Source organism: Streptomyces sp. NPDC058000, assembly GCF_042886435.1.
Lineage (GTDB): Bacteria > Actinomycetota > Actinomycetes > Streptomycetales > Streptomycetaceae > Streptomyces.
This window is the reverse complement of sequence record NZ_JBHVQS010000021.1, coordinates 57,672-115,342: the sequence shown is the minus strand read 5'-3', so window position 1 is coordinate 115,342 and position 57,671 is coordinate 57,672. Positions and strand designations below refer to the sequence as shown.

General features: G+C 69.2%; 41 protein-coding genes, 6 pseudogenes and 1 riboswitch (2 of these 48 cut by a window edge). Of the genes and pseudogenes, 29 read left to right on the top strand and 18 right to left on the bottom strand.

What is annotated here, in order from left to right; genetic code table 11:
- From ACFVT2_RS21620 to ACFVT2_RS21585, 8 genes are all read right to left on the bottom strand, one after another.
- On the bottom strand, positions 1-582 hold the 5' portion of the coding sequence (locus tag ACFVT2_RS21620; RefSeq protein WP_390020170.1) for an L-tyrosine/L-tryptophan isonitrile synthase family protein. 351 nt of this gene lie to the left of the window's left edge; only the first 582 of its 933 coding nucleotides appear in the window; its start codon is at positions 580-582; the stop codon falls past the left edge of the window.
- A gap of 159 nt (positions 583-741) precedes the next feature.
- Positions 742-2,019: a cytochrome P450 gene (locus tag ACFVT2_RS21615; protein ID WP_390020167.1), complete on the bottom strand. Its 1,278-nt coding sequence runs from the start codon at positions 2,017-2,019 to the stop codon at positions 742-744.
- A gap of 11 nt (positions 2,020-2,030) precedes the next feature.
- Positions 2,031-3,857, bottom strand: a complete 1,827-nt coding sequence (gene asnB / locus ACFVT2_RS21610; RefSeq protein WP_390020164.1) for an asparagine synthase (glutamine-hydrolyzing) — start codon at positions 3,855-3,857, stop codon at positions 2,031-2,033.
- Positions 3,858-3,873: 16 nt separating this feature from the next.
- Positions 3,874-5,286, bottom strand: a complete 1,413-nt coding sequence (locus ACFVT2_RS21605; RefSeq protein ID WP_390020161.1) for an MFS transporter — start codon at positions 5,284-5,286, stop codon at positions 3,874-3,876.
- A 250-nt stretch (positions 5,287-5,536) separates the two neighbouring features.
- Positions 5,537-6,352, bottom strand: coding sequence for an ABC transporter ATP-binding protein (locus ACFVT2_RS21600; RefSeq protein WP_390020159.1), 816 nt, complete (start codon positions 6,350-6,352; stop codon positions 5,537-5,539).
- A complete protein-coding gene (locus tag ACFVT2_RS21595; protein ID WP_390020219.1) occupies positions 6,349-7,467 on the bottom strand; it encodes a FecCD family ABC transporter permease in 1,119 nt (372 codons plus the stop codon). The genes ACFVT2_RS21600 and ACFVT2_RS21595 overlap by 4 nt, the downstream gene beginning before the upstream one ends.
- 11 nt (positions 7,468-7,478) lie before the next feature.
- Positions 7,479-8,558 carry an ABC transporter substrate-binding protein gene (locus ACFVT2_RS21590; protein WP_390020156.1) on the bottom strand — a complete coding sequence of 360 codons (1,080 nt, stop codon included), beginning with the start codon at positions 8,556-8,558 and terminating at the stop codon, positions 7,479-7,481.
- Positions 8,559-8,909: 351 nt separating this feature from the next.
- Positions 8,910-9,356: a hypothetical protein gene (locus ACFVT2_RS21585; RefSeq protein ID WP_390020154.1), complete on the bottom strand. Its 447-nt coding sequence runs from the start codon at positions 9,354-9,356 to the stop codon at positions 8,910-8,912.
- On the opposite strand from ACFVT2_RS21585, the pseudogene ACFVT2_RS21580 reads away from it, so the two are divergent.
- Positions 9,305-9,598: pseudogene (locus tag ACFVT2_RS21580) on the top strand (aldehyde dehydrogenase family protein); the annotation flags it as partial. The gene ACFVT2_RS21585 and the pseudogene ACFVT2_RS21580 sit on opposite strands and share 52 nt — an antisense overlap.
- Here ACFVT2_RS21580 and ACFVT2_RS21575 read toward each other — a convergent pair.
- Positions 9,542-10,123, bottom strand: a pseudogene (locus ACFVT2_RS21575) (transposase); the annotation flags it as partial. The pseudogenes ACFVT2_RS21580 and ACFVT2_RS21575 overlap by 57 nt on opposite strands.
- A 544-nt stretch (positions 10,124-10,667) precedes the next feature.
- Here ACFVT2_RS21575 and ACFVT2_RS21570 point away from each other — a divergent pair.
- The 3 genes from ACFVT2_RS21570 (at position 10,668) to ACFVT2_RS21560 (ending at position 13,678) form a co-directional block, all read left to right on the top strand.
- Complete coding sequence (locus ACFVT2_RS21570; protein ID WP_390020152.1) at positions 10,668-11,033, top strand: hypothetical protein; 366 nt, start codon at positions 10,668-10,670, stop codon at positions 11,031-11,033.
- Positions 11,034-11,090: 57 nt separating this feature from the next.
- Positions 11,091-12,293, top strand: a complete 1,203-nt coding sequence (locus tag ACFVT2_RS21565; RefSeq protein WP_390020149.1) for a putative T7SS-secreted protein — start codon at positions 11,091-11,093, stop codon at positions 12,291-12,293.
- 704 nt (positions 12,294-12,997) lie between these two features.
- Positions 12,998-13,678 (top strand): hypothetical protein, encoded by a 681-nt coding sequence (locus tag ACFVT2_RS21560; protein WP_390020146.1) that lies wholly within the window; start codon positions 12,998-13,000, stop codon positions 13,676-13,678.
- Between the two features lie 777 nt (positions 13,679-14,455).
- Here ACFVT2_RS21560 and ACFVT2_RS21555 read toward each other — a convergent pair.
- Together ACFVT2_RS21555 and ACFVT2_RS21550 are read right to left on the bottom strand one after the other, a co-directional pair.
- Positions 14,456-14,717: pseudogene (locus ACFVT2_RS21555) on the bottom strand (hypothetical protein).
- Positions 14,718-15,167: 450 nt separating this feature from the next.
- Positions 15,168-15,278, bottom strand: a pseudogene (locus tag ACFVT2_RS21550) (IS5/IS1182 family transposase); the annotation flags it as partial.
- A gap of 418 nt (positions 15,279-15,696) precedes the next feature.
- Here ACFVT2_RS21550 and ACFVT2_RS21545 point away from each other — a divergent pair.
- From ACFVT2_RS21545 to ACFVT2_RS21510, 8 genes are all read left to right on the top strand, one after another.
- Complete coding sequence (locus ACFVT2_RS21545; RefSeq protein WP_390020143.1) at positions 15,697-23,259, top strand: SDR family NAD(P)-dependent oxidoreductase; 7,563 nt, start codon at positions 15,697-15,699, stop codon at positions 23,257-23,259.
- 121 nt (positions 23,260-23,380) lie between these two features.
- A complete protein-coding gene (locus tag ACFVT2_RS21540) occupies positions 23,381-24,730 on the top strand; it encodes a cytochrome P450 (RefSeq protein ID WP_390020140.1) in 1,350 nt (449 codons plus the stop codon).
- 269 nt (positions 24,731-24,999) lie between these two features.
- Positions 25,000-25,611: a hypothetical protein gene (locus tag ACFVT2_RS21535; protein ID WP_390020137.1), complete on the top strand. Its 612-nt coding sequence runs from the start codon at positions 25,000-25,002 to the stop codon at positions 25,609-25,611.
- A 368-nt stretch (positions 25,612-25,979) separates the two neighbouring features.
- On the top strand, positions 25,980-26,324 hold the full coding sequence (locus tag ACFVT2_RS21530; RefSeq protein ID WP_390020134.1) for a hypothetical protein: 345 nt from the start codon (positions 25,980-25,982) through the stop codon (positions 26,322-26,324).
- Complete coding sequence (locus tag ACFVT2_RS21525; protein ID WP_390020131.1) at positions 26,311-28,314, top strand: caspase family protein; 2,004 nt, start codon at positions 26,311-26,313, stop codon at positions 28,312-28,314. Before ACFVT2_RS21530 ends, ACFVT2_RS21525 begins: the two co-directional genes overlap by 14 nt.
- Before the next feature lie 98 nt (positions 28,315-28,412).
- Positions 28,413-30,449, top strand: a complete 2,037-nt coding sequence (locus ACFVT2_RS21520) for a WD40 repeat domain-containing serine/threonine protein kinase (RefSeq protein WP_390020129.1) — start codon at positions 28,413-28,415, stop codon at positions 30,447-30,449.
- Between the two features lie 755 nt (positions 30,450-31,204).
- On the top strand, positions 31,205-33,598 hold the full coding sequence (locus ACFVT2_RS21515) for an SdrD B-like domain-containing protein (RefSeq protein ID WP_390020127.1): 2,394 nt from the start codon (positions 31,205-31,207) through the stop codon (positions 33,596-33,598).
- 287 nt (positions 33,599-33,885) lie between these two features.
- Entirely contained in the window at positions 33,886-34,581 is a 696-nt protein-coding gene (locus ACFVT2_RS21510; protein ID WP_390020216.1) for a hypothetical protein, read from the top strand.
- A 7-nt stretch (positions 34,582-34,588) separates the two neighbouring features.
- Here ACFVT2_RS21510 and ACFVT2_RS21505 read toward each other — a convergent pair whose 3' ends face one another.
- Positions 34,589-35,800, bottom strand: a complete 1,212-nt coding sequence (locus tag ACFVT2_RS21505; protein ID WP_390020213.1) for a right-handed parallel beta-helix repeat-containing protein — start codon at positions 35,798-35,800, stop codon at positions 34,589-34,591.
- Positions 35,801-36,014: 214 nt separating this feature from the next.
- Here ACFVT2_RS21505 and ACFVT2_RS21500 point away from each other — a divergent pair, with 214 nt between their 5' ends.
- Positions 36,015-37,166, top strand: a complete 1,152-nt coding sequence (locus tag ACFVT2_RS21500) for a Dyp-type peroxidase (protein ID WP_390020124.1) — start codon at positions 36,015-36,017, stop codon at positions 37,164-37,166.
- 258 nt (positions 37,167-37,424) lie between these two features.
- On the opposite strand, the pseudogene ACFVT2_RS21495 reads toward ACFVT2_RS21500, so the two are convergent.
- A pseudogene (locus tag ACFVT2_RS21495) lies at positions 37,425-37,520 on the bottom strand (transposase family protein); the annotation flags it as partial.
- Positions 37,521-37,764: 244 nt separating this feature from the next.
- Positions 37,765-38,130 (bottom strand): winged helix-turn-helix transcriptional regulator, encoded by a 366-nt coding sequence (locus ACFVT2_RS21490; protein WP_390020122.1) that lies wholly within the window; start codon positions 38,128-38,130, stop codon positions 37,765-37,767.
- A 114-nt stretch (positions 38,131-38,244) separates the two neighbouring features.
- Between ACFVT2_RS21490 and ACFVT2_RS21485 the strand changes: the two genes are divergently transcribed.
- From ACFVT2_RS21485 to ACFVT2_RS21460, 6 genes and pseudogenes are all read left to right on the top strand, one after another.
- Positions 38,245-38,829 carry a carboxymuconolactone decarboxylase family protein gene (locus ACFVT2_RS21485; RefSeq protein ID WP_390020119.1) on the top strand — a complete coding sequence of 195 codons (585 nt, stop codon included), beginning with the start codon at positions 38,245-38,247 and terminating at the stop codon, positions 38,827-38,829.
- On the top strand, positions 38,829-39,191 hold the full coding sequence (locus ACFVT2_RS21480) for a hypothetical protein (RefSeq protein ID WP_390020117.1): 363 nt from the start codon (positions 38,829-38,831) through the stop codon (positions 39,189-39,191). The genes ACFVT2_RS21485 and ACFVT2_RS21480 overlap by 1 nt, the downstream gene beginning before the upstream one ends.
- A 486-nt stretch (positions 39,192-39,677) precedes the next feature.
- Positions 39,678-40,340, top strand: a complete 663-nt coding sequence (locus ACFVT2_RS21475; RefSeq protein ID WP_390020115.1) for a DedA family protein — start codon at positions 39,678-39,680, stop codon at positions 40,338-40,340.
- 274 nt (positions 40,341-40,614) lie between these two features.
- Positions 40,615-40,989: a hypothetical protein gene (locus ACFVT2_RS21470; RefSeq protein WP_390020112.1), complete on the top strand. Its 375-nt coding sequence runs from the start codon at positions 40,615-40,617 to the stop codon at positions 40,987-40,989.
- Between the two features lie 11 nt (positions 40,990-41,000).
- Positions 41,001-41,135, top strand: a pseudogene (locus tag ACFVT2_RS21465) (DedA family protein); the annotation flags it as partial.
- Between the two features lie 130 nt (positions 41,136-41,265).
- On the top strand, positions 41,266-41,931 hold the full coding sequence (locus tag ACFVT2_RS21460) for a class I SAM-dependent methyltransferase (RefSeq protein WP_390020110.1): 666 nt from the start codon (positions 41,266-41,268) through the stop codon (positions 41,929-41,931).
- Positions 41,932-41,995: 64 nt separating this feature from the next.
- On the opposite strand, the gene ACFVT2_RS21455 is transcribed toward ACFVT2_RS21460, so the two are convergent.
- Together ACFVT2_RS21455 and ACFVT2_RS21450 are read right to left on the bottom strand one after the other, a co-directional pair.
- Positions 41,996-42,124, bottom strand: a complete 129-nt coding sequence (locus tag ACFVT2_RS21455) for a hypothetical protein (protein ID WP_390020107.1) — start codon at positions 42,122-42,124, stop codon at positions 41,996-41,998.
- Between the two features lie 692 nt (positions 42,125-42,816).
- A complete protein-coding gene (locus ACFVT2_RS21450) occupies positions 42,817-43,371 on the bottom strand; it encodes a lytic transglycosylase domain-containing protein (RefSeq protein WP_390020104.1) in 555 nt (184 codons plus the stop codon).
- A gap of 716 nt (positions 43,372-44,087) precedes the next feature.
- On the opposite strand from ACFVT2_RS21450, the gene ACFVT2_RS21445 reads away from it, so the two are divergent.
- From ACFVT2_RS21445 to ACFVT2_RS21400, 10 genes are all read left to right on the top strand, one after another.
- Positions 44,088-44,321 (top strand): hypothetical protein, encoded by a 234-nt coding sequence (locus tag ACFVT2_RS21445; RefSeq protein WP_390020101.1) that lies wholly within the window; start codon positions 44,088-44,090, stop codon positions 44,319-44,321.
- Positions 44,322-45,281: 960 nt separating this feature from the next.
- A riboswitch (M-box (ykoK) riboswitch) is annotated at positions 45,282-45,455 on the top strand.
- Positions 45,456-45,762: 307 nt separating this feature from the next.
- Positions 45,763-47,406 (top strand): NRAMP family divalent metal transporter, encoded by a 1,644-nt coding sequence (locus ACFVT2_RS21440; RefSeq protein WP_390020098.1) that lies wholly within the window; start codon positions 45,763-45,765, stop codon positions 47,404-47,406.
- A 165-nt stretch (positions 47,407-47,571) separates the two neighbouring features.
- Positions 47,572-47,835, top strand: coding sequence for a hypothetical protein (locus ACFVT2_RS21435; protein ID WP_390020095.1), 264 nt, complete (start codon positions 47,572-47,574; stop codon positions 47,833-47,835).
- Between the two features lie 219 nt (positions 47,836-48,054).
- Positions 48,055-48,519 (top strand): winged helix-turn-helix domain-containing protein, encoded by a 465-nt coding sequence (locus tag ACFVT2_RS21430; RefSeq protein WP_390020092.1) that lies wholly within the window; start codon positions 48,055-48,057, stop codon positions 48,517-48,519.
- A 47-nt stretch (positions 48,520-48,566) separates the two neighbouring features.
- On the top strand, positions 48,567-48,944 hold the full coding sequence (locus ACFVT2_RS21425) for a hypothetical protein (RefSeq protein WP_390020089.1): 378 nt from the start codon (positions 48,567-48,569) through the stop codon (positions 48,942-48,944).
- Positions 48,922-49,302 (top strand): ArsR/SmtB family transcription factor, encoded by a 381-nt coding sequence (locus ACFVT2_RS21420; protein ID WP_390020086.1) that lies wholly within the window; start codon positions 48,922-48,924, stop codon positions 49,300-49,302. The genes ACFVT2_RS21425 and ACFVT2_RS21420 overlap by 23 nt, the downstream gene beginning before the upstream one ends.
- Before the next feature lie 161 nt (positions 49,303-49,463).
- Positions 49,464-51,200 carry an ABC transporter permease gene (locus tag ACFVT2_RS21415; RefSeq protein ID WP_390020084.1) on the top strand — a complete coding sequence of 579 codons (1,737 nt, stop codon included), beginning with the start codon at positions 49,464-49,466 and terminating at the stop codon, positions 51,198-51,200.
- 71 nt (positions 51,201-51,271) lie between these two features.
- Positions 51,272-52,633 carry a nitrate/sulfonate/bicarbonate ABC transporter ATP-binding protein gene (locus ACFVT2_RS21410; protein WP_390020082.1) on the top strand — a complete coding sequence of 454 codons (1,362 nt, stop codon included), beginning with the start codon at positions 51,272-51,274 and terminating at the stop codon, positions 52,631-52,633.
- A gap of 130 nt (positions 52,634-52,763) precedes the next feature.
- Positions 52,764-54,065 (top strand): magnesium transporter MgtE N-terminal domain-containing protein, encoded by a 1,302-nt coding sequence (locus tag ACFVT2_RS21405; protein WP_390020080.1) that lies wholly within the window; start codon positions 52,764-52,766, stop codon positions 54,063-54,065.
- A complete protein-coding gene (locus tag ACFVT2_RS21400; RefSeq protein ID WP_390020078.1) occupies positions 54,062-55,975 on the top strand; it encodes an NRAMP family divalent metal transporter in 1,914 nt (637 codons plus the stop codon). The genes ACFVT2_RS21405 and ACFVT2_RS21400 overlap by 4 nt, the downstream gene beginning before the upstream one ends.
- A 20-nt stretch (positions 55,976-55,995) precedes the next feature.
- On the opposite strand, the gene ACFVT2_RS21395 is transcribed toward ACFVT2_RS21400, so the two are convergent.
- Positions 55,996-56,457, bottom strand: a complete 462-nt coding sequence (locus tag ACFVT2_RS21395) for a hypothetical protein (protein ID WP_390020076.1) — start codon at positions 56,455-56,457, stop codon at positions 55,996-55,998.
- An 851-nt stretch (positions 56,458-57,308) separates the two neighbouring features.
- Positions 57,309-57,671, bottom strand: partial view of a PP2C family protein-serine/threonine phosphatase gene (locus tag ACFVT2_RS21390; RefSeq protein WP_390020074.1) — the final stretch only. 825 nt of this gene lie beyond the right edge of the window; the window shows 363 of its 1,188 coding nt (coding positions 826-1,188); its start codon lies off the right edge, out of view; it ends in the stop codon at positions 57,309-57,311.

The following is a 57,671-nucleotide window of genomic DNA, read 5'->3' as shown; positions in this document are numbered from 1 at the left end:
GATGCCTCGGTAGAGGGCGAGGGTGTTGTCGTCGGTGCGGACCTCTGCGCGCAGGGCGTCCAGTGTGGGGGCGTAGCTCTTGTGGAGGTGGGCGCGTTTGGTGTCGTGCGGGAGGTCGCCGAACACGTCGCGCAGGTCGAATACGGAGAGTCTGGTCAGGCCCATGTGGTCCATGAGGGTGCGGAGTTCGTCGGCGTAGGCGTCGATGTGCTCGTCGGGGACGCGGATGAGGTCGCCGAAGGCGTGGCCGTCGGAGCAGATGACCATGCGGGCGCCGGGTGGGTAGATCCGCTCGATCTCGGTGCACAGGGTGTTGAGGAAGCCGAGGGAGAGGCGTTCTCCCTGGTCGGGGAGGTGGCCGAGGACTTTGGCGGGGTTGGGGGACTTGCATGGGAAGCCGGGCAGGGTGAACGTGACGGGGGCGTCGTCGCGTACGAAGTCGGCGACCTGGCGCAGTTGGTGCGGAAACCTCTCGGCGGAGGCGGGCCCCTGGTCGGTCGTTCGGTGGTACGGCAGGAGCAGGTTCAGGACCGCGATGCTGAGTCTCGTGGGCAGAGCGTCCGGCGCGGTTGTCGGCGGCATGTCGTTCCTCCGGGAAGCGGGAAGCGTGCGGGCATGACGGCATGGCGCCGTGGCGAAGGGGCGGCCAGGCGCCGTCAGGCGAATGAGGTGGTGATCAGCCGGGTCCGGGGCGGGCGGTGTGGCCGGCCCCGGTCAGCCGGAAGCTGGAGTCGAGGTGTGTCAGCGGCGACGGTCGTAGCCGACGGGCAGGTGGTTGGTGCCGCGGCCGAGGACGGCCGGGATCCACTCGATCTCCTCGTCCCTGATGGCGAGGTGAAGGCCGGGGAGCCGGGTGAGCAGGGCGCCCAGGGCGATCTGGAGTTCGGTACGGGCGAGGGCGGCGCCGGGACAGAAGTGGATGCCGTGGCCGAAGGCGAGGTGCGGGTTGGGGGTGCGGTCGAGGTCGAGGGTGTCGGGGTCGGGGAAGCGGCGCGGGTCGCGGTTGGCGGCGCACAGGGAGACGATCACGGAGTCGCCGGCCGGGACTTCGGTGCCGTGCAGGTCGTCGTCCTGATCGAGGAAGCGCCAGGTGGTCAGTTCGAAGGCGCTGTCGTAGCGGAGGAGTTCCTCGACGGCGCGGGGCAGCAGGTCGGGTTCGTCGCGCAGGCGGGCGAGCTGGTCGGGATGGCGGAAGAGGGCGATCAGTGCGGTGGTGATCTGGTTGGTGACCGGTTCCTGGCCGGCGACGAGGAGCTGGAAGATCATGGAGTCCAGCTCTTCCTGGGACAGTTCGCGGCGGTCGCGGGCCACGACGAGACGGCTGAGGAGGTCGTCGTCCCAGTGTTCGCGCTTATGGGCGACGACCTCGGCTATGTAGCTCTGGAGGCCGTGCAGCCGAGCCTCGTACAGCGGACGTCCGGGGTCGGTGGGGCCGACGGGCTGGACGACCTTGCCCCAGTCGCGGTCGAAGCGGGCGGCCAACTCCTGTGAGAGGCCGATGACTTCGGCGAGGACCTGGAAGGTGAAGTGGGCGGCGAAGCCGGCGACGAGGTCGGCGGGGCCGGTTTCGGGGAGTGCGTCGATGAGGGCGTCGGCCAGCTCCTGGAAGCGGGGGCGCAGGCTCTCGATGCGGCGGGGGGTGAAGGCGTCGGTGACGAAGCGCCGCATGCGGGTGTGCTTGGGCGGGTCCTGGTGGAGCAGGTGGACCTGGAGCTGGGAGTGCTGGGGTTCGGGCATGATCGAGGCGCGGGCGCGCCAGCCGTCGTTGCCGCGGTCGTGGTTCTTGCCCAGGCGGTCGTCGTTGAGGACGGCGTGGGCTGCGTCGTAGCCGGTGACGAGCCAGGCTTGTACGCCGCTGGGGAAGAGCACGCGGTGGACGGGGCCGGCCTCGCGCATCCGCTCGTAGAGCGGGTAGGGGTTGCTCTTGTAGGGGCAGCCCGTCAGCGGGACCGGGTCGGGCAGGGGCTCGGGCCGGGGCTTCGGCTCAACGGCCGGCAGGGGTGGCTCTTGGATGGTCATACGAGGGCTCCTCAGAGGGCGAGTTCGGGCCGGTAGTGGTCCAGCCACAGGGCCAGGTCGACGACACGTTCGAGGCGGAGGCGGTGGCCCCACACCAGCAGGTCGGGCGGGGTGTCGAGAGCGGGCTTGAGGCGGGACTCGTCGGCCAGGGCGCGGACCTGGTCGCTGGACAGGGCGTCGCGGGCGAGGTCCTGAAGGCCGCGGTTGTAGTCGGGGTGGTGGGTCGCCGGGTAGTGGTTCTTGGGCCGGTGCAGCACGGAGTCGGGCGCGAGCCCGGCGCCGGCGGCGCGCAGCAGGCTTTTCTCCCGTCCGTCGAAGCTCTTGTGCGCCCAGGGCGTGGCGAAGGCGTACTCGACGAGGCGGTGGTCGCAGTAGGGGACGCGGACCTCCAGGCCCTGGGCCATGCTCAACCGGTCCTTGCGGTGCAGGAGTTGGCGCAGCCAGCGGGTCAGGGACAGGTGCTGCATCTCGCGCTGCCGGTGCTCGACGGGGGTTTCGCCGTCCCGATGCGGTACGGCGGCCAGCGCGCTGCGATACGTGTCCCGGCGGAACTCCCCTATGCGCAGGTCGAGCTCCGGATTGAGCGGCATGGCGGCGTCGTCGCCGTTGACGAGCAGCCACGGGAAGGTGTCCGCGGCCAGCGCCTTCGGAGTGTGGAACCAGGGATAGCCGCCGAACACCTCGTCCGCCGCCTCACCGGACAGAGCCACCGTGGAGTGCTTGCGGATCTCGCCGAACAGCAGGTACAGCGAGGTGTCCATGTCGCCGACGCCGATCGGCGAGTCCCTGGCCACGACGACCGCCTTGCGGTGCTCGGGGTCGAGCAGGGCGTGCGGGTCGAGGACGACCGTGCTGTGGTCGGTGCCGATGAAGGCGCCGGCCTCGGTGGCGTACGGGGTGTCGTGGCCGGTGCGCAGCACGTCGCCGGTGAACTGCTCGGCCTGGTCGCTGTAGTCGACGGCGTAGGAGCGGATGCGGGCGTCCGGGCCCTCGCGCAGCCGGAGTTCGTCGGCGAGCAGTGCGGTCAGGACGGTGGAGTCGATACCGCCGGACAGCAGGCTGCACACCGGGACGTCCGCCTCCAGCTGGCTGCGGGCGGCCGAGCCGACCAGCGCGCCGATCCGCTCGATGGCGGTGTCCCGGTCGTCGTCGTGGCCCCCCGCCTCCAGCTGCCAGTAGCGGCGTTCGCGGATGCCGTCCCGGTCCAGGACGAGCAGGCCGCCGGGCTCCACCTCCCGTACGCCCGACCACACCGTGGGCCCGGTGTTGAAGAGCAGGCTGTACGCCTCCCGCAGCCCGTCGGCGTCCACCCGAGGCCGGATCTCCGGGTGGGCGAACAGAGCCTTGGGCTCGGAGGCGAAGGCCAGGCCGCCGTCGACGGCGGCCCAGAACAGCGGTTTGACGCCGAGGCGGTCGCGTACCAGCAGCAGCCGCTGCGCACGCTCGTCCCAGACGGCGAAGGCGAACATGCCCTCCAGGTGGTCGGCGACGGCCTCGCCCCACTCGGCGTAGGCGCGCAGTACCACCTCGGTGTCGCTGCGGGTGCGGAAGTGGTGGCCCCGGCACCGGAGTTCGGCCCGCAGTTCGTGGTGGTTGTAGACCTCGCCGCTGTAGCTGAGGACGAGGGTCGGCCGGTCGGGCCGGTCGGTCATCGGCTGCCCGCCGCCGGCCAGGTCTATGACGGCCAGGCGGCGGTGGCCGAGCGCGGCGCGCTCGCCGAGCCAGACGCCGCCCGCGTCCGGGCCGCGCGGGTTGAGGGTGGCGGTCATGGCCTCGATGACGGGGGCCTGGGTGCGGGCGTCGCGGTGAAAGGACGCCCAGCCGGTGATTCCGCACATACGCGTGACTCCCTGGTCAGTTGTGGGCGGCGGGCGCCGCGTCGGTCGTCTTCTCGGGCACGGGCGCGAGTCTTCTTCTGCCGGGCAGGGCGATCAGGGGCACGGCGAGACAGGCGGCGGTGGCGGCCAGGGCGAGCCCGGCTCGTACGCCCTGGTCGGGTCCGGCCAGCCCCCAGGCGGCGGTGGCCAGGGCGGGGCCGAGGGTGAAGCCGAGCGTGCGGGCGAGCTGCATCGTGGACCCGACGGTCGCGGTCCGGTCCCGTGGTGCGGCGCCCATGACCAGGGCCTGGGTGGGGCCGCCGTTCAGGCCCATGCCGACGCCGGCCAGTGCCAGCCGCCAGGCCACGTCCAGCGGTGACCAGCCGTCGCCCAGCGGGACCAGCAGCAGGAGGCCGGTGGCGGTGAGGGCGGCACCGGTGACCGCGACCGGACGGGGACCGTACCTGTCGGCGAGACGTCCGCCGATCTGCCCGGCCAGGCCCATGCCGAGTGGGAAGGCGAGGACGGTCAGCCCGGTCGTGGTGGCGCTGACACCGTCGTCACGCTGCAGGTGCAGGGCGACCACGTAGTGCATGGCGGCGAATCCGGCCGCGAGGGACAGCACCGCGCCGTGGGCCCGGAAAAGCCCTGTGGCCCGCAGCACACCGGCCACCGGCCGACCACCCGGACCGCGCAACCACCACCAGAGCGTCGGGCCCGCCGCGAGCGCGAGCACCAGCCACGCCGGGCGCTCCGACGCCAGGGTCAACGCCAGCAGCAGTACCGCCACGCCCGAGGCCACCAGCAGCGCGTCCGCCACCGACCGCCGGTCGGGCCGGCGCAACCCGCCGTCCCGCGGCATGACCTTCCAGGCCACGACCAGGGCGAGCACACAGAAGGGGATCTTGACCAGGAAAACCGCGTGCCAGCCCAAGTGGTCCAACACCAGCCCGCCCACGGCCGGTCCGGTCACCGCGCCCAGCGGTCCCAGGGTGGCGGGCACGCTCATCGCCCGCCCACGCTTCTCCGGCCGTACGGAACGGACCGCGAGGACCGGCATCAGCACGAACAACACAGCCGCGAACGCACCCTGCGCGAGGCGGGCGGCGATCAGCCAGGCCGCCCAGGGCGCGGCGGCGGCCAGGGCGCTGCACAGAGCGAATCCGCAGGTCGCGGTCAGCACGGCGGAGCGCAGACCCACCCCGTCGAGCCACCGGCCGACCGGCAACAGCAAGGCCACAACCGGTAGTTGGTAGCCCAGCACCGCCCACTGAGCGGTCGCGGTGGACACGTGCAGACCGCCGGCGATGTCCGCCAGGGCCACGTTGACGATGTTCATGTCGAGCATCGCCACGAACGCCAGCACACCCGATACGGCGACCAGCGGCCAGCGGTCCTCGCCGGCGGGTATGCGACCGGGCGGTTCCGCACCGGGACCGTGGTGTGTCACCCTTCCACCCCTCATCCTCAAGAGCGGACTGCCCGACAGCAGTCCCGTCTGAGGAGTCGTGAGGAATCGAAGGTGAGTTCCCGGCTCCGCTCAAGAAAATGACCGGCAGGCTGGTTTTCCGGGCTGACCAGCACGGCGGGTCGGGTTCCGTTAGCGGCGTCGACGACCCGGTCGCCGCCTGATCAACCGGAACCGCGGGCCGGGCAGGACACCCTCGGCAAGGCGCAATCGCCGTCCTGCCCGGCCGCGTTCATCCGCCGGTCCGCACTTCCGCCGCCACGTCCGTCTCCGTGCCGACCGGCGCCTGGTGATCGAAAGCGATCAGGGGGTCACCGGTGAGGGGGTGGTCGACCACGGCCGCCCGCACCCCGAACACCTCGGCCAGCAGGCCGGGAGTGAGGACGTCGCGGGGCGGCCCGGAGGCCACCACGGCTCCGGCGTGCAGGACGTGCAGCCGGTCGCAGACGGCGGCGGCCGCGTTGAGGTCGTGCAGCGACACCAGTGTCGTACGGCGCTGGGCGCGCAGCAGGGCGAGCAGCTCGACCTGGTGGCGGATGTCGAGGTGGTTGGTCGGCTCGTCCAGGACCAGCACGTCCGGGTTCTGGGCGAACGCGCGGGCCAGCAGGACGCGTTGGCGCTCACCGCCGGACAGGGTCGTGAACCGGCGCCCGGCCGCCGCCTCCATCCCGACGTCGACGAGGGCCCGGACGATGATCTCCCGGTCGAGGGCGTCATCACCCGCGAACGCCCGCTTGTACGGCGTGCGCCCCATCGCGACCACCTCGCGGACGGTCAGCTCGAAGTCGCTGCCCCGTTCCTGCGGCAGCGCGGCGACATGCCGCGCCGACTGGACCGCGGACAGCTCGCGCAGGTCGGTGCCCGCCAGCAACACCCGGCCCGCGGTGGGCTTCAGGTGCCGGTAGACGGTGCGCAGGAGCGTGGACTTGCCACTCCCGTTCGGCCCGACCAGGCCGGTGATCTCGCCGTCGGCCGCCACCAGATGGGCCCCCGCCACGACCGTACGTCCGGCGTAGGCGACGTGCAGGTCCTCGATCTCGACTCTCAACTGCCACTCCAAAGGCGCCGGTCCAGCAGATACAACAGGGCCGGAGCGCCGATGAGCGAGGTGACCACGCCGACCGGCAACTCCTGCGAGTCCATCGCCGTACGGCAGACGAGGTCGACCACCACCAGGAGCAGCGCACCGAACAGCGCCGAGAGCGGCAGCAGGCGGCGGTGGTCACCGCCGACGACCAGGCGGCAGGCATGCGGCACCATCAGACCGACGAACGCGATCGCACCGGACACCGCCACCAGGACGCCGGTCACCACGCTGGTCACCGCGAACAGCTCCCGGCGCAGTCGGGTGACGTTGACGCCGAGCCCGGCCGCCGTCTCGTCTCCCATCAGCAGGGCGTTCAGCGCCCGGGCGCGCGCCTGAAGCCACAGCAGGCCGGCCGGAACCACGACCGCGGGCACCGCCAGCAGCGGCCAACTGGCACCGCTCAGGCTGCCCATGAGCCAGAACAGCACGCTGCGCGTCTGCTGTTCGTCCCCGGCCTGCAACACCAGATAGCTGGTGAAGCCGGACAGGAACTGGCCGATCGCCACCCCGGCCAGCACCAGTCGCAGCGGTGCGAAGCCCCCGCCCCGCCGGGCGATGACCCACACGAGGGCGAACGTGGCCAGCGCGCCGGCGAAGGCCGCGCCGGACAGCCCCAGGCCCAGCGCCCCGCCCACGCCGAGGCCGAGGACGATGGCGGCGACCGCCCCGAGCGACGCCCCGTTGCAGATGCCCAACATGTACGGGTCGGCCAGCGGGTTGCGCACCAGCGCCTGCACCGCCGTACCGATGAGGCCGAGCCCGGCACCCACGAGCGCGGCCAGCAACGCCCGCGGGACCCGCAGTTGCCACACGATCAGGTCGTCCGTGCCAGGCCGCGGGCCCTCACCGGCCAGCCGCCGCCCCACCACGCTCCACACCTCGCCGGGCGGGATGGACGTCGAACCCCAGGCCACCGCGACCGTCAGCGCAACAAGGAGTGCCACGCCGAGGACCAGCGCCAGCGGTCCGGCGGGCAGACTGCGCGCGCCCCGGATCGCGTCGTCCTGGTTCGCGTTGTCTGGGCTCGCGTTGTCTGGGCTCGCGTCCGTGGCCTTGCGGCGGGACGCGGACAGCATCGAGAGCACGACTAGCCGACCTTGCCCGGGTAGAGGGCCTTGGCGATCGCCTCGACCGTGTCGGCGTTCTCGACCCCGGCGATGGTGGTCTGCTCGGAGCCGATGCGCAGGAAGTGGCCTTCCTTGACCGCCTTCATGCCCTTGGTGGCCGGATTGGTCTCCAGCCACTGCTGCGCCTCGTCGAACGCCTTCTTGTTCGCCGCCGCGCTGCCCCGGTTTCGTACCCCGAGCTGGATCCAGTCCGGGTTCTTGGCGATCACGTCTTCCCAGCCGACCTGTTTGCGGTCGCCGTCGCAGTCGGCGAAGACGTTGCGGGCGCCGGCCAGGGAGATCACCCCGTTGGCGACCTGGCGGTTGCAGATGACGGTGGGCTGCTTGGTGCCGGCCTCGTAGTCGAAGAAGAAGTACGTCGGCCGCTTGCCCTCCGGCGTACCGCCGACCGCCTTCCGCACCGCGTCCACCTTCGCCTTCATCCCCGCGACGAGTTCCTTCGCCTTGGCACTCGTGCCGGTGACCGCGCCGAGCGAGGTGATGTCGGCCTCGACCGCCGACAGGTCCGTCACCGGGCTCTTGCTCCGCGCCGCGCAGGCGGTGGACTTCAGGTAGATGTGTTTGATCCCGGCCGCCTTGAACTCCTCCTCGGTCGGCACATCTCCCATCCCTCCCCCGCCCATGCCCCCCATGGGCGCGAACGTGTCGATGTACAGGTCGGCGCCGGAGCCGAGGAGCTTCTCCTTCGAGATCACGCTCTTGCCGAGCACGTCGACCTTCTGCGCCTGCGCGTCCAGCGCGCCGGGCAGCGCCCCCTTGCCCGGCGGGAAACCGGTGCCGATCACCTTGTCGCCGGCACCGAGGCGGAGCAGCAGCTCCAGGCTGGAGGCGTTGCTGGTGACGATCTTCTTCGGGGCCTCGGAGAAGGTGGTCTTGGCACCCATGCAATCGGTGACGGACACCGGGTAGTCACCGGAGGCGGACTTCCCGGCCTTCCCGTTGCCCCCGTCCGACGCGCCCTTCACCCCGCCCCCGCAGCCCGCCGCCAACAGGCCGCCGAGTACGACGACCGCCGTACCGCCCCACACACGAGAACGCATCGAAACCCTCCAAGATCCACTCAGCAGCGGCGGACGAACCTCCGCCACCCGCTCCAGTAGTCGGGGCGAACGCCCGTCGAGTTCCCAGCTATCGCCACACCGGCTCGGAAAGCCCCTTGGCACGGTTGCCCGGCACGACCGGGTTCGCCGACAGCGAAGATCCGACGGACATCGTCTGAACGCCGTCGTCCGTAAATGCCGGATCGTCGGGATGACGTCCCTGCCGAAGGGAGAACCGGCCGGCCTCGGTGACCTCCGCCCGGACATCCCCACCACTCTTGCTGACCTTCAGCAGGCCACGGTCGCGCAGGGCATGGGCCGAGCGCCGTTCCCCCGGCGCCCACGTCCGGGTCAGGGGGTGGCGGGACTCCGCAGCGAGGCGGTGAGCAGTTCGATCACGCGGCTGTAGCGGGCGAGGAAGTCGACGTGGGCGGCGAGGAGCTCGGGATCCTCCACAGCCGCGGTGACGGTGGGTCCGGGGTGGGCGAGGGGCCACAGCCCCGCGACGAGCATGACGGTCGCCGAGGCCGGTTCTTTCGCGGCCGCTCGATCCAGGTCGGGTCTGCGTGCGTGGATGATGTCGGCGAGCCGGTCGTTATGGGCGAGCGCCCGGCGCTTGAACGTGCGGACCGTCTCCACCGACACCGTGCGTTCCAGCACGCTGGCCAGTACGCTCGCGAGCCCGCACAGCACCGGCCGGGCCGGAGAGCGAGGCGGCGTAGGCGAAGCCACGCCGGAACGGCCACCGCACCGTGGTGCGCCGCGCCCCCGCAGGGGCCGTCGCCGCGGTGATCCCATGGAACGCGCCGCACCAGTCCGCCCTCGTCAAGCTCGTCCCTGCATTGCTGGCGGGCTGCACGGTCATCCTCAAGCCCTCGCCCGAGACGGCCGTGGACGGCCTGCGGCTTGCCGAGCTCCTGGGCGAGGCGGGTTTCCCCGAGGGTGCGGTCAGCGTCCTGCCCGCGGACAGCCGCTACGAGGAGGTCGTCGACGAAGCACATCAGCGGGTGGAACCCGAAGCCGCCTTTGTAGGTGGGTGAGGCCGCCACTTTCTCGGAGTGGCAGGAGATCAGCGTGGCGTCGAGGTCCAGGACCAGGCCGGGCAGTTCGCGTCCGGCGGCGGTCACTGCGGGTATACCCTCCCGGGTCTCGGCGGCTTGCAGCCAGGCGACCTCCCGAGCCGAAGCGCGGGCTGCTCGCATCGAAGCGAGTACGGCCTCGTCGGTGTCCACGAGCAAACGCCAGGCCGTGGGTGTGCAGGCGACCGGGCCGAATACCTCGGCCTGGTCCCGCAGCACGGCCAGATCCGTGATGGCCTCACCCCCACCGGCGAGCATCACAGCGAGATCGGTGGCGATCCGGCCAGGGTCATGAACAGTGCCGCGCGGCCGAAGCGGCCTGAGCGCGGTGGAGTACGCGCCCCTCAGCCCGGTGGCATCGGCAAGATCATCCAGTACCCGTGCCCCGGCGGGCTCGACCACACCCGAACCATCAGCAGAGACATGGAGCTTGGGACGAGAACCAATACCCTGCGCGCAGAAAGTTCCTTCCGCTTGGACCGACAGAACCCCTCGACAAGGTCCATCGTCCCAGTTCAGAAGGCACTTTCGTGCTTCCGCCCCGCGTCCGGACTCATCCCAACCGGAACGGCGAGACCAACACCCCGCAGACCCTGCCCGACGCCGCCCTCAACCACCAACCGCCACACTGAACTCATTCTGAAACGATCAGTTAAAGCCGAGCCGCCACCTACCCCTATCGCACCTCTCAACCAAGGCCACTCTGTTCGTCACGGCGCGCGGCCAGATTCGCATGTGTGCGACAGGTGGGTGGCGTTGTGAGAGGTCCGTACGGAAAACCACAGTCACGCCATCTACATAGGCGCCAACGGGCCTTGCGTCCCTTACTTCAACGGCCGCCACCCGCAGCGCGCGAGTGGCGGCCATTAACGTTTCATCAATTTCTCGGCCAGGCAGGCATGTTGGCCGGATTCTGCCGGCGCTCGCCTAACTGGCAGCCACCGGACCGTACTTGACCAGTGGAAATATACGCGTGTTACTCTCGTCGGCCGAACAGTCCGGGATGTCACATGGGGAGGGGCTGCGATCAGTGTCCGATTCGGGGGAGTTCACGGTCGATGTCGAGGAATTGGGCTCGCTGTCGATGCGCCTGAAGCGCTGCACAGAGTCGATGAAATACGCGAGCGGTGATCTACGGAGCGCAACCGTCAGCGATCTCGGCAACAGTGACATCGACAAGGCGGGGGCAGAGTTCAAGAGCTCCTGGGAATACGGCATCGACCAGATCACCCAGCTGACCGAGGCCATCAAGCAGGGCCTGCAGACCACGGCCCAGGCGTACAACGAGACGGAAAGCGCCGTGCAGCAGGCGCTCGCGAAGGGAACCCGCCAGGGCGGCGGCGGAAACGTTGGGGGTGGTAACAGCGGAGGCACGGCCATCAGCCCGTTCGGATGAGCGACCGGACTACGCGCATGACTCGGATTTCAGTCAACGGCAGTGGGGAAAACAGAAGTGTCGCTTGGTGAGCAGTTATGGGGATACGGGGGCGGCGACCCGTACGAGGACAACGGCAACTTTCCCGGATTGCAGTTCAATCCAGCCCCCGGAGTTCCGCAAGCAGTCAATGACCTGGTCGAGGACCTGAACCGCGCGCAGAAGAACATCACAAGTGCGGCGGAAACACTGCACAACATCAGTGACGGCGGCTGGACCGGCGCCGCCGCGGACGCGTTCCGCGCAAAGACCCAGGCACTTCCCAAGCTGCTGGATGAAGCCGGCAAAAGCTTCGGGCTTGCTCACGGTGTGCTGCAGAAGTGGCAGACACAACTGGGCGTGATGCAGTCCAAGGCACATTCATACGAAACCGATGCCGAGGCTGCCCGAAAGCGCGCCGAACGGGCTGAGAAAAATGAGGACCTGAATCTCTTCCGCTTTGGCGGCATCGGGATGACCGACGCTGAGGCCGCAGAGTCCAAGAAGCGCTACACCGCAGCACTCGACGAGCTCGGTTCGGCGCGCGAGGAACTGGCGGGCATCGTCTCCTCGGCCAAAAACATCCGCAGCCAACATGAGGAACTGGCGGGCACGGTCGCCGCAGTGCTGAAGGCCGCGGGCGAAGAAGCCCCAAAGGAGCCGGGCTTCTTCGACGACCTGAAGCACGCCTTGGGGCAACTGGTCAAAGGTCAGGAAATCCTCTTCCGCTCGGTCTGCCAGTGGGTCAAGGAGCATGCAAACGCCATCTCTGCCGTCGGAGACGTCCTGTCCACAGTCAGCGCTGTGGTAGGCACGATCGGAATCGGGGTCGGCGTGCTGGGCAATGCCCCACTAGCGGCGGAATTCGGGGTTGCGTCGTCCGTGTTCGCAGCCGGAGCACTTGCCCTGCACGGCGTAGCCCGCGCAGCGGGCGGTGAAGACGTAGTTTCGAACCGCACGCTGGCGCAGGATGCGCTGGGCGTGATTCCACTGGCCGCCGGTGCTCGTGTCGGAGGCAAGCTGGGCACCGCGATGCTCAGGAGCCGAGCTGCGGATGGGGCCTCGAATTTCGGTCTCGTCGATTCCTGGGCCAGCCTCTTCGGAGACCCATCCGTGTTCGAGGGTTTTGCGCCAAAGAATCCGCGACAAGCCATTGAGCTGGGGGTCGGCCCCTTGCTCCCTGCGCTCGAAAACGCGTGGAACAAGGGAAGCGAAAAGGATCGGGCTACTGGTGACGGGTGATGATGTTCCATGAATGATGAGGCCATAGCCGCAGGTTTCGATGGAAGGCCGTCCGTCGAGGTCATCCTCACCGGGTTCACAGCACATCGCGTTGACCGCATCACCTGGATCGCCACGGAGCTGGGTTACGCACTCGGCACTGAGGAGATGCAGGGGCGTGGAGCGATCCGATTGACTTTTACACGTGACGACAGTCCGACATCGCACCAACGCGCCCAGGCGGCAATTGCCCGGGTGCAGGCTGCCGGAACTTGGCACGCAGTAACTACGCATCCTTGGTCGGTTGCCCAGGCCCCCGATCCGTCCCTGATCACGCCGTTGCGCGCAGCAAAGGCAGTGCGGGGAGCCAAGGCATACGAAGGATGGCACCCCTCTCAGGTGGTCGTTACGTGTGCTTTCGGGGCCGTCGTGTGCTTCTCGATGGCGTTGGCTGCCCGTGGCTCGGCGATTGTCAGCGTGGGCTCAGGCATCCTCGGGGTCCTGTTCGTGATCGGTTCCATTCTCGGCCCCCGCTACGCGACACGTCGCCGACAAAAGAATCTCGAGCTGCTTGAGAACTTCCGACAACAGGAAGCCGCTCGCTTCTGGGTTCCCCCTCCTCCCCCGCCGCCTCCCCTGCCCCCAGCAAGCCCGCCTTACGACCAGACTGGGAGTTAGCATTGCAATTCACCGTGCCAGCAGGGTTTACTGCCATCCCAATAGGGGTGACCGCCGAAGAAGCGGAGGAAGCGATTGCTGAGAGGATACCCAAGGATACTCTCGGATCGAACCCATCGATGTTCAAAAGCCTGGCGGAAAATATTCACAAGGCGTCTCAGGTACTCGAAAGGTCGGGCGCCTTTTACGCCGGCACGTGCGTGCGAACCTATGACGGTGAACTCTCACTAGGCACCTTACTGGTCACCGTCACGCCTTTCGAGTTCGGCGATACGACCGTGGCCGCAAACGGCATAATTCGCTCGCTTGTCGCCGAACGAGGGGAATCTTGGGCCGGGAGCGTGTTCGACACCCCCAACGGTCCCATAGCCGTGGTGTCGGGGATGAAAAGTTTCCAGATTCCCGTGGAAACATCTCCGTCGAGCGAGGAGCTAGAATTACCTATGGCGGAAATGCAGGCTTTTTTGCCCGTTCCGCAAGGCGTTGAGAATCAGCAGCAGTGTCTCGTCTGTATCAATTTCACGACGCCCGGTAGGGTCCATTGGGACGAGTACTGCTCCGACATTGTGGAGCTACTGTGCAGCATCACTTTCGACTGTCCTGACCGCGCCGCGCCCAGCGCAAGTTCTCAGTCCACGTCAGAGAGTTTACCCGCACTTCCCCCAACGGAACCCACTCCGGGGGACACACGCCTCGATAACGAAACGTCGGCTACTCCTTTCGGCTAAGCATTTCGGCCGGGCTCCTCGCGGGCAGTCCGTCGGGGGCAGGAGGGATGAACCCTTGCACCGCGATAGAAGCAATCAGCCAATACCGCGACGGTCACGCGCACGCCCCCCAATTGCCGTGGTCGTCTTCGCAGCGGGCGCGGCGACACTTACAGTAACGAGCTCTTCGTCAAGAGACGACGTCCAGCCGCGACGGCAGGACGATTCGCGACCCTAACCCGATTCGATCGCCATGGGTTGTTCATCTTCAGGGCATGATCTCCACGGAGTGCATACGCCAAGCGATTATGGCGTTGCGGGGTGGGGCACGACAGTCGAGCCATTGCCGAGGAACAGTTTCTTTTCTTCACCATGCAGAGCATGTCGCACACACGGGATCGGATGTCACTGATATTCACGACATCGCCCTTGCGGATCGTGCCCGCACGTACGGTCATGACTTCGACCAATTGCGCTCTCATGCCGCCTCAACTCTCCTTGGGCCATCTGCCATTCCCTCTGTCAGCGCCGCCTCCAGCAGGCTGGCGAGAAGCTGCACCGCCTCCGGCCTGACCACGCCCAGGCATACGATTCCGTCGCCGTTGACGCTCACGTCAGCCTTGAAGCCGGGGAAGTCCGCGTCCAGGCAGACCGCCTGGAGCTACCGCGCAACGGCGTCTGCGCCCTCCTTCGCTGCCGACCAACCGCGTACGTACGGCACCCCTGGTACCAGGGCCTCCACCCGCTGCGCGCAAACGCCTCGCGGATCCGTCATGTCTCGCACCCTTCGCTTCACGTTCAGTCGGCACGGTCGCCGTATTCGTAGCTGTCAATGGGAGGTTGGGCGGGGTAGCGCAAGGGGCGTTCGAGTGCCTGCCGCAACAGCTCCGAAATCCGCTCAGCCGCTTCAGGAGAGAAGCGACCGAGTTCAATGAACCCCTGACCAAACGTTCATGTCGGCGCGCAGGTATGGGAATTCACGCTCCATCCCGGCAGCGATCAGGACGTCCCGCAAGGCCGCCGCCGCATCGCGAGCCGCTTGCCATTCGCGGCTGTCGATCGGCGACCACTGCGCGGCGTCTGACGGGCTCTTCGCCCGCGTTACGCATCGCTTGGCCCCTGCCGTGACAGCTCGGCCTCCGACACCGCCGAGGCCAGCGAACTCTGTTCCCGCCCGTAACGGTCCGCGCGCTCCACCAGCGCCGACGAGGCGATGAACATGGCCGCCAGGGCTGCAATTCGGGACGGTTAGCCTCCGGAAGCCCTAAGCCCAGAAGTCAGCAAAATGTCAGCATCCGTCGGTCCGCTCCGCGGAGCTGTAAGCCGTCGCGGCGTCGACGGTGAACTGACGTCCATTCAGCGGGATCTCGCATCGGTCGCTGTCATCAGCTGAGCGTGTCCGCGGGTTCGGTGGGAGTCCCGGATGCGGCTCGGGTGGCGCCAACTCGCCGGCCGGCATCAGCGGCCCGCTGGCCGTGGCCCGGTACTCCGTCCGGCCTGCTCCACGTGCCCCGTTGATCACCCGACGATGGTTCGTCCAACGCCCGCCCCGGTCACCGTTCTTCGGTAAGCAGGGCCACAACAAAGCCCATTCTTTGTTCGATAAGTTGCCTCGCCTCATGTCGACCGGAACGGTCGGAACGCTCAGCAGTCACGCGACTCAGCGGACAAGCCCTGGTTCGGGCTCCTCTCACGGCTGACTGGGTCAAGTCCGCACACTTACCCCCACAAGGGTGAATTTATCGATGGTTTTCACCGACCGATCACCTCGCTGGATCAAGTGAAAGTCCTGGCCGGCGAGTTGACGTGGTTTCGCGGTGTTGATGTCGGGGTGAGCAGGGCGTAGCTCTGCCTCTCGTCTCCTTCGTGAGTTTCTTGGAGCATTGCGGAGTCGGCACCACTGGGCAGCGGCGGTGCCATGCCCCGCACGTTTCCTCTCCGCCTCCAGGTGCGTGCCTTTACTCAGGAGGTGTGACGGAGCCTTCGGAGCCACTGCCATTCCCGGTCCGCCGAACCACGGCACCAGGTGAGGAACGCGTATGAGCGCCAGCAACGCCCGAGGCCGGTACCAGCCGATCGCCATTGTGGGAGCCGCGTGCCGATTGCCCGGCGACATCGTCGATTTGGGCGGACTGTGGCGAGCGTTGGAAGAGGGCAGGGATCTGATCGGTGAGGCGCCACCCGAACGGTTCGACGCCACCCGGTTCATCGATACGAGCATGCCGCGCACCGGTAAGAGCTACACCGCTGCGGGCGGTTTCCTCTCCGATGTCGCCTCTTTCGATGCCGAGTACTTCGGCATCACACCGCGAGAGGCGGCGCAGATGGACCCCCAGCACCGGCTGCTGCTGGAGCTGGCCGCGGAGGCGCTGGACGACGCGGCGATCGCCCCGCGAGAACTGGCGGGTTCGGACACCGCGGTCTACGTCGGGATCTGCGATGCGTCGTACGGTGCGCTGCAATTGATGAGGCCGCGCTCGGCGAACGCCTACACCATGGCGGGATCCTCATCCTCGCTGGCGGCGAACCGTCTCTCGCACTGTTTTGACCTGCGGGGGCCCAGTATGGCGATCGATACGGCCTGCTCGTCCTCGCTGGTGGCGTTGGACCGCGCGTGTCGCACATTGTGGGACGGCACCAGCCATACGGCACTGGCCGCGGGTGCGAATGTGCTGCTCAGCCCCTATCACTATGTGGGGTTCTCACAGGCGTCCATGCTCTCGAAGCGGGGCAGGTGCGCGGCCTTCTCCGCCGAGGCGGACGGTTTTGTACGGGCCGAGGGCGGCGGGCTGGTTGTCCTGAAGAGGCTCAAGGACGCACGGGCCGACGGTGATCGGGTGCATGGGGTGATTCTCGGCAGCGGCTCCAACAGCGACGGCCGCACCGCGGGCGTGTCGCTCCCCAACCCCGAGGCGCAGGAAGACCTGTTGCGCGCGATTTACGAGCAATCGGGCGTAAGTCCTGATGAGTTGGTGTATCTGGAGGCACATGGCACCGGCACCCTGGTCGGGGATCCGGCCGAGTGCCGCGCCATCGGCCGTGCGCTGGGCCGCCGTAGGCGGGTGGGGGTGTTGCCGATCGGGTCGGTGAAGTCGAACCTGGGCCACCTGGAACCGGCCTCCGGTATCGCCGGGCTTCTCAAGGCGCTTCTGGTGCTGCATCACGGCACCGCTCCGGCGTCGCTGCACAGCCAACCGGCGAACCCCGACATCGATTTCACCGGTCTGAACCTGGCCCCGGTGGTCAACGCCCTGCACCTGCCGGACGCGGCACGACCTGCGGTGGGGGTCAATTCCTTCGGCTTCGGCGGTTCCAACGCCCACGTCATCGTCGGCGCTGTCCAGGAGGTACCGGGCGCCGCGGGGGCGGCGGAAGGGGTCTCGAACGGCACCCGCCCGGTACTGGTATCGGCACGCACGCCGCAGGCGCTTCGTGGGGCGGTGGCTCGTATGGCCGAACGGCTCGCGAGGGCCGATCCGGATCAGTTCTACGACCTCGCCCACACCGCGACCATGCGTCGCGGCGCGCACCAGCACCGGGCGGTGGTGATCGCGGCCGGGCCGAGGGAAGCGGCCGACCGACTGGCGGACACCTTCCCCGGAGCGGGAGAACCGGGCGAAGCGGCCGAGGAGGCCGAGGAGGCTCACCGAGAGCGCGGCGCGGCGGTCGGAGAGGCGACGGAGCACGGTCGGGTGGCGTTCGTCTTCTCCGGCAACGGGTCGCAGTGGGCGGGCATGGGCGCCGGCCTTCGGGACGGCGACGGGCCCTTCGCCACTGCCCTCGCCGTGGTGGACGCGGCGCTGCTGCCGCATCTGGGCTGGTCGGTGGCGGAGAGGCTGGGCACAGTGACGGAGGCCGAGTTGGCGGCGACCGAGGTCGCCCAGCCGCTGCTGTTCGCCGTGCAGCTCGGTGTGACGGCCGTGCTGCGTGAGTGCGGCATCACGCCGTCCGCCGTGATCGGGCACAGCGTGGGCGAGGTGGCCGCCGCCCATGTGGCCGGGGCGCTGAGCCTTCAGCAGGCGGCGCGGGTCATCGCGGAGCGCTCCCGCGCGCAGACGGCGACCGCCGGGTGCGGCCGGATGGCGGCTCTCGCCCTGCCTCAGGAAGAGGCCGCCGACGTCCTTGTCGATTACCCGGAGTTGGCGGTGGCGGCGGTCAACTCGGACCATGACGTCACTGTCTCGGGTCCCGAGTCCCAACTGCTCTGCCTGGCCGCCGACATGAGCGCTCGGGGCACTGTCTGCACCGTGCTGGAGCTGGACTACGCCTTCCACAGTGCCGCCATGGACGCCCTCCGCGAACCGCTGCTGCGGTCGTTGGACGACGTGACGCCCTCGACGACCCGCCTGCCGCTGTTCTCCACGGTGACGGGAGGGCCGATCGACGGCATCGAGCTGGACGCCGACTACTGGTGGCGGAACGTGCGCGAGCCGGTGCAGTTCGGCCCCGCGGTCGAGGCCGCCGTGGATCACGGTGCGGACGTCTTCCTGGAGATCGGGCCGCATCCCGTCCTGCGGCCCTACCTGCGTCGCATCACAGGCCGCAAGCGCACCGGGACCTCGGCCGTGGTGCCCACGCTCCAGCGTGCCACGGACGGCGGTCAGGCGCTGCGCACGGCAGTCGAGGCGGCGATGGCCGCCGGCGCCGACATCGACTGGACGTCGTACTTCCCCCGCCGGGGCCGGGTGGTGGACCTCCCCGCCTACCCCTGGCAGCGCGAGCGCCACTGGAGCGGCTCCCCGCACGGCTGGGTGTGCAGCAGCGGCAACGGCCAGGTGGAGCACCCGCTGCTGGGGGAGCGGATGCCCGGCCCGCATCCGGTGTGGCACGGCGCCGTCGAACCCGCACTGGTGCCGTGGATGGCCGATCACAGGTTGGCCGGGTCCGTCGTCGTGCCCGCCACCGCCTATGTGGAGATGATCCTGGCCGCCGGTGAGCGGGCGCTGGGCACGGCGGTGTCGGTGGACCGCATGGACATCAGCAACCCGCTGACCCTCCCGTGGGCGGAAGCCTCCAGCGTCCACACCCAGCTCGCGCTCAACCCGGATGACGGAGTGGTGACCATCACCAGCACCGACGAGGACGCCGGCGATCCGCGGCCGCATGTGCGCGCGCGAGTCCGTCAGCGCCTCGGCAGCGCCCCCGGGCCCTTGGACCTGGCCGGCCTCCGGGCCCGCTGCACGCGCCGCATCGCGGCCGCCGACCAGTACAAGTCACTGGCGGAGCGGGGACTGGCATACGGACCGGAATTCCAGGTCCTGACCGAGCTGCACGTGGGGGCGGGCGAGGTGCTGGCCGCCTACCGACACACGGATTCAAAGCACCGGTTCACGGCACATCCCGCGCTGCTCGACGGTGCTCTGCAGGCCGGTGCACCGCTGCTGGACGGGCTCACGGCCGACGGGGACGCCTACCTGCCCTCGGCCTTCAACGCCGTGCACGTCTGGCGTACTCCCGCCGCCGAGGGGCTGGTGCACGTGCGCGAGCGGTCCGGTACCCCGGCCGAAGCGTGCTGGGACATCACCGTCACCGACGAGGACGGTGCCGTCACTGTCGAGCTGACGGGCTGCCGTCTCCGCCGCCTCGCCAACCCCACGCAAGCACCCGTGACCCGGCATCACACCGTGCTCCGCGCCGCCCCACATCCCGACACCCCGTCCGAGTCGAGCCCACTGCCCTCCTCCCGGCTGATCGCCGTCGCCTGCGAGGAGCGGATCGCCGAACTACACCGGTCCTGGCGGTCGTTGTGGGACGCCGAGGCAGCCGAGTTGTGCCAGGAGTACTTCGCGGCATGTATCGCGGCAGCCCTGGAGCGCCTCCTGCCCGATCCTGCCCGCCCCTTCACCCTGGCGGCGCTGACTGAGGCGGGGATGCTGGCGAAGCGCATCCCCTTGCTGGAGACGGAACTGCCGGTCCTGGAGCGACACGGCTTCGTCACCCGCGCGGCCCCTGACCACTGGCTGCTCGCGCCCGCCGAACGCCGGTCTCCGGACCTGTACGGCACACGGTTGTTGGACTTTCCCGCCTCCGTCAACGAGGCAGCGCTCGTGGCACGCAATGGCGCGCGGGCCCTTCCTTTGCTCCGCGGGGAGTGCGACCCCCTGGAGACCCTGACCGGCGAGGGGGCGGGACACGCCCTGGAGCTCTTCTTCGACACCGCGCCCTTCTCCCGCTTCCACAACCGCATCGCGCAGACGCTGGTCGATGAAGTGGCGCGGCGCTGGCCGGCCGACCGGCCACTGCGCGTCCTCGAAGTCGGTGCCGGCACCGGTGGGCTGACCAGTGCCCTGCTTCCCGTCCTGCCGGCCGACCGGACCAGTTACGTGTACACGGACGTGTCCGCGTACTTCCTTCCGCGCGCCCAACAACGCTTCGCGCGCTACGACTTCGTGCGGTACCGCACCTTCGATCTCGACGGGGACCCGGCAGAACAGGGCCTGGCCGAAGGCGGCTTCGACCTCGTGGTCGCCTCCAACGCCCTGCACACGTGCAGGGATCTCACCGCGACGCTGCAACGGATCGCCGTTCTCCTGGCCTCCGGTGGCCGTCTTCTGAGTTTCGAGAGCCACAGCGCCGAGTGGCTGGCCCCCTGGTTCGGGACCCTGGACGGCTTCTGGCACCAGCACACCGACCGTGAGCTGCGCCCGCGCTCCGCCCTGCTGCCCCGGGCGGAATGGCCGCCGCTGCTTCAGCGGTGCGGCTTCACCGACATCACGCACATCGGGGACGAAGGCGAGTCGGACCTCGCCCCCGCCTCCGTCGTACTGGCCACCGCCCCCCGAAGGTCCCCCGTACCGCCCCCCGCGCTTCCCACCGGTCCGGAGAGCGCGGCCTACGTCATCGTCCCGGAAACGCCGGCCGAGGCGCCGCTCGCCGACTCCGTGGCGGAACTGCTCGCGGCGTCGGGACGGCATGCGGTACACCGCGCCCAGGCCGATGAGGACGTGGCAGGGTGGCGACCCGACGGCGGCGAGCCGGCCGAGGAACGCCACCTGATGCTGATCCTGGCCGACACCACACCCTCCGACGTCGGCGGACTCACCGAGCGTGCCGCGCAACGCGCCATTGTGCTGCGCAACTTGGCGCAGACCGCAGGAGGGAACGGCCGCACCTCGCTGTGGCTCGTGACCCGTCCCAGCGGCGCCCTCCCCGCCCCCGAGCGTGTCCAGGCACCCGCCGACGCGGCCGCCTGGGGCATCGCCCGCACGATGGACAACGAGTACCCGGACCTGACTGTCCGACGCATCAGTCTCGACCGGTCCGGCACCACGGTCGACGACGCCCACCGGCTGGCACGCGAACTCCTCGCACCCTCGCAGGAGAACGAGATCCTGCTCACCCGCGGGGGACGCTTCGTCCCCCGAGAGACCCCGCTCCCGGCCACGCCCGCCGATGCTGCGGCCTCCTACACGCTGGACGTCCACAGTCCCGGTCTCTCCTACGCCCTGGCCTGGAAGGCGGCTGAGCCCCGGGAACCAGGCGTCGGGGAGGTCACGGTGGCCGTGCGGGCCGCCGCGCTGAACTACCGGGACGTCATGTCCGTGACCGGATTGCTGCCATCCGAACTCAGCGAAGGGACTCCGTACACAGCGCCCGGCCTTGAATACGCCGGCATCGTCACCGCCGTGGGACCCGGGGTCCGCACGACGACCGTCGGCGACCGCGTCTTCGGCCTCGCGAGCGCGGCACTCGCCTCCCACGTGACCACCCCGGTCGAGGGTCTGTGGCCCCTCCCCGACGGCATGAGCTTCGAGGCCGCGGCGACGCTTCCGGTGGCCTTCTCCACCGTTCACTACAGCCTGGAGCACCTGGCCAGGCTTCGGGCGAACGAGACCGTCCTGATCCACGGTGGCGCCGGCGGAGTCGGGCTGGCCGTACTCCAATTCGCCCGCCTGCGCGGTGCCCACGTCATCGCCACCGCGGGCAGCGAGACCAAACGCGATCTGCTGCGCGTGCTCGGTGCCGAGCACGTGCTGGACTCCCGCACCCTCGACTTCGCCGAAGACGTCAAACGCCTCACCGGCGGGCTCGGCGTCGATGTCGTCATCAACTCCCTCGCCGGCGAGGCCATCGGCCGCAGCCTCGAACTGCTGCGTCCCGGCGGCCGGTTCATCGAACTGGGCAAACGCGATATCTACGAGAACAAACCCCTCTCCCTCGCACCGTTCCGCAACAGCCTCGCTTTCTTCGGCGTCGACCTGCTCGCCCTGATGCACCGTCCCGACGACGCACTCGCCGTGATCGAGGAGGTCGGCGAACGCGTGCGCAGCGGCACCTACCGGCCGCTGCCGCACACCGTGTTCCCGGCGGCCCGGGTGCGCGAGGCGTTCGAGCTGATGCAGCACTCCCGGCACATCGGCAAGGTCGTGGTCGCGTTCGACCCCCTGGACGAACCCCTCACCGTCGGGGCGGAGACCGGCCGCTCCGTCCTGGATCCGCAGGGCACCTACCTCGTGACCGGCGGGCTCAGCGGCTTCGGAGCCGCCACCGCACACTGGCTGGCCGACCGCGGGGCCCGCCACCTCGCCCTGGTCAGCCGGCGCGGCACGGCCGCCCCCGAAGCCCCCGCCCTGCTCGACGCGCTGGCCCGTCGCGGAATCCACGTCACCGCGCATGCGACCGACTGCACCGACGTAGCGAGCATGTCCGCCCTGCTCGACGGCATCGACGCCGGAGGACGTCCGCTGCGCGGCGTGGTGCACTGCGCCATGCACCTCGACGACGCACCCCTGAGCGAACTGTCCGAAGAGCGCCTCGCCGCCGTACTGGCCCCCAAGGCGGGCGGCGCTCTCGTACTCGACCGGCTCACCCGCGACCGGCGGCTCGACATGTTCCTCCTGATCTCCTCGGCCACCGCGTGCTTCGGCAACCTGCACCAGGCCCCCTACGTCGCGGGCAACCTCTTCGTCGAAGCCCTCGCCCGGCAGCGGCGCGCAGCCGGACTCCCGGCGCAGGCCATCGCCTGGGGAGCGCTCGGCGAAACCGGATACGTCATCCGCAACGACCTCACCGCCCAGCTCTCCGCCCTCGGCCTGGAACCCCTCTGCCTCCGTGACGCGTTCACGGCCCTCGACGATCTACTCACCCGCGACACCCCGGTGGCCGGCGTGGGCCGCTACAACTGGGGCAAGGCCCGCGCCCTCCTCCCCACCCTCAACGCCCCACGCCACACCCTGCTGCTCCCCGAGTACAGCGAGGCGGTCGGCGCCTCCCGCGAAGAGATGGTGGCAGCACTGGCTGCCCTGCCCCCCGAAGAGGCCCGCGCCGCGCTACAGGACGCCATCACCCAGCTGCTGGCCAAGGTCACACAGCTGGACCCGGCCGCCCTGGATCCACACCGCAGGATGGACGAGTACGGAATCGACTCCCTCATGGCCGCCGAACTCCTGACGTCGATGCGCCACCAATTCGACATCGACATCCCCCCGATGGAGCTTCTGCGCAGCAACCGGACCATCGACGGCCTCACCACGCTGCTGCACCTGCGTCTCGGCCTGCACAGCGTCCAGCCTTCAGCCGCCGAGCCCATGACCGCGGTCACCGGCCTCCCCACCCAGCAGTCCGCGCCTCCCGAACCCCCCGTGCTGCACGCCCACCACTGAACGCTCCTGCAACGCGGCCAGAAGCACACCCCACCCGCACGTCGACCGTGACCACCCGTATCGCGATCTCGACCTGCGTACCGCGCCGATCACGCCAATCGCCATCTCGAAGGGACAGCTCATGCAACAGCGGTCACCCGCACGGGCGTCGGCTCTGGAAACGGTTCTGCTGGGCGTCACCGTCCTCATCCCCACCCTGGCCCAGGGGGCGATCCTGCGCCGCCCCCGTATGGTCCGCCTGGCCGCCAGGTTCGACACCAACCGGATGGCCAATCGCACCCTCACGCGTCTGCGCCGACGACACGGCGCGGGCCCGATCTCGGTCAGCGTCCCGGGGCGGCGGGCGCTTGTGCTGCTCTCCCCACAGGACGCCCGGCGCCTGTTCGCCACCACACCCGCACCCCTCACCTCCGCCAACCGGGAGAAGACCGGCTGCCTGCGCCACTTCGAGCCCGACGGTGTCATCATTTCCCCCGGCGAAGTCCGCACCGAGCGCCGCACCTTCAACGAGACGGTCCTCGACTGGGGAGCTCCGGCCCACCGGCTCTTCCCCGCCCTCACCCCCCGCATCCGCGAAGAGGCCCGGTCCCTCCTCGACCTCCACCACAGCTCGGGCCGGCCCCTGGACTGGGACTCCTTCTCCGCCGCCTTCTGGCGGATCATCCGCCGCGTCGTCCTCGGCGACGCCGCCCGCGACGACCACCACCTCACCGAACTCCTCGCCACCCTGCGCACCGACGGCAACTGGCTCAACTTCCGCAAACCGAAGAACGCCACCCGCGACGCGTTCCTCGCCCGCGTACGCTCCTACGTGGACAGCGCCGAGCCCGACAGCCTCGCCGCCCTGGTCGCAGCCACCCCCTGCACCGAAGCGGCCAACCCCGTGGGGCAGATCCCACACTGGCTCTTCGCCTACGACGCCGCATCCATCGCCACGTACAGCGCCCTCGCCCTCCTTGCCGGCCACGCCGACCACGCCGACCGGGTACGCGCCGAACTCGCCGCCACAGATCCGGGCCAGCCGGCCACCGCCGACACACTGCCCTTCCTCCGGGCCTGCATCCTGGAGTCGCTGCGCCTATGGCCCACCTCCGTGGCCATCCTCCGCGACACCACCGCGGAGATCACCTGGCACAACGACACCACCACCCCGGCCAACACCGGGGTCGTCTTCTACAGCTCCTTCTTCCACCGTGACGCCCAACACCTGCCGCACGCCGACCGGTTCGAGCCCGATGCCTGGCTGGACGGCCGCAACGAGGACAACTGGGCGCTGGCCCCCTTCAGTCACGGCCCCGCGAAATGCCCCGGACAAGACCTCGTCCTGTTCACCACCGCGACTCTCCTCGCCGCCCTCCTGCGCGACCACAAAGCCCTCCTGCTGCACCCCCGCCACCCCCTCACCCCGTCGGTGCCACTCCCCCACACCATCGACCACACCGCACTCCGCTTCGCTCTCGTCCCCAAGTAACAGGGCACAGCCCAGCCGCGCGGTGCAAGAAGGCCCGAGGGGAATGCGCAACCAGCGCTGTACGGCGGACTCAACAACGGTCACCTCGACGTCGCCCGGCTCGGGTCATCACTGCACGCGGTGAAGACCCGGAGTTTCAGGCAGGTTGAGCGCGTGAGCACCGAGAGCGGAATGAACCGTTTCTTGAACTCCCTTCCCCTATCCGCCTGTTCGCGTGCCTGTCAGGGTTCTCGTGCGTACCACTGAGGTACGGGGAGAGAGGACTCTCGGTGAACTTCAAGGTGAGATCGGCACTGGTGGCCGGGGCGCTGGCGGCTGCGACAGTGGCGGGAACAGCGGGCCCCGCCCAAGCGAACACCTACCAGTACAACGTGATGCTCCAGGACTACGCCACCGGCTACTGCCTCGACAGCAACGGCGGCGACGTCTACACCAACCCGTGTCAGCCCGGCAACCGTTACCAGCGGTGGAACGTGGTCTCATACGACGGCAACGTCGGTGGTTACTACGACCGCGTACAGATAGTCCATGCCAAGGAAGGCAACTGTCTTCGCGCTCAGCACTACCACTCACCAGTCCCGTGGGGCGCACAGGACTGGACAGCCACCCGTGGGGCCGGATGCGACTCGACCGACTACCACCAGCAGTGGAACATGACCTGGGTCGGCAACACATCCGGGAACCCGCAGCACAGCTGGCAGTTCGCCAACTATCAGAGCGGGCAGGGCGGCGATGGCCACGTCTACTGCCTCGACCGTGGCCAGGACAGGCACGTGAACCAACTGCTGTGGGACCAGGGGACCCCCAAAGGTGCTCCCGTCGCCAAGACCACCTGCTACAACCGCACCAACCGGTACCAGATGTGGAATATGGTCCATTAGGTCCTTTAAGGGCTGCCCGGCAGGTCATGTGCGGAGCCAGAGTCGGATCACGGCACGGTGCGAGCTTGAAACTCCCTTTTGATCGTGGCGAAGAAGGACTCGGCGAGCGCTCGCCCGTACGGCGGTCCAGCACTGGCCGGTGCGGCCGACGGAGAGCCGGAGGTGCCGCGTCGATATCACGGTCGCGTGTGCCGAGGCCCCGGCGGAGACGGACCGCTGACCGGTTCCCCCATCAGCTGCCCAATGTGGGTAACTCTCCCCGCCTGAAAGGAAGTTGTTCGGCGAAACACGCTTGAGCCTTCTTCGCTGGGGAGTCGCGCCCTGGAATAATCGCTGGGGATAGCCGTATGCACGATGGAGGGCGGGCCATGGTGACTGGTGGGGACGGCGGGGCGGTGGAGGTCCGGGGTGGGCATCCGGATGATCTGGACGCCGTGTACAGCGAGTTGCGTGGGGTGCCCGGACTCCGCGTGCGGGCCGTGCCGGCTCCGGCGACCCCCGGCGAACAGGGCTCTGTGCTGGAGTTCGTCACCGTCGCCTGCTCCGGAGGGGCGATCACCATTCTTTTCCAGATCGTCAAGACACTCGTGGAATCCCGCCGTTCCCAGATGACGTTGACCTTCCGTCGCGGCGAGGACCGTCTGGAGGTCACTGCGAAGAACGTCGACGAGGTTCTTCCTCTGCTCGAAAAATTGTTTGATGACGAGAGGTGATCGCTCCGGTTCGCGGGCGGTTCTGATCGGCACCTCCCACTACCGCGATCTGGCCATCAGACCGCTGCCCGCCGACACCTGCGTCAGCGCCATGGTGGACCTGCTGACCGGTGACCTGTGCGGATGGCCGCGCAAACGCATCACGGCGCTGGAGGACATCGACAGTCCGCGGGACGCCGTCATGGAACTCGTCCCGCAGGTACGGGACGTGACCGATGTACTGCTGGTCTACTACGTGGGGCACGGGATGCGCACGCGTGACGGGCAGTTGGCGCTCGCCCTGACGGGTACCTCTTCGGATCCGGAGGTGCTCCCGGATTCGGCGCTGCTCTACCCGCGGTTGCTGGAGGTCCTGCGGGGTTCGCCGGCGGCCACCAAGTTGGTGATTCTGGACTGCTGCCATGCCGAGCTGGGCCTGGATGCCGACTTCCACTTCCAGTCCGGTGCCAATGGTCTGACGGACATCTGGCCGATCGACGGGCTGTATTTCGTGGGGGCCAGTTCGCGCTACGAGAAGGCCAAGACTCCACTGGGCGGTCGGCTGACCCATTTCACCCACGCCCTGATTGATGTAGTGGGGACCGGAATTCCCGGTAAGCCAGCGGAGTTGACGTTACGTCAGGTGTTCGTTGAAGCGCGAGCCCGGCTGCTGCGGGCGAAGCTGCCGCAGCCGGTCGATGGCGGTGTGCGCGACGCCCACCAGTTCCCGTTCGCCCGCAACGTCGCGTACCGGGCAACCCCCAGTGGCGGTCTTCCCGCCCCTGGCAGCGGTCTTCCGGCTGACGAGCCCGCAAGGCGGGACTTCCCCGCCGACCCGCTCGACATGCCTTCTGCTCCGGGAGAGCGGCCGGGCGGTCTGCGGCTTCCCGGGCGCCGTGCCCTCCTGCTCGCCGGGCTCGGCGTCACGGCCACCGCCGCCATAGCCGTTCCCCTGAGCCTGTCCGCTGCTTCCTCGTCTGGTGACAAAACCTCGGGCAAGGGTGCCGTACGCACCGGGAGCGGGGGTGCACGTCCCGTACCCACCCTGTTCGCCACGCTTCCGCAAAGCGGAGTGGCCGCTGCGGAGTTCAGTCCGGACGGCAAGGTGCTGGCCCTCGGCAACTTCGACGCCACGATCTCCCTCTGGGATGTCGCCGCTCGCAAACGGACGGCGACCTTCACCGACTTCACCGAGCAGGTGAACCTGGGGGTGAACGCCGTGGCATTCAGCCCGGACGGTGCGCTCCTGGCAGGCGCCGACAGCAAGGAACACAGCACAAACCCCCATTACGACGGCACGATCTCGCTGTGGGACGTGGCCACCCGCAAACGCGCCGCCACGCTCACCGACCCCGGCGTCGTAACGATCAACTCGGTCGTCTTCAGCCCCAAAGGAGCGATCCTGGCCAGCGCCAACGGCAACGGGACGATCTCGATCTGGAGCGCCGCCGCCTACGCGAAGATCGCCACTCTCACCAATGCGGTGGCCGGGGCGCACACGATCACCAAAGAAGTGAACTCCGTCGTGTTCAGCCCGGACGGCGCGATCCTGGCCAGCTCCAACGTCGCCGGACTCGTCGAACTGTGGGACGGGACCACCTACGCGAAGATCGCCACCCTCGCCGGCTACGAAACGGGCGTGGGTGCCCTGGCGTTCAGCCCGGACGGCAAGGTCCTCGCCGGAGCCACCGCCGGCAAGATGGTGCACCTGTGGGACGTGGTGACCCACAAGGAGATCGCGGGCCTCACCTATACCGACAACTTGGAGGAAGGTGACGCGAGCGTCGTGAGCTCCTTGGCGTTCACTCCGGACGGCAAGACCCTCATCGGCGGCACACTCGCGGGGATGGTGCTGCTGTGGGATGTCGCCACCCGCCAGATCGCCGCCACCCTCGGTCGGTTCACTCTCGCCGGTAACAGCTCGTCCAGCGTGTCCGTCGTGCTCAGTCCGAACGGCAAGACCCTGGCCGGTGTACTCGTCGGCAAGGTGAATCTGTGGACGCTTCGCTGACCGCCGGCCGTGGGCGGCGTGTTGAGGGGGCGGACGCCGGTCCGTCGCCCCTCCGCTGAGGGAAGACCATGAGGCGGCTGGGAGCGTCGAATCCGGAGATGATCGGGCCGTACCGGTTGTTCGCCGAGTTGGGCAGCGGCGCCATGGGGCGAGTGCTACTGGCCGAGGCACCGGACGGGCAGTTGGTCGCCGTCAAGCGGGTGCGCGAGCACTTCCTCGACGCGGACGGCTTCCGCGTGCGGTTCCGCCGGGAGGCGGAGGCCGCCCGCGCGGTGTCCGGCGCGCATACCGCGGCTGTCCTCGATGCCGATGCGGACGCACCGATCCCATGGCTGGCGGCGGAGTTCGTGCCGGGGGTGTCGCTCCGCGAGGCGGTGGACATCGTCGGCGGGCTGCCGGAGGAAGCAGTGCTCCGCCTGGCTGCCGGGCTGGCTTCCGCGCTGACCGCGATCCACCGGACAGGTCTGGTCCACCGTGATCTCAAGCCCTCCAACGTGATACTCGCCCCGGACGGTCCCAAGGTGACCGACTTCCATGTCGTGCGGGCGACGGACAGCGCGGGCGGGAGCGACCTGACGCCGACCGGCTGGCCGGTCGGTTCGCCAGGATTCATGGCACCGGAGCAGGTCGAGGGGGGTCGGTTCACCCCGAGAAGCGACGTGTTCTCCCTGGGTGCGGTGTTGGTTGCGGCGTGCCTGGGAAAGGGGCCGTTCGCCGGAGCCTCGACGCCCCACACGCTGTACAACGTCGTGCACACCGAACCGGACCTCGACATGATCCCGGACCGGTTGCGCGGCATCATCGAGCCGTGCCTGGCCAAGGACCCGGTCCGCCGGCCCACACCGGACCAACTCCTGGAGTCCATAGGCCAGATCGCGCCGTCCACGCAGCCGTGGCCTCCGTCGGTGCACACACTGATCGCCAGGCGAGACGCTGACGTGGCCCGGCTCCTTGAGGCGACACCGGAACCGCCCGGCGGCCGGGAAGCGGACGCGGGCGACGGTGCCGACGTCGGTGCGCGGGGCCGTCGCGGAACCCGGCGCGTTCGGTGGCCCAGCGCACTCGTCGGTCTTCCCGTGCTGCTCACCGGCATCGTGATCTGGACACTATGGCCCTCCCTCCAAGGCTCAGGCGGAGGAGGCGGACGGCCGGCGACCGCCTCCGCGGGCAGCTCCGCCTCGCCGCACGGCAGCAGCTCCCGTCCCGCGACAACGCCCACGGGGCATCCGCCAGTCACCCTGTTCGGCCACGACTCCTACATCACGGGCGTGGCATTCAGCCCGGACGGTCGTACGCTGCTCACGGGGAGCAACGACGGCACCGCGCGGCTGTGGGATCTGGCCAGTCGCCGGCAGTCCGGCCGCCCGCTGACCGTCGGCCCCCTCGGCGTCAGCAGTGTGGCGTTCAGTCCGGACGGCCGGACGGTGGCCACCGGCGACGAAGACGGCACCGCACGGCTCTGGAACGCGACCAGCCACCGGCAGCTCGCCCGTCTCCTGACGATCGGACCACACGCCGTCCAAAGTGTGGCGTTCAGCCCGGACGGCCGCACTCTGGCCGCCGGCAGCGACCACGGCGAGACGCGGCTGTGGGACGTGGCCAGCCGACAACAACTCGGCCAACCACTCGGGCGCTCCCCGTTCGCCATTCTCAACAGGGTGGTCTTCAGTCCGGACGGCCACACCCTGGCCACCGCGGGCAGCGACGGAACCGTGCGCCTGTGGGACGTAGCCAGCCATCAGCAACTCGGCCAGCCGCTCGGGCACTTCATCAACACCACCACGGTGGCGTTCAGCCCCGACGGTCGCACCCTGGCCGCCGGTGACTGGGACCACACCACGCGCCTGTGGGACGTGGCCAGCCACCAGCAACTCGCCAAATTCCAGGACACCTCCGTCGTCACCTGGGTCGCGTTCAGCCCGGATGGCCGCACCCTGGCCACGGTGAACACGTATCAAGTGCGTTTGTGGGACACCTCCAGACACCGCCAACTCGGCCAGATCCAAAGCGGCGCGGTCTCCAGCCCCGAGTGCGTGGAGTTCAGTCCGGACGGCCACACCCTCGCCTTAGGAACCGCGGACGACGACGGCGCCGTAGAACTGTGGGACGTGAAGAGCCTTTCACTGACGCGCTGAACTCAGTGACCGCAGCGACGTCAGTGACGTCAGTGACCTTAGTCGGGTAGCCCGATCACGTTGCCATAACCCGGCTCAAGCGCCAGATGTTCGGCCGTGCCGGCTTCCAACTACCGTGAAATCGTGTTCTGTTCGCGTGACGGAGAGCAACCGCGTCACGAAAAGCGAGCCGGAACCTGGAAGTGAACGAAGCCGCACCGAACGGGACCGGATCCGGCCGTCATGTCGCTGTCGCGTATTCTTCCGGTCGCCATTCTCTGGGCACTTGGGAAATGTCGCGGATCCCGATGGATGCCAGGCGTTCTGCTGGTGACGGCGTGACTTCAGCGGATAGGATATCGCGCGCTGCTCGCGATGACAGTCGGCGAGGTCGGCGATTGGGGGCGGGGCACCGTGAATGAGTTGCAAGAACACGCAACCCAGGGCCGTCCCGGCCGAGACCCTGAACGCACGTTCGCTTTTCCGGGCCTACGGCGCTTACAGCTCGCCCGCAATATCCTCAAGCGATCACCACGAAGCGGTCCACGCAACAGCGTGGGCCCTCTTTCTTTTTCGTGGCGTTCGCGCCGGCGTACGCGGCCGGGGCCACGAAGTGGACGGGCAGCGAAAAGCGGGGGCTTCGTTTTCCTGATGAGAGAAGTGTGGAGTGTGATGCCATGAACCGAGTCGGCAGAGACTCGCGCCGGTCGGCCTGGAGGCCCGTGAAGCCGCTGGCGCGCATGGGGTTGTCTGTTCTTTTGCTGGCAGGCGGCACCATGGAAGCGACGGCTGGACCGGCCGCCGCTTCGACCGCCGATGGCACGCTGACGGTTGAGGTGCTGCGCGACTTCTTCGGCACCGGCGTGATCAACGCGACGATGGACGTCCCACAGCGGGGCATGAAGGTGGAGATCTCCGACCCCGCTGGGCACCATGTCACCGGCGTCACGGCTGCCACCGGAAAGGTCGTGGTGTCGCGGTCGACCGTGCTGAGCGGCGGCCGATACCGCGTCGACGTCGGTATCCCGGCACCGTACAGCGACTATCTGCGGGCGGCGCCTGCGTCGACCGCGGGGAACCACTTCGACAGCTTCACGTCGTTCGTGGATGTGTCAGGTGGAATGAACGCCTCTGTGGTGACGGGGGTGTGGGATCCGGCCGACTACACGCTGCCGGACTCGCGGTACTTCGTACCGGTCCAGAATGGCGCCAACGGAACCGACACCCGGGCATTGGTGGCGTTCGGGACGAAGACCCGAGGCACGTGTCCTACCGGTGTGTCGTGCCCGGCCACGCTGGCCACGCAGGCCCAGGTGGGCACGACGTTCGGGTTGGCGTACGACAAGTACCGGAGCCGGTTGTTCCAGAGCGCGTTCGCCCGCCGGTACGCCCTGTACGGGCCGAAGGGCGGTGGCGCGATCTATACGGTGCCGGTCAGCGGCTCGGGTGCGCCGGAGCTGTTCGCGCGGGTACCGGGCGCCGCGGTGACGCCGCACGACACCGCCGACCTGATCAAAGATCCCGGGTTCACCAACGCACCGGGCAAGGAGAGCATCGGTGGCCTGGCCCTGTCGGAGGACGGCGCCACGCTGTACGCGGTGAACCTGCTGACCCACAGCCTGGTCAGCTTCAACGCGACAGGGGCCACCGCCTCGGCGCCCAAGGCGACGGTGCGGATCCCGGACCCGGGGTGCGCGAGGCCCGACGACTGGCGGCCGTTCGGTCTCGCCGTCCACAACAACACGCTGTACGTCGGCGGCGTGTGCAACGCGGAGAGCACGCAGCAGCGCGCGGACCTCAAGGCCGTCGTCTACACCTACGACGGCAAGCGGTTCACCACGGTGCTGAACCACCCGCTCACCGCCAAGCGCGGCACCGTCTTCGTCGGTGCCGGCGACGTCGACCAGGCCACCCACTGGAATCCGTGGAACACCACTTTGGCCACGTGGGACGAGCGGAAGGCGGGCGGCGCCTTCATCGATCCGCAGCCGGAACTCGCCTCCCTCGCCTTCGCCCGCGACGATTCGATGATCCTGGGTTTCCGCGACCGGTTCATGGACGTTCTCAGTGCGAAGGGGCTGGACCCTCGTCCGCTGAACAACACGCCGGAACTCGGCATGTCCGGTGGTGACATCACCATGGCCTGCGCCAGTCCCACCGGTGGATACGCGTGGGAAGGAACCGGAAACTGCCCCAACCACGCCACCCCCGCCACCGATGGCGGCGAGGGCAACGGTGTCGTCGAATACTTCCCGGGCGACTTCTTCGCCGGCGGGCACCAGGAAACCGCGCTGGGATCGGTGGCCTATATCCCGCAGCAGCAGTGGGTCGTCAGCACGGAGTTCGACCCGACCGTCAACATCGAGACCGCCGGGACCGGTTACTACGACATCGCGACCGGTCAGGGCCCGGGCAACAGTCCGGCCGCCAACGCGTACCAGTTCGTCGGTCAGGAACAGAACGGGTTCGGCAAGGCCGGCGGGCTCGGTGACATCGCGTACACGGCGGCGAACGCCCCGATCCAGATCGGCAACCTCGTGTGGTTCGACGGCGACCACAACGGGATCCAGGACCCCGCGGAACCGCTGCTGCCGGGGGCGACGATCAACCTGCTGGACGCGGGCGGCAAGCAGGTCGCCACGACCAGGACCGATGCCGCCGGCGAGTACTACTTCGGTGGCGTCGGCGCCGCGTACCAGCTCACGCCGGGTGCGAAATACACGGTGCAGTTCAACGTGTGTACCGCGGACACCGGCAAGGTGCCCGGCCGGCCCCCGGCGAGCGAGTTGCGGTTCACGCTCCCGCGAGCCGGCGCCAACCGTGCCCATGACTCCAATGTGACCCCGCCGACGACCGGGAAGTTGTGCAACGGCTACGCGCCCGTCACGGCGCCGGACAGGCCGGGCGGGGTCGATCACACGATCGACGCCGGGGTGTACATCCCGAAGGCAGGCCCAACCCCGACGCCAACCCCGACCCCGCCACCGGCCTCCACGCCGCCGTCACCCGCGCCGCCTGCCAACCCGGCCCCGGCCGGTGGGAGCACAGGTTCACTGGCGCACACCGGTACGTCCGGGCTACCGAAGATGATCGCCCTCGCCGGACTGCTGGTGGGTGCGGGCCTGGCCATCGCGTTCATGAGCCGGAAACGTCGCGCCCGGAAACACTGAACGAACCGAACAACAGTGATCTGCCTGCCCACGATCCGGAGGGCGCGGTCGGGCAGATCACGTCTCGGCCGGTCCACGAGGGCCGGCCCTGGCGTCGTCCGTCACCGGACTGCCGAGTGTCGCCGCGACCGCAGGGCGGCCCAGCAGCGTGGTGATCGAGAGGGTGAATCAGCAGAGTGTCAGCGTCGAGCCGCATGCGGAGCGGGAGAATCCAGCAAGCTCCACCCGGCCGTGCGACTGCCCGGCGCCGTTGGCTGCGGCCGCGCTGGGCGGCAGCCGCCCTCGGCATGGCGGCCGTCGCGGTGGCCGCGTTCCTGGTCACCGACGGCGGCTCCGGCCCCAGCGGCCCGCGCGCACTGACTACGGACGAGGCGAACCGGCTGGCGATCACACGGTTCCGCAACTACGAGGCGCACGGCCGCGCGGTGACGATCACCGTGCCGGGCATCGCCGGTGGGCTGACCGTCACCGGGTCCGTCGACTACCAAGGCAAGCTCGGTTACGGCGTGGTGCACGGCACCGGGCGCGACACATCCAGCGACGGGCTGATCGAGTGGACGGCCACCTCGGTGTTCGTCCACCCGATGGCGAACGCTCCGGCACACGCACCCGCGTCGCCGCCCCACTCGGGCTGGTACAGCCGTCGGCTGCAGTCGTCCGGCAGCTCGCTGGACAGTTCGCTGGCCATCGCGCTCCGGCTCGGCAGCGACCGGCCGGACAACGCCCAACTGCTGCCGCAGAACGGCGCCGCCTGGTGGGGACGAGACCAGGTGGACGGGCGTCCGGTGGACGTCATGACCGGGCCGTCCTCCCGTGACCGCGCCGGTACGGCGGGCAGCGTGCGCTACTGGGTCGGCGCGGACGGCACCATGTACCGGGTCCGCGTCAGCGTGGGTTCCGAGTCGCAGCCGGTGCTCATCGATTTCGACACCCAGAAGTACGTTCCGGTCAAGCCGCTGCCCGGAGTCACCCCGACGCGATAGCCGCTGTTCAGGACGTCTGCACCCGCGCGTTCGCGGCGAGCAGGGACGCTGACGGCAGCGGGATACCTGCCGTCTTCGGCAACGCCGGAACGGCCGGGACAGCGGTGGCGCCCGTAGCGATGGCTTTGGGGAACTGCGGCTGCGGACCGGGCGCCGCGACCTCGGTGAACGGGATGCCACCGGGTGCCGTCGGCATCGCCCACCTGCCGGCCGGCGAGGGCGACCCGGCCGGAAGCGGGCAGGACGCGGTGGTCGCGAGCCGGTCGGGCACCGTGGTTCGCAGATCGTTGCCACGCAGGCAGTTGCCCCGTCCCCGCGTGGCGGTGGGGAACGTCCAGCCGACATCGAGGCCGTTGCCGGTGAAGGTGTTGTCCACGATCTGGTTGCCCAGCGGAGGGATGTCGGCGGTTGCGGTGATCACCAGCCCGGCGTTGCTGTTGTCGGCGATGCGGTTGCGGATGAACCGGTTGTCGCTGCCGCCGTCGATGCCGATGCCGGTGCCCCAACCGCCGTCGGCCTGCTCCGGGGTGGCCGGCTGCTGGTTGGCAGCGATCAGATTGCCCGCGATGACGGCGCCCCGCTGCGGGAGCAGCTTCTCCTGATGGTCGGAGTCAGTGGTCAGGCCGACCCGGTTGCCGACCAGGCGGTTGCCGACCACGTACATGTCGCCACTGGCGTTGGTGCCTTCGTAACCGACAGCGTTGAGTTCGGCGATATTGTCCCGCACCGCGATGTGACAGGGCTTGCACTGTCCGACGTAGATCCCCGAGTCGGCCCCGCCTGACGCGTACGAGTGCTCGATGACACCGTTCTGCGCGGAGAACGCGTAGATGCCGTACAGCCCATTGCGGGTCGCGGTCACGTAGGAGACCAGGAACGACTTCAGGAAGGTGACAGGCTCATCGCCGGTGTCGTAGCCCCCGGAACGCCCCGGTAGACCGGCGGCCGCTTTCGTCGAACCGGTGACCAGGACCCCGTTCTGCGTGTTGTTCTCCACGGTCAGGTTCTCCACGGCCACCCCGGGTGCGGTGACGACGATGCCGTTCGGTTGCTGCAACCGCCCGTCGATGACGACCTTGTCCCGGGACTCTCCACGTAGCGTGACACGAGGCGTGGAGACCTTCACCGACTCGTGGTAGACGCCCGGCGCGACCAGCACCAGGTCACCGGGGTGAGCGAGAGACACCGCAGCCGAGATCGTCGGGGCGTCAGCCGGCACTCTGATCGTCACGTGCGCACCATGTGGTCGCCGGCCGTGGCTCGACCCGTCATCGCCGGGCCCGCAGCCCGCCAGTACGCAGGTCAGTGTGCTCAGTAACGCAGCCATCACGCGAAGACGGAGACGAGGCATGGCCTCATCCTGGCATGAAGCCATCCCCCGCGGAGGCCGACCAACTCGCCTTCGCCAGAAGGGATATGGCATTCTCCACACCGTGAGCCGAGCCGACTCCCGTCCATCACGCCGCGCGTTCATCGGTGCCACCGGGGCCGTGGTGACCACCGGGCTCACCGCCGGGTGCGAATCGCCTGCACCTGCGCCAAGCCGGCCCCCTTCCCCCGCGCCAACTACGCGGGTGTCGCCGACCGGCCGCTACCAGGCAGGCATCACGCTCCCGCAACCGGCCCAGCCGAACCTCCTGGCGGTGGTGGCCGACCTCGGCGACGCCGTGGCGATCGGCCCGCTGCTGGCTGAACTCGGCCAGAGCGTTCGCACGCTCACCGCGGGAACCGATCCACGACTGCTGGGCCTGCCGCCGGGCGATCTCACCGTGACGATCGGGGTGGGCCCACGGCTGGTGCGCATGGCCGATCCCTCCCTGCCCGGCGCGGCAGACCTCCCCCGGTTCTCCCGCGAACAGATCGCCCCGCAGGCACGCGGCGGGGACCTGTTGATACAGATCTGCGCCAGCGACCCCTTGCTGTTACCGGTCGTGGCCGCCGCGCTTCTGGGGCAGGCCGGTCACCGGATACGTGAACGCTGGCGGCAGTCCGGACGTCGCGGTCCGAACATCCCCGTGGACAAGGGCATCTCCGCGCCACGAAACCTGCTCGGTTTCATCGACGGCATCGTGGGCCCGCACACAACGGCCGAACTCCAACGTCACCTGTGGCTGGCCGGGCCGGCTCCCGTCGGCGGCGGCACGATCGCCGTAGTGCGGCGCATGGAACTCGACCTGCCGCGGTTCACCGCGCTCTCCGTCGCCGACCAGGAGGCGGTCTTCGGTCGGCGCAGAGCCACCGGCGTGCCCCTCTCCGGCGGGACCGCGGCCTGGGAACCGAACCTCGGCGCCAAAACACCGGACGGGCGCTACCTCGTCCCGGCCGACGCCCACGTCCGCCGGGCCAACCCCAACGTGGTCGGCGTTGGCCTCATGCTCCGCCGCTCCTACAGCACCGACGCGCCCACCCCCGGCCTGCTCTTCATCAGCTTCCAGAACGACATACGCACATTCACCAACACCCTTGCCCGTATGGATGATTCCGACGCACTGCTGCGATTCACCACCACCACCGCCAGCGCAACATTCCTCATCCTCCCCGGCTTCGACCAGCAGCACCCGCTCGGCGCCAAGATGTTCCACTGAACAGGTCGACGACGGCGCCGTGGCCGTCAGCTCGCTGTCGTTGCCGATGGTCGCCGGGCCGAACCCGCGGGCCCACCCCAAGGCAACGAACGCGTCGACGCACGCGGCCTGGAACTTCCACAGGTCCCCGCCGCGTGCCTGCGGGACGGACTGGCCCGCGATGACCTGAAATCGCGCCTGACTTCGATACCGGGACGCTTCGCCAGCCACTCGGCCGGACTGGATGCCTCTCGATCTGGCAGCAGGTCCACCGGCCGTCGCCGCCGACTTCGAGATGCCGAACAGCGGGACGAGCTGGCGCGGGGTCAGGTTCGTGCGCCAGTACGCGGTGACCAGCAGAATCCGGTCCTCCAGCCCGGATCGCCGGCCCCTCAGCGGGAGTTCAGCGGTGACGTCGCCGGCCAACGAGACCTCGAACACGGTCGACCAGCCGGCAACACGGTCCGGTTTACGCACTCCGGCTCGCCGCCAACCCCGGGACACCCGACCCGACGCGTCGTGGTATCTCGCCGATTGACCACTGTTCCCATCGTTTCTGTCCGCTGACGGATAGGCCCAACTGCTAGGGCCTATCCGACCCTGATCCACCGGACAGGCCCTAGGTCTTGGGGCTTGATCGGTGGGGAGGCAGGTGGTCGAGCTCGGCCGCCCAGCGATCGGACCAGCGCACCAGTCCGCGGAGTTCGCCATACGCATCCTGGCCCAACTCGGTTAGCTGGTAGGCGCCGGCTGCATCGCGTTCGACGAGCTGGGTCTCCTGCAGATCGGTGAGGCGCTGGTGCAGCACGCTGGAGGACATGCTGTCGCACCGCTGCTGCAACGGCCGGAAGCCGAGCGGCCCGTCGTGCAGTTCCCACATGATGCGGAGGATCCATCGTCGACCGAACAGGTCGAGCGCGGCCATCAGTGGGCGGCCGGTGGTGGAACCGCGGACGGGCCGGCGGGGCCGTGGCGTTGGCGTCATCCGGGATGCCGTCCTTCTGTGCGTGGTGCGGGGTGGTGCTTCGAAATCAGAAACACTACTCTCCCTGGCGGCGCTTCGAAATACGAAGCACCGCCAGGGAGGAACCCGAACGCCATGGCCATCCGGATCCCACCACTGTCGGCCCCCAATTCCGTGGAGGCGGCGATACTGCGGCGCATGATGCCGAGCGGAGAGGAACCGATCGCCCTCTTCCGCACCTACGCCCGCAACCTCCCCCTCGCCGAGGCATTGCACGGCTGGGGCTCCTATCAGCTCAGCCGCCGACTCAGCCTCGGCCTGCGAGACCGGGAGCTGGTCATCGACCGCACCTGTGCCCGGTGCGGCTGTGAGTACGAATGGGGCGTGCACATTGCCCGCTTTGCCGACCGCGCCGGACTGACCACCGACCAGATCACCTCCCTGACTCATGGATCGAGCGCCGACCCTTGCTGGACCAGCGAACGCGACCGACTGCTGCTCGACACGGCCGACACCCTGCACTCCACCTATGACATCGACGACGCCCTGTGGGAACGGCTCACCGCCGAGTTCAGCTCCGAGCAGATCCTCGACCTGCTGATGCTGTGCGGCTGGTACCACGCCATCAGCTTCACCGCCCGCACCGCCAGGCTCCCGCGGGAAGCTGGCGCCCCGCGGTTCGATACGTTCCGAACGTCCGACGCGGAGGCTGACGGCTGATGAGCGGGCGCGGTCTGCCCGTCGCAATCGTCCGCGCGGGTCTGCGCGAAGGAAGCGGCGGCAGCCCCACCGCGGTGATGGACGAAGCGCCGTTGAGTCACGACGAGCGCCGCCGTGTGCCCGTTCTGATGGGAACATCGCACGCCGTCTTCGTCTCGGTGAACGACAGCCGCCCCAGCGGTCCCGCGGTTTCCCTTCGCCTCTTCACCGCCGAGGGAGATCTGCCCGCCTGCGGCCATGGGACGATCACTGCTCTGGCCTTCCTGTCCGGCCGCGCCAAGGGCCGGGAGTACCGGACCACTTTCCATGCGTCGGGGCGTTTCTTCCCCGGCTGGGCCGTACGAGAGACGACGCACGTGTAGGGCGGTCGCGGTTGCCGGTTCCCGTCCGTTCCCGGTCCGCTCTCGCCGCCCTCGACCCGGACCTCGAACGAATCCGGGCCGGGTGCAGATCGAGGAAATCGTGCCGCTCCACACGGAACCCGTCGGACTCCAGGCGGCGCGCCAGTTCGCCAGCTGCACCGTCGTGCCCCGCGCCCACACTCGCCGAGATGACGACGATCCGCGGGGCGGCGGGATCCTGTGGCTCGGTGTCCGGGAGCGGCGGGAGCACCCGCACATCTGCCGGGTTGTCGCGGTAGGACACAGCTGGTCAGCCTCCTGACGGACGAATGCGACGGGACATTCCGTCGGCTGCCTGAGCGCAGAGCGTGAGGAGCCACCGACCGGCGCGAGGTGCGGCCAGATCGGAGGCCACCGCCGAAACTACTACATGATGTAGAAGTAGGGTGCCGGGAGAACTGTTCGGAACTCGCTCCCGGCAGGGAGAGCGAAGGGGAGGGCTCTGCGGTGACGGGTGCGTCATGGGGGACGGGCGGGCTGGATGCGGGGGCGCTGCTGTCCCGGTACGGTGCGTGGGCTGTGCTGGCGGTGGTGTTCGCAGAGACCGGACTACCGATCCTCGGGGCGTTCCTGCCCGGGGACACCCTGCTGCTGCCGGCCGGACTGCTGTGCGCACCCGGCACGCCAGGCAGAGTGCACCTGTCGCTCCCGCTGGTACTGCTGTGCGCCGGACTGGGCTCGGCCGCAGGGGCACAGACTGGCTTCTGGGCAGGGCGGCGCAGCGGCCGGCTGGCGCTTGCGCACGGGCCGGCGGGGCGTCCACGTCCGGGACTGGAGCGCGCCGAGGCATGGTTCGCGCGTTACGGTCACCGTCGTGCGGTGCTGCTGGGCCGGTTTGTGCCGGTGGTGCGCACCCTGGTGCACCCCGCGGCCGGAATGCTCGGGATGCCCGCGGCGACCTTCACCCTGTGGCAGGTCCTGGCCGGACTGGCCTGGTCACAGTCCTTGGTACTGGCCGGATACGCGCTCGGCTCGGCCGGCAACCACGGGGCGGCATACCTCGCACCCGTGATCGCCGCCGTCCTCGCGGCGGGCATAGTGCCGCCCGTCTGGCAGTGGGGGCGCTCACGACGCGCAGCGCGCGACACCCAGCGGCGGGCAGCGCCATAGCCATCCGTCTCACCGGTGCCTCCGGTGACGGGAGCCGGTTCACCAGGGCGGCAAAGGAGGCGCGGGTTGCCTGGCCCGAGAGTCGGACAACCCAGCCGGTGATCGCGTACATGCCTCGGCCTTCCCTGCGCCCACGCGGTCGGCGTCCGGGGCGGCGGGGGGCGGCCGCACCTCTACAGCATGTAGTAGCTTGACGGGGTGGTCTCGCCTGCCGATGACGTGCTGGGCGGCTGCCGCCTCACGCCCCGCCGCGTCTCGCGTAAGGACGTCTTTCATGCCCCAGGTGCGCCATTGGCTGCGCAGCTCTGTACTTGTCTTCGCCGTGGCGATCATCCTCGGACTGATCGCGGCGCACACCTCCCTGGTCCAGCCCCGTGACCTGCAGCTGGACCGTTCACTGCAGACCGATCTGCGCACCGGCTGGCTCAACACGCCGATGCTGGGCGTCAGTTATGTGGTCTCGCCGGTTGGCGGACTGCTCATTCCGGGCATCTGGACGCTCTGGCTGCTGCCCCGCCTCCACCGCATCCCCGCCCTGGACCGCTTCGGCCCCCTCCAACCACCCGCCCGACCGGACGACGGCGCGGCCCTCGCCAACAGCGTCCCGACGCACGGACCGCGCCCGGGCGCCCACCACGCGTCCCGCTGACAGCATCCATCGTGACCACCCTCGCCCTCAGGCCGCAGTGGCTTGACCCGAACCACCCGATATCCACCTTCGGCCTGCTCGGCACCCTGGCGATCGCCTTCGCCGAACCCGGTCTAATGATCGGCTTCTTCCTGCCCGGTACCTCTCCGGCCGTTCAGCGGTTGTGTCAACCGGTCGGGGCACGCTCATCGGTGATCCATCCCCGAGCCGGCCACCGTCAGCAGCGATGACCTATGCCGTCGATAATTCCGCTATCACGAGAAATCGAGTCGCCCTATGGCTGAAGTGACGCTGTTCCTCCGGGAGTACGCCCGGACCCGCCAGGACGTCGGGGCTATCGCTCCGAGCGGCGCACGGCTCGGCAAGGCCCTCACCCGGTATGTGATCCCGAGCCCCGGCCGCTCTCGCGCGGTGCTGGAGGTGGGGCCCGGTACCGGAGCGGTGACCCGCCACATCGCCGCCTCACTCGGCCGGCTGGACACCCTGGACCTGGTCGAGGCCAACCCGCGCTTCGCCACCCTGCTGCGCGGGACGTACGGCCGTGACCCGAGGCTGCGGGTCCTCACCGGCCTGGTGCAGGAACACGAACTCGGCGTCTACGACACGATCGTGTGCGGTCTGCCGTTCGCCAACTTCGACGCCCGGACGACGGCGGACATATTCGACCGGCTGCTCGGATCGCTTCGCCCCGGCGGCACCCTGTCCTTCTTCGGATACGTGGGCGGTGCGACCGTGCGCCGGACGCTCGCCGCCGGAGCGGACCGCGAGCGCACCCTCGCCGGACAGGGGGTCATGCGCAACATCCTGCGCCGACACGCGTTCCGTACCGAGATGGTGCTGGGGAACCTGCCGCCGGCCAGGGTCCATCATCTGGCGCCCGTCGGTACACCCGCTCACGCCGGGCGGGACGGCTCCTGCACCTGCCGCGACGCGCCCTCCTGAACGATCCGGCGCAGCGCAGCCGCCGCGGCGTCGTCCAGCACGGCCCCGAGCACCGCACCCTCGATCATGCCGGCGGTGCTCGGGAAGCGCGCGACAACGTCCAGCCCGGCACGGCCAGTTCACCGGCCGCATCCGCGTACCGTTCGAGCAGGCCGAGCAACTCACCCTGATCGACGTCGCGGTAGGCCACCACGATCTGGACTGGGCTCCGCACTGGTCGCTGCCGGTGCACTCGGTGCGCTGGACGGCTTCTTGGGCAACGCCTGTTGACCACCTGCGCGGTCCTGCTCCTGGTGGCGGCCGTGACGGCCGTTGTGCGTCATGACGGGTTGGGGACGGATCTCGTCTGGTATGCGCCGTACAGCCGGCCGCCAACCGTCACGCCGATCGCAGACGCCGCCTCCCGCGCACCGCTGAGGGCGCGGCAGCGCTCGGTATCGTCCTGGTCGCGCTGCTCGAATGGATGGCCCTCGGCCTGTCCCCAGCCCGCGACTGGCTCATGGTCGGCTGTGTCGTGCTGGCACTGGCCGTCGCGCTCATCGCCGCGGTCGCCGTCCGGCTGCACATTCGCCACCAAACCGAGAAGCCGCAGGGCCGCCCACTGTCCCCGGAAGGCGTGGGCGACGCCTGGTTCACCTCGCTCGGCGTCATGACCAATCCCGCTGTTTCGCTTGGCACTAGGGCCTGTCCGGTGGATCATGGCCGGGTCCGCGGCGTCTGGCACGGCACTCCCCCAGCTAACGCTGGGAGGTGCCCCCACGCCGCGTTGCCGAAACGTCCCAATAGCTCCGCTATCAGGCCGCTCCGGCGCCTTGCGATGCACCGCACCAGACGCCGCGGCCTATCCGACCCTGATCCACCGGACAGGCCCTAACCGTGTCGTGGTCAGTTGCCCTGGGGACTGGGCGACGCGCTGATCTGCTTGGCGTAGGTCTGGGTGTACTTCGGGATCAGCGCCTCGATCCGGTTGACGTAGTTCTGCGTCTCGGGAATCTGCGGGATGCCGTGGGCCTTGAGCACCGCGCCGGGGCCCGCGTTGTAGGCGGCGAGCGCGAGCTGGGTGGGGTCGCCTGGGATGCCCTTGACCTCCTTGAACAGGTGGCACATGTAGGCGCCCTGGGCCGGGATGGCGTCGGCTGGGTTCCACACGTCGGCCTTGCCGTCGCCGGTGTGGTCCTTGCCCCACTCCGCCCAGGTCGACGGGTAGAACTGCGCGATGCCCTGGGCTTGGCCGGAGTCCGCCTGCGGGTTCCAGTGGCTCTCCGCGTCGAGTTGCGCGGCCAGCATCGGAACGCTCAGCTCCGGGCAGGTCTTGGTGGCCGACTGCACGGTCGCCAGATACTGAGGGGGAATAGCGGGCAGTGCGGGCGGCCGGGTCAGCCACCAGACGACGCCGAGGGCGGCGACGACTACGAGTACGGCTCCGAGGGTCAGGCCCACCAGACACCCTCGGCGGCCGGAGCGCCTGATTTTCATCTCCGCCGGAGAAGCGCGGTACGTCGTAGCGGGCGACGACACCCCCCAGGAGGAACGTGCGGGCTGCCGACCTTGTCGCCATACCCGGACGCTGTCCGTCGCTCCGGCTTGCTGCTCTTGCACGTGCCCATTCCGTCCGATCGGTCCATCCGGTTGATGTGTCGATAACCGGTGGGACGCATTGAGCTCCACGATAGTTGCAAGATCGCGCAATAGAGCAAGCGTCTATGGGAATCGCCACACGAGGGAACCGACCGCGGCCGCCTGCCGCGATACCGCCACCAGCGCCCCATATGCGAGGTTTCCGGCCCGGGTGGCCAGAGAGAGCCCTTCGGCGGATGCTATCCGGATTACCTGTGTGCCGGGAGGCTGCGGAGAGGTGCTCGACGGCCACGCCGAGCGGCCCCTGCGCCGTAGGACCGCACCGTCTCGCACACCACGTCTGCATCCGGGCTGCCGACGAGTGGATCGACGCCCACGCCCACGCCGTCGGCGACGCCGACTTGCCCGGTGACGGTCACCGGTGATTCCCAAACGCACTTGAGGCAGGACTGCCGGGCAACGGCGGGCGAATGTAGCGAACTTGATACACCGGGCCAGGATCCCCACGAGATCAGGACGGGAATGAAATCCAGCAACAGTCAACCACTTGCGCAATTGAGAAAGTCGGAGGCGAACAGATGGCTGACAGGGTCAGCGGTGTCGTCCGGTGGTACAACCAGGCACGAGGTGTGGGATACGTCGACGGGGACGACGGCCGCGAGATCAGGGTGGACAGTCGCGTCATCGAGGACGGAACCTTCGTTGTCGAAGGGCTGCGGGTGACCTACATTCCCGTGGAAGACGAGAGCGGCTGGCACGCCGAACACCTGAACATCGCCAAACACTCTCCGGGAGCCACCGACCACGAGTGACCCATACCAGCTGCCGTCTCGGGGCACGGGCGAGCCCGTTCGCCCCGAGACGGTGACCGACCAGCCTGAGCCCGCGCCGGGGGCCTGGGCCACTTCGCGCAATGCGCTCTCGGGCCGGACCAGGTGGAAGAACTCACGAGAGCCACGTAGGGCACCCTCAAGTGATCAACGCACCACCCACGGACGATCATGTCGTCGTGGAGGCACAGGTGCGTGACTACGGGTTTTCGCCGGCCCAGCAGGATGAGATCTGGAGACGCTGGCGCGAGGGGGATTCCTTCAGCTTGATGGGTCGGGCGCTCGGGGCGCCGATGCACCATGTCCGCCAGTTTCGGTACCAGAGCGGCAGCGTCCGCCGGGCTCCGCAGCAGCGGCCGATACGACATTTGACCGGCGGTGAACGCGAGGAGATATCCCGGGGGTATCGCAGCCGGTGAATCGGCCCGGCGGCCGGCCAAGCGACTGGGCAGATCGCCCTCGACCGTCTCCGCGAGATCGCGTGCAACGGAGGCCGGGACCACTACCGGGCTGCGCCCGCAGACGCGGCCGCCTACACGCGTGGGCGCCGCCCCAAGCAGGCCAAGCTGCCCCAACAGCCCGCTCTGCGGGCGCTGGTGGAGGCCGAACCGGCCCTGTGCCGGTCGCCCGAGCAGATCGCGGGCTGGCTGCGACGGCAGTTCCCGGGCGACGTCCCATCGACGACGACATCGCGGTCCTCGCCGACGACGTCCGGTACGGACTTCGCGCCCTCGACGCCGAAGTGCCCCCGCCTGCCTACTGACACACCCCACGTCGGAAGTACTGACATCAGATGTCGGAACCCACTGACGTTCTCGCGTCGCCCGACAGGAGAAGCCGACCGCGGCCGGGGAGCACGGTCCAGTCACGAGGTGTGTCAAGACTTCGCCAAGCAGTTGCGTGATCTCGCAACTATGCCGTTATGCTTCTGGAGGTTTGAAGAAGGCACCTCGTTCGGTGAGGCGTCTGCACGGACACAGGCCACTGACCCCACGACGTCGAGAGACGCCCAGGTTCAGGACAGGTCTCCCCGGCCTAAGGGGTGACCCCAAGTGGCTTCCCCCACAGGTGGAATACGCCGTGCAGTGCCAAAGCTCTGACGAGTTGGGGTGAACCGGTCATCGGGACCGGTCTGCTCCTTGCCGCGTCGTCCAGCGCCCGCGTGCGCTCCGGCCGGGAGGAGGCGAGAGACATGGACTGCAGTTGCAGTAGTCCGGGCCACAGTAGGCCCGTCATCCGGATTCTTATGTCTTTCTCGACCTCCGGTACGCGGTAACCACCTCTCCCGCGCGCACTCGCATCCTCGTCCCAGGCACCCGTACGGCCTTCGCCGTCCCGGGCGGCCGGGCTGCGCGCTCGCAGGGGGGATGACTGCCGCGCGCCCTCAACGCCTCTCCCCATCGGGGGGATTGGGAGGCCCGCCATGACCAGCCTGATCAACGACAAGACCATTCCGGCGCCGCGCAGCGCAGTCCTCGACGACGCGCACGTGGGCGACATCCGCGGTGCGCTCGGCACCATCCGACACGACGACACCGGCGAGCGCCGGGGCCTGTCCGCCAAGCTCAAGACGCTGCTGGCGATAGTCGGCCCTGGCCTGATCGTGATGGTCGGCGACAACGACGCCGGAGCCTTCGCCACGTACGGCCAGGCCGGGCAGAACTACGGCACGCAGCTGCTGTGGACCCTGCTCCTGCTGATTCCCGTTCTGTACGTGAACCAGGAGATGGTGCTGCGCCTCGGCGCCGTGACCGGGGTGGGGCACGCGCGGCTGATCCTGGAGCGGTTCGGGAAGTTCTGGGGAGCCTTCTCCGTCATCGACCTGTTTCTGCTCAACGCGCTAACGCTGGTGACGGAGTTCATCGGCATCACGATGGCCGCCGACTATCTGGGGCTGCCGAAGGCCGCCTCGGTGATCCTGGCCGCCGCGATCATCATCGCCTCCGCGTTCACCGGCTCCTTCCGCCGCTTCGAGCGGATCGCCGTCGCGCTGTGCGCCGCCTCGCTGCTCCTGGTCCCGCTCTACTTCATGCTCCACCCCAAGACGTCGCAGATGGCGCACGACTTCGTGGTCCCGGTCATCCCCGGCGGCAGTGGCGAGCTGGCGACCGTGATGCTGCTGATCATCGGCATCGTGGGCACCACGGTGGCACCCTGGCAGCTGTTCTTCCAGCAGTCGTACGTCATCGACAAGCGCATCACCCCGCGCTTCATGAAGTACGAGAAGGTCGACCTGTGGATCGGCATCGCGGTCGTGATCGTCGGCGCGGCCGCCCTGATGGGCCTGGTCGCCGCCGCGTTCGCCGGGACGAAGGGGTTCGGGAACTTCACCGACACCTCGGGCCTGATCACCGGCATCTCGGCCAAGGCCGGCAAGGTCGCCGGTGTCCTCTTCGCGATCGCCCTGCTGGACGCCTCGATCATCGGCGCGTTCGCGGTGTCGCTGTCCACCGCGTACGCGATCGGCGACGTGTTCGGGATCAAGCACTCGCTGCACCGGGGCGTCAAGGGCGCCAAGGGCTTCTACGCCGTCTACGCCGGCCTGGTCGCCGCCGCTGCCACGATCGTGCTGATCCCCGGCTCCCCGCTCGGTCTGCTGACTCAGGGCGTGCAGACGCTCGCCGGGGTCCTGCTGCCCTCCGCCTCCGTCTTCCTGCTGCTGCTCTGCAACGACAAGCAGGTGCTCGGGCCGTGGGTGAACGGGCCCAAGACCAACGCCTTCACCGCGGCGGTGGTCGGAGTCCTGGTGTCGCTGTCGATCATCCTGACCGCCTCGGTGCTCTTCCCGGACATCAGCGCGGGCGCCATCCTCGACATCATGGCCGGCTGCGGTGTCGCCGGGGTGCTGGCCGCCGGCTACGCCTTCACCCGTCGGCGGACCGCCACCAAGGAAGACCCGATCGACCGCACCGGCCGCGACAACTGGCGGATGCCCCCGCTGGAGACCCTGACCCGGCCGGCCATGTCCACCGGCCGCAAGATCGGCATGGGCGCCCTGCGCACCTACCTGCTCATCGCGATGATCCTGGTCGTCATCAAGATCGTCCAGGTCGCCCTCGGCAACTGACCCACGGGCGGCGGGCACCACGCTCCGCCGCCCCACAGGCGGGCCACCGCCGCCGAGATTCCGGCTGCAGGCCACCCGCCACATCACCGGGCGGCCCATGGCATCCCCGCCCGACGTCCATTCCTTCCCGCCCGGGAACGCGCCCCGCACGGAGGTGTATTACCCATGTCCGTCCTGACCACCTTCCACGTCCCCTTCATCGGCCACCACCCGGCCCGCAAGCTCGGCGCCGTGCGGCCGGTACTCGCCCGTGTACTGCACCGGCTCGCCGACAGCCCCCTGGACAGCACGGCCATCCGCGTCGCCCCCGGCCCGGCAGCCGCCCGAGTCCCCACGCCCGCCGAACGTGGTCCGGCCCGGCCGCACGCCCACTGGCACACCGTCAACGGCCCCGACGGCCGGTCCCGCCTCGAAGCCACCTGGCACTAACGGCCCCGCGCACACCGAACCCGGGAGGGGGCACCGGCCTGCCCCGACCTGGGAACGCCACGGCGCACCTGGCCTGATCCGGCCTGCCCCTCTCCCTGGAGCCCGCTGCCCGCCGTTCCGCACCGGCGCCGGCGGGCGGCTCGCCCCTGCGTCCGATGGTCCAAGCACGGCTGTCGTCAACGTATCGACCCCGAACGTATCGACCAGACAGGAGCCGACATGGCCCTGAGCCACCGCACCGCCAACCGCGTCCACGACGACGGAAAGCCCGCGCCCGCACCACAGGGGCGTAGCAGGATCAGGCCCGTCCCGCAGTCACCGAACCTCCCCGCGGCCGCGGAGTCGCCCCAGGCTCCGGTGTACCGGGTGGAGGGCCTCACCGTCGACTGCGGCAGTCGCCGGGCCTCGATACTGGGGCGTCAACTCGACCTCACCTGCATGGAGTTCGAGCTGATCGCGCATCTCACCGCTCACCCCGACCGGGTCTACACCCGATGCCAGTTGATGGAACTGGTGTGGCAGCAGACGCCCGCAGGCGACCTGCGTACCGTCGACGTCCACATCGCCCGGCTGCGCCGCAAGCTCGGCCCGCACTGCCGGGGACTCATCCGTACCGTGCGTCAGGTCGGCTACGCGTTGAGCCCGCGGCTGACGCCGTGGCCCCGCTTGCAGAACACCACCTGACCACCCCTCCCACCACTTCCCGACCAGAAGTGACCCACGAGGTACCCATGCGATTCCTGCCCCGTCCACATGCGAAGAAGAGCGGACCGCCCACCACCCCGGCCCCGGCTCTCGCCACGATCCACATCCACTGCGACCACCCGGCCGCGACCAAGGTACGCGCGCTGTGCGTGCTGGCCCTCACCCAACCCGGCGCCCACCTCCAGGCCCTGCACGCCAGCCGGCACGGCGCCACCGTGTACCTGCGAGCGACGGTCGCCCTGGACGGCCCGGACACCGGCCCCCTGGACCACCTCGTCGACCAGCTCTCCCGCGTGCCGTACGTACGCGATCTGCACTGGCACCAGTGCCGCACCCCGGCACCCGGTACCCACGCACACCAGCGGGGAAGGGGCGCGGCCGATGCATGCTGTCCAGGAGCCTGACGTGGTGCTCGTCCCCGTCCGCACGGCGACCGCGCCTTTCGCGGATGCCGAAGTCGGCGCCATGGTCGCCATGTTGAAGACGCTGGCCGGACCTATCCGGATCCGGCTGCTACAGGCCCTGGCGCTGCAGGAACTCTCGGTGGGGGAACTGACGGAGCGCGTCGGCGCGCACTACGCCGCCGTCTCCCAGAGCCTGGCCCGGCTGCGGGCGGCCGGCCTGGTCACGGTGCGCCGCGACGGCAACCGCATGCTCTTCCGCACCACCAACCCACACCTGCCGTCCCTGCTCGCCACCGTCCTGCACCTGGCGGCGCACGCTACGCCGCCAGAGCCGGGCAGCCTTGGTGATCACTGCTGAGGGGATGAGACAGCGCGTGGCGCGCCGGCCGTGAGGCCAGGGCGCGTTCCGCTGTCCGGTGGGTGTTCGCCCGTTCTCCGCCGGGGTGATTCCTGAAGTTTCCCGGGGGTGGTTCGCTGTGTCCCGCACGGCGCGCGTGCGGGGCGACGGAGGTGGTGCCGATGGCGGGTGAAGGCGGATTCCCCTCGCGGGCGGTGTGGCGGCGGCCCGGTCTGCGGTGGGTGGATGTGCTGGTGGCGGCCGCGCTGGTGGCGCTGCTGTACGGGCTGCTGAGGCTCGCGCCTGGCCTGAACGCACCGTTCCTGCCGAGCCAGGCACCGTCCTCGGTCTCGACGGACCCGTCGCATCTGCCGTACTACGCGGTGCGCTCGCTGCTGCGGATGTTCGCCGCGCTCGTCGCCTCCGTCGTGTTCACGTTCGTCTATGCCACGGCGGCGGCGCGGCTGCGGCGGGCGGAGAGGGTGCTGCTGCCGGTGCTGGACATCCTGCAGTCGGTGCCGGTGCTCGGGTTCCTCTCCGTCACCGTGACGGCGTTCATCAACCTCTTCCCCGGTTCAGAGCTCGGCCTGGAGTGCGCGTCGATTTTCGCGATCTTCACGGCGATGGCGTGGAACATGACGTTCGCGTTCTACTACTCGCTCATGTCGCAGCCGCGCGATCTGGACGAGGGCTCGCGGGTGATGCGGTTGACGAAGTGGCAGCGGTTCTGGCAGCTCGATGTGCCCTCGGGGATGATCCCGTTGGTGTGGAACGGGATGATGAGCTTCGGCGGGGCCTGGTTCTTCCTCGCCGCCTCGGAGTCCATCAGCGTCCTGAACCACACCTACGCGCTGCCGGGCATGGGCTCGTACGCCGCCGCGGCGATCGGCAAGGGCGATCTCGGCGAGGTCGGCATCGCGGTCGCGGTGATGGTGCTGATGGTCATCGGCGTGAACGTGGTGTTCTGGCGGCCGATGGTCGCCTGGTCGGAGCGGTTCCGGGTGGAGGAGTCCGAGGCCGCCGAGCGGCCCCGCAGTCTGGTGCTGGATGTGCTGCGGCGCTCCAGCGTGCCGGAGCTGATCGGGCGTCCGCTGCGGCCCGCGGGCCGGGCGCTGGAGCGGTGGACGCGGCCGTTCGGGCTGGCCGAGCACCCCCTGGCACGCCCGGCGGTGCGCGAACGGACCGGGGACGTGTTCTTCGCGGGTGCGGTGGCCGTCATCGTGCTCTTCGGAGCCTGGAAGGCATTGGGCTATGTGCAGTCCACAGTGGGCCTGGCGGAGTTCGGGCATGCCTTCGCGGTTGGCGCGGCCACCTTCGGCCGGGTGGTGCTGCTGCTGATCGTCGCCACGGCCGTGTGGGTACCGATCGGTGTGTGGATCGGTATGAATCCGAAGGTCACCCGATTCGCGCAGCCGGTGGTCCAGGTGCTGGCGAGCTTCCCCGCGAACTTCCTGTTCCCGTTCGCCACGGCCCTGTTCGTGGCCTGGGGCATCTCGATGGACATCGGCTCGGTGCTGCTGATGGCCCTGGGCGCGCAGTGGTACATCCTGTTCAACGTGATCGCCGGGGCCTCGGCGATCCCCTCCGACCTGCGTGAGGCGATGACCGGCTTCCAGGTCGGCGGGACGCTGCGCTGGCGGTCGTTCATCCTGCCCGCGATCTTCCCGTACTACGTGACCGGCGGCATCACCGCGGCGGGCGGGGCCTGGAACGCCTCGATCGTCGCCGAGGTCGTCGCCTACGGGCAGCACCATCTGACCGCCACCGGCCTGGGCGCCTACATCGCCCAGGCCACCAGCACCGGCGACTTCCCCAAGATCCTGGTCGGCATCGTGGTGATGGCCGTGTACGTGGTCGGACTCAACCGGCTGCTGTGGCGCCGCCTTTACCGACTGGCCGAAACCCGGTACGCGATGTGACACCGGCCCGTCCGCGTGGCCTGACCGACCGTGTGACCTGACAGAAGCCCTTCTCCCGCGAGGCAGCCGCCATGACCACCACCCCGCAGCGCAGCACAACCCCGGCCGACGAGGGTCGGCCGGTCATCATCGAGGCCGACTCGGTCACCAAGACGTTCTCCACTCCCGACGGGCGCGCACTGCCGGTGCTGGAGGGCGTGAGCTTCCAGCTGGCCGAAGGCGAGATCGTGGCCCTGCTGGGCAAGTCCGGGTCCGGGAAATCCACCTTGCTGCGCTGCGCCGCGGGGCTGATCAGTCCCTCGTCCGGCAGCGTGGCCTACCGGGGCACGCCGCTCAACGCCGCGAGTCCCGGGGTCGCGATGGTCTTCCAGTCCTTCGCGCTGCTGCCCTGGCTGACGGTGCAGCAGAACGTGGAGCTGAGCCTGCGGGCCCGCGGAGTCGGCAAGGAAGAACGGCGGGAGCGGGCGCTCAAGGCGATCGACCTGATCGGTCTGGACGGCTTCGAGGGCGCGTACCCCAAGGAACTGTCCGGTGGGATGCGCCAGCGGGTCGGGTTCGCCCGCGCACTGGTCGTCGAGCCCGACGCGCTGCTGATGGACGAACCGTTCTCCGCCCTGGACGTACTGACCTCGGAGAACCTGCGCAGCGAACTGGTGGGCCTGTGGGAGGGCCACGAGGCCCCGGTGAAGTCGATCCTGATCGTCACCCACAACATCGAAGAAGCCGTTCTGCTGGCCGACCGCATCCTCGTGCTGTCCTCCAACCCGGGCCGCATCCTCGCCGAACTCACCGTCGACCTGCCCCGCCCCCGCGACCGCCGCACCCCCGCCTTCGAAACCCTCGTCGACAACGTCTACGGACTGCTCACGGGCCGTGAGCAACGGCCCCCCGAGCCGGCCGTGGCAGGTGAGAAGGCGGCGCGACCGGCAGCCACCCCGACCACGGTCCCGCTGCCCCAGGCATCGGTGGGCGGACTGGCCGGTCTCCTGGAGATCCTGCTCGCCCGGGGCGGCGAGGACGGCCTGGCCGAGATCTCCGACGAACTCAACTTCGAGATCGACGACCTGCTGCCGCTCGTGGACGCCGCCGTGATGTTGGGCCTGGCCACCGTCAGCGACGCCCGCCTCGCCCTCACCGACGAAGGCCGCGCCTTCACCGCCGCCGACATCCTCACCAGCAAACAGCGCTTCGCCCGCCTGGCCGCCACCCGCGCCCCACTCGTACGCGCCATCGCCCAGGCGCTGGCCGCCACCGACGACGGCACCCTGCGCGAAAGCTTCTTCCTCGACCTGCTGCAACGCGGCTTCTCCGCCGAAGAGGCCCGCCGCCAACTGGACATCGCCATCGACTGGGGCCGCTACGGCGAACTGTTCGACTACGACGCGGACGACCGCCAATTCGTACGCGAACCAGGCGAGCCCGCGAAACCCTGACTGATACGGGTCCGGGCTGGAGCCGGCGGCCGCCTGTGGGACGGCGCGGTGCTGGGCCGCTGGAGGGCTTGCCCTGGCGCGCCGCAGCGCCAGGCGTTCCGATCATGCACGTTGTGCCTAGTTTGGGAGGGTGGAGCGTGTCGTGCATCTGGCCGGTCTTCTTCGGCGGCCGCTGGTAGGCGGTGACGGCGAGGTGGTCGGCCGTCTGTCCGATCTCATCGTCCGGCTGCGCGGCCGGGACTATCCCCTGGTCACCGGCCTGGTGGCGCGTGTGGCAGGGCGCGAGGTCTTCCTGCCCTCCGAGCAGGTGGCGGACCTGGAGGGGCAGCAGATCAGTCTGGTCAGCCCTCGGGTCGACCTGCGGCACTTCGAACGGCGCGAGGGCGAGGTGCTGCTGCGCGCCGACGTGCTCGGTCACCGGGTGATCGACGTGGCCGACGTCGAACTGGTCCGGGCGTACGACATCGAACTGGAGCAACGGCCCGACGGGTGGGTGCTCACCTGCCTGGACACACGCCGGCCACCGCGTTTGCGGGGCGTCCTGGGCGGACGCGGCGGGCAGCCCGACTGGCGGGACTGGAAGTCCTTCGAGCCGCTGATCGGGCACGCACGGTCCGCCCGGGTACGAGGGCCGTTCGCGCGCCTGGGGCGGCTCAAGCCCGCAGACCTCGCCGATCTGCTGGAGGAGGCCAACCGCACCGAGTCGCACGAGATCCTCCAGACCGTGCACGCCGACCCCGAGCTGGAAGCCGACGTGTTCGAGGAGTTGGAGCCGGACTCGCAGCTCCGGCTGCTGCGCGAGCGGACCGACGCCGAGATCGCCCAGGTCATCGCCCGGATGCGTGCCGACGACGCCGCGGATGCGATCAACGAGCTGCCGCAGGGGCGCAGACAACCGGTCCTGGACGCCCTCCCGGCCGGACAGCGCACCAAGGTGCTGACCCTGATGGGCTTCAACCCTTCCAGCGCGGGCGGGCTGATGGCTCTCGACGTCCTCACCGCGGCGGGGAGCAGCACCGTCGCCTCTGCACTGCGGGCGACCGGCGAGGCCAGGACCCTCCAACCCGAGGCGCTGACCAGCGTCTACGTGGTCGGGGAGGAGAGGCGACTGCGCGGTGTCGTCACCCTCGTGGAACTGCTCCAGACCGACCCGAAAACCCGACTGGAAGATGTCACGGACCGTGATCCGGTACGGGCCGGCCCCGACACCGATGTCGAAGACGTCGCCTTGCTCATGACCGACTACAACCTGCTCACGGTGCCGGTCGTCGACGACGAAGACCGCATCCTGGGCGTCATCACCGTCGATGACGTGCTCGACGCCGTCATCCCCGAGGACTGGCGCCGACGCGAGCCCGCCCCACGCCCGCCCCACCACGCGCAAGAGCCCGCCCCCGGCCCACCGCCGCACGACACACCGCCCCACTCATGAGCGACCACAACCGGCCCCCTGGCGGCCCGGAACATCCGGAACGCCCCAAGCGGCCCGACCGCCCGAAGCCTCCGCCCCCTCCAGAGCCGCCGGGCCGTGCGGAACAGCCCGGCCGTCCGGAGCCGCCGACCCGCCCCGGACCGCAGCGGCCCGGCCCTCCCGGCGGCATCGAGCGTCCCCGCCTACCGGAGAAGCCACCCTCGCCGAAGCCGAAGCCGAAGCCTCCGCCGACACCGCCGGAGCACGGCGCCGAGCACCCGGCGAAGAAGCCCGTCGCTCGCCCAGCGGCACCGCCCCACCCGCCCAGGCCCAGCACCGCACACGACGAGGCCCACCTCGGCGAGATCCAGGGCGCCTTCGGCCGCGTCCCGCGCGAACACGCCGAAGAACGCCCGGGTTTCAAGGCCCGGCTCCTGACCCTCTTGGCGATCGTCGGCCCCGGCATCATCGTGATGGTCGGCGACAACGACGCCGGCGGCATCGCCACCTACGCCCAGGCCGGCCAGAACTACGGCTACTCGCTGCTGTGGGTCCTGCTCCTCCTCGTCCCGGTCCTGATCGTCAATCAGGAGATGGTGGTGCGGCTGGGCGCGGTCACCGGCGTCGGCCACGCCCGGTTGATCATCGAGCGGTTCGGCCGCTTCTGGGGCTGGTTCAGCGTCGGCGACCTGTTCCTGCTGAACTTCCTGACCCTCGTGACGGAGTTCATCGGCATCTCGCTGGCCGCCGGCTATCTCGGTGTCTCGGACTACGTCGTCGTGCCGATCGCCGCCGTCGTACTGATCGCCGTGGCCGCCAGCGGCTCCTTCCGCCGCTGGGAGCGCGCCATGTTCGCCTTCATCGCGGCCAGCCTGCTGCTGATCCCGCTGACCTTGATGTCGCATCCCCGATGGGCCCATGCCGCCCACGACTTCGTCGTACCGAGCATCCAGGGCGGCATCAGCAGCGAGGCGGTCCTGCTGATCATCGCGATCGTGGGCACCACCGTCGCCCCCTGGCAGCTGTTCTTCCAGCAGTCCAACGTGATCGACAAGCGCATCACGCCCCGCTTCATCGGCTACGAACGCGCCGACACCGTCATCGGCTCCCTCGTCGTCGTCCTCGGCGCGGCGGCCCTGATCGTGACCGCCGACTTCGCCGCCCGGGGAACCAGCGCACACGGCAACTTCACCGACGCCGCCGGAGTCGCCGAAGCCCTGGCCCGCCATGACGACATCCTCGGCACGCTGTTCGCCATCGTGCTGCTGGACGCCAGCATCATCGGCGCCGCAGCCGTGACCCTCGCCACCAGCTACGCCTTCGGCGACGTCTTCAACCTCCGCCACTCCCTGCACCGCGGCTTCCGCGAAGCCAAACCCTTCTACGCCTCCTACAGCCTGCTGGTCCTGGTGGCCGCCGCCATCGTCCTCATCCCCGGCGCACCACTGGGCCTGATCACCGAGGCCGTCCAAGCCCTGGCCGGGCTACTACTGCCCTCCGCCAGCGTCTTCCTGCTCCTCCTGTGCAACGACCCCGAAGTCCTCGGCCCCTGGGTCAACCGCCGCTGGCTGAACGTCCTCGCCACCGTCATCATCGCCGTCCTGCTCATGCTCTCCGGCACCCTGATGGCCACCACGCTCTTCCCCTCCATCAACGTCGCCCAGCTCACCATCTGGCTCGCGATCACCCTGGTCACAGCCCTGATCGCCACCGCCATCGCGCTACGGGTCACCCGGCGCCGCACGCCCGCACCCCCGGCTCCCGCGATGTCACACGCCGAGAAACTCGCCTGGCGCATGCCGCCGCTGGCGCTCCTCAAGCCCGTGCAGTGGTCCGCCGGCACCCGACTCGGCATGACCGCCCTGCGCGGATACCTGATCCTCAGCGCCCTGCTCCTGCTCCTCAAGGCGATCCAGCTCGGCAGCGCCTGACCCACTCTCCCGCAGCGGCGTCAGCCGCCGGCACCTCCGCACTCGCGAGCGGCCTCGACAAGCAGCCGCACGGCCTCCTCCGGCAGATCGAGATGCTGGACGATCCACCGCACGTCACGGCCATGAGTGGCCAGCACCCAGGCGGCATAGAACCGATTCGGATCAGGAGCATCAGGGCCCACCAGCCACGGCCGGACGCCGCCGGCCGGGAAACCTTCAAGCGCCTCGGCACTGAACCACGCCTCGCCGCTCCGCCCCGGCCCTCGCGTAGGCCGGCGCCGCCGATCGCGCCGGCGCAGCACGTGCCACACCTCGCCGAACACCACCAGCACGGCAGCGGCGGAGCCGAGCAGTACGCCGCTGATCACAGGGCGCTGCCCGGGAGTGGCGAGAACGAGCACCAACAGCTCGGCACCAGCCACGACCAGAACCGCCACCATGGCCATGACCTCGGCATTCCAACGGCGGGGCACAATCCTCATGGCCGATCTGTCCTCATGGCGTCTCACCTTCCCCTCCCATCGTGGCTCTCAGGCGCCTCCCGTGTCGTGACAGCGGCCCGGCGGGCGATCCCGACAGCGGGGTCTCAGCGATGCACACGCCATCGCACGCTCCACGCGAGCGGCCACTCAAATAGCAACTCTGGAGTGTGGGTGCACGACCGATGTGCATGTTCCCCAGCCTCGGTTCGACCGCCGGGCCTTGCTGCTGCTCCTGGACAACCGCAAGCGCCTGCTGCTGTGTGGGGCGTGTTGTCACGGGTGGACGGTTCCGTAGGTCCTTCTCGATGCGGGAGCCAATTTCCTGGAGCAGGCCAAAGGCTTTCTCCACGGGTCCCGGAAACGACCTCTCGATGGCTTACCTGAACTACGACCAGGGCCTGAACTATGTCCGAGTCTCGTGACAGACGTGCGCCGGTCGTCTTCACGCCGAGCCCAGCCGGCCAGCACAACGTCGGCCCCCGACGGCGGCCCGATCTGCACCTGCCTCCGGAGCGCCTGATGCGCTGCCGTCGGCTTGCACGTACGCGAGGCGGCTGTCGCCCGTGCCGAGGAATCGCGGGGCAACGTCACGCGGCCGTCGCCCCCTGGAGACAAACAATAAAGTCCCGGCAGTAGCAATGATTTCAGCTATTTCACCCGAGTCGTACTGCCCGTTGGATGTCGCCTATCCCGATGCTCGGGCATCGACAGGGCGACTATCCGGTCGGCCAACCGGCCCTGGCGCCAGCGAGGTCCGCGGGCCGACCGGTGTTCGTTGATCGAAGGAGAAGTCCATGCGGAACCTGCGAAGGCCGGCCACGACAGTGGCCGCGCTGGTGATGGCGGCGTGATCAGCGGGGCGGTGGTCGGTTTCCCGAGTGGTGACGGAACCCGTCGGAGTGGACAACCCTGCCGTGCTGGCGACCCCGGTGGGGAGGTGCGGCCGTCCGGCGAATCGCGATCAGAGCCGCATCGTCGGCGAGGCGCCCTCCGACGTGGGCGAGGAGATCGCGCCGGATGTGGTGCAACAGCGCGGCGGGGCTGTGGTCCGTCCACTGGGCGGCCCGTTCGGTGAACGGATAGAACCTTCCGGCTTGATCACGGGCCTCGACGACGCCATCGGTGTAAAGCAGAAGGGTGTCACCGGGCTCGAAGGAGAACACATCCGAGGTGAAGTCGGTCGGCTCGCTCCGGCCCACCCCCAGCGGGGGTGC

Coding starts and splice junctions, on each gene's coding strand:
- ACFVT2_RS21540 (WP_390020140.1), top strand. CDS start 23,381: ATGCAACAGCGGTCACCCGCACGGGCGTCGGCTCTGGAAACGGTTCTG.
- ACFVT2_RS21435 (WP_390020095.1), top strand. CDS start 47,572: ATGTCCGTCCTGACCACCTTCCACGTCCCCTTCATCGGCCACCACCCG.
- ACFVT2_RS21545 (WP_390020143.1), top strand. CDS start 15,697: ATGAGCGCCAGCAACGCCCGAGGCCGGTACCAGCCGATCGCCATTGTG.
- ACFVT2_RS21520 (WP_390020129.1), top strand. CDS start 28,413: ATGATCGGGCCGTACCGGTTGTTCGCCGAGTTGGGCAGCGGCGCCATG.
- ACFVT2_RS21440 (WP_390020098.1), top strand. CDS start 45,763: ATGACCAGCCTGATCAACGACAAGACCATTCCGGCGCCGCGCAGCGCA.
- ACFVT2_RS21445 (WP_390020101.1), top strand. CDS start 44,088: ATGGCTGACAGGGTCAGCGGTGTCGTCCGGTGGTACAACCAGGCACGA.
- ACFVT2_RS21425 (WP_390020089.1), top strand. CDS start 48,567: ATGCGATTCCTGCCCCGTCCACATGCGAAGAAGAGCGGACCGCCCACC.
- ACFVT2_RS21515 (WP_390020127.1), top strand. CDS start 31,205: ATGGAAGCGACGGCTGGACCGGCCGCCGCTTCGACCGCCGATGGCACG.
- ACFVT2_RS21590 (WP_390020156.1), bottom strand. CDS start 8,558: ATGCGTTCTCGTGTGTGGGGCGGTACGGCGGTCGTCGTACTCGGCGGC.
- ACFVT2_RS21615 (WP_390020167.1), bottom strand. CDS start 2,019: ATGACCATCCAAGAGCCACCCCTGCCGGCCGTTGAGCCGAAGCCCCGG.
- ACFVT2_RS21595 (WP_390020219.1), bottom strand. CDS start 7,467: ATGCTGTCCGCGTCCCGCCGCAAGGCCACGGACGCGAGCCCAGACAAC.
- ACFVT2_RS21420 (WP_390020086.1), top strand. CDS start 48,922: ATGCATGCTGTCCAGGAGCCTGACGTGGTGCTCGTCCCCGTCCGCACG.
- ACFVT2_RS21395 (WP_390020076.1), bottom strand. CDS start 56,457: ATGAGGATTGTGCCCCGCCGTTGGAATGCCGAGGTCATGGCCATGGTG.
- ACFVT2_RS21510 (WP_390020216.1), top strand. CDS start 33,886: ATGGCGGCCGTCGCGGTGGCCGCGTTCCTGGTCACCGACGGCGGCTCC.
- ACFVT2_RS21485 (WP_390020119.1), top strand. CDS start 38,245: ATGGCCATCCGGATCCCACCACTGTCGGCCCCCAATTCCGTGGAGGCG.
- ACFVT2_RS21585 (WP_390020154.1), bottom strand. CDS start 9,356: ATGGGATCACCGCGGCGACGGCCCCTGCGGGGGCGCGGCGCACCACGG.
- ACFVT2_RS21410 (WP_390020082.1), top strand. CDS start 51,272: ATGACCACCACCCCGCAGCGCAGCACAACCCCGGCCGACGAGGGTCGG.
- ACFVT2_RS21400 (WP_390020078.1), top strand. CDS start 54,062: ATGAGCGACCACAACCGGCCCCCTGGCGGCCCGGAACATCCGGAACGC.
- ACFVT2_RS21460 (WP_390020110.1), top strand. CDS start 41,266: ATGGCTGAAGTGACGCTGTTCCTCCGGGAGTACGCCCGGACCCGCCAG.
- ACFVT2_RS21490 (WP_390020122.1), bottom strand. CDS start 38,130: ATGACGCCAACGCCACGGCCCCGCCGGCCCGTCCGCGGTTCCACCACC.
- ACFVT2_RS21415 (WP_390020084.1), top strand. CDS start 49,464: ATGGCGGGTGAAGGCGGATTCCCCTCGCGGGCGGTGTGGCGGCGGCCC.
- ACFVT2_RS21525 (WP_390020131.1), top strand. CDS start 26,311: ATGACGAGAGGTGATCGCTCCGGTTCGCGGGCGGTTCTGATCGGCACC.
- ACFVT2_RS21430 (WP_390020092.1), top strand. CDS start 48,055: ATGGCCCTGAGCCACCGCACCGCCAACCGCGTCCACGACGACGGAAAG.
- ACFVT2_RS21530 (WP_390020134.1), top strand. CDS start 25,980: ATGGTGACTGGTGGGGACGGCGGGGCGGTGGAGGTCCGGGGTGGGCAT.
- asnB (WP_390020164.1), bottom strand. CDS start 3,857: ATGTGCGGAATCACCGGCTGGGCGTCCTTTCACCGCGACGCCCGCACC.
- ACFVT2_RS21470 (WP_390020112.1), top strand. CDS start 40,615: ATGCCCCAGGTGCGCCATTGGCTGCGCAGCTCTGTACTTGTCTTCGCC.
- ACFVT2_RS21480 (WP_390020117.1), top strand. CDS start 38,829: ATGAGCGGGCGCGGTCTGCCCGTCGCAATCGTCCGCGCGGGTCTGCGC.